At 62.6% G+C, this 57,671-nt stretch carries 51 protein-coding genes (2 of these 51 cut by a window edge); 19 read left to right on the top strand and 32 right to left on the bottom strand.

What is annotated here, in order from left to right; all coding sequences use genetic code 11:
• Positions 1-760, top strand: partial view of a BTAD domain-containing putative transcriptional regulator gene (locus EB231_RS31335; RefSeq protein ID WP_172352258.1) — the final stretch only. Its footprint begins 1,217 nt before the window's first position; the window shows 760 of its 1,977 coding nt (coding positions 1,218-1,977); the start codon falls outside the window, past its left edge; its stop codon occupies positions 758-760.
• A 475-nt stretch (positions 761-1,235) separates the two neighbouring features.
• Here EB231_RS31335 and EB231_RS31330 read toward each other — a convergent pair whose 3' ends face one another.
• The 5 genes from EB231_RS31330 to EB231_RS31310 all read right to left on the bottom strand — a co-directional run bounded on the left by EB231_RS31330 (position 1,236) and on the right by EB231_RS31310 (position 11,416).
• The gene (locus EB231_RS31330; RefSeq protein ID WP_246740793.1) at positions 1,236-1,988 is read right to left on the bottom strand and encodes a GGDEF domain-containing protein; all 753 of its coding nucleotides are present in this window, start codon (positions 1,986-1,988) and stop codon (positions 1,236-1,238) included.
• A 125-nt stretch (positions 1,989-2,113) separates the two neighbouring features.
• Positions 2,114-2,743, bottom strand: coding sequence for a thermonuclease family protein (locus tag EB231_RS31325; RefSeq protein WP_246740792.1), 630 nt, complete (start codon positions 2,741-2,743; stop codon positions 2,114-2,116).
• A 117-nt stretch (positions 2,744-2,860) separates the two neighbouring features.
• On the bottom strand, positions 2,861-4,051 hold the full coding sequence (locus tag EB231_RS31320) for an ABC transporter substrate-binding protein (protein ID WP_172352256.1): 1,191 nt from the start codon (positions 4,049-4,051) through the stop codon (positions 2,861-2,863).
• Between the two features lie 332 nt (positions 4,052-4,383).
• Positions 4,384-4,752, bottom strand: a complete 369-nt coding sequence (locus tag EB231_RS31315) for a hypothetical protein (protein ID WP_172352255.1) — start codon at positions 4,750-4,752, stop codon at positions 4,384-4,386.
• A gap of 163 nt (positions 4,753-4,915) precedes the next feature.
• Positions 4,916-11,416: an Ig-like domain-containing protein gene (locus EB231_RS31310; RefSeq protein ID WP_172352254.1), complete on the bottom strand. Its 6,501-nt coding sequence runs from the start codon at positions 11,414-11,416 to the stop codon at positions 4,916-4,918.
• A 323-nt stretch (positions 11,417-11,739) separates the two neighbouring features.
• On the opposite strand from EB231_RS31310, the gene EB231_RS31305 reads away from it, so the two are divergent.
• Entirely contained in the window at positions 11,740-12,684 is a 945-nt protein-coding gene (locus EB231_RS31305) for a transglutaminase-like cysteine peptidase (RefSeq protein WP_172353105.1), read from the top strand.
• A 147-nt stretch (positions 12,685-12,831) separates the two neighbouring features.
• Here the strand turns inward: EB231_RS31305 and EB231_RS31300 are convergent, their stop codons facing one another.
• Genes EB231_RS31300 through EB231_RS31285 form a run of 4 tightly spaced genes read right to left on the bottom strand, consistent with a single transcriptional unit; the run spans position 12,832 to position 18,420 of the window.
• Positions 12,832-13,473 (bottom strand): ribbon-helix-helix domain-containing protein, encoded by a 642-nt coding sequence (locus tag EB231_RS31300; protein ID WP_172352253.1) that lies wholly within the window; start codon positions 13,471-13,473, stop codon positions 12,832-12,834.
• A complete protein-coding gene (locus EB231_RS31295) occupies positions 13,463-14,752 on the bottom strand; it encodes an HlyD family type I secretion periplasmic adaptor subunit (protein WP_172352252.1) in 1,290 nt (429 codons plus the stop codon). Before EB231_RS31295 ends, EB231_RS31300 begins: the two co-directional genes overlap by 11 nt.
• A gap of 46 nt (positions 14,753-14,798) precedes the next feature.
• Entirely contained in the window at positions 14,799-16,931 is a 2,133-nt protein-coding gene (locus tag EB231_RS31290) for a type I secretion system permease/ATPase (RefSeq protein ID WP_172352251.1), read from the bottom strand.
• 40 nt (positions 16,932-16,971) lie between these two features.
• Positions 16,972-18,420, bottom strand: a complete 1,449-nt coding sequence (locus EB231_RS31285) for a TolC family protein (protein ID WP_172352250.1) — start codon at positions 18,418-18,420, stop codon at positions 16,972-16,974.
• A 446-nt stretch (positions 18,421-18,866) separates the two neighbouring features.
• Here EB231_RS31285 and EB231_RS31280 point away from each other — a divergent pair, with 446 nt between their 5' ends.
• Positions 18,867-19,403: a hypothetical protein gene (locus tag EB231_RS31280; protein ID WP_172352249.1), complete on the top strand. Its 537-nt coding sequence runs from the start codon at positions 18,867-18,869 to the stop codon at positions 19,401-19,403.
• A gap of 71 nt (positions 19,404-19,474) precedes the next feature.
• Here EB231_RS31280 and EB231_RS31275 read toward each other — a convergent pair whose 3' ends face one another.
• The 11 genes from EB231_RS31275 to EB231_RS31225 form a co-directional block, all read right to left on the bottom strand.
• Positions 19,475-20,050: a hypothetical protein gene (locus EB231_RS31275; protein WP_172352248.1), complete on the bottom strand. Its 576-nt coding sequence runs from the start codon at positions 20,048-20,050 to the stop codon at positions 19,475-19,477.
• Positions 20,047-20,637 (bottom strand): L,D-transpeptidase, encoded by a 591-nt coding sequence (locus tag EB231_RS31270; protein ID WP_172352247.1) that lies wholly within the window; start codon positions 20,635-20,637, stop codon positions 20,047-20,049. The genes EB231_RS31275 and EB231_RS31270 overlap by 4 nt, the downstream gene beginning before the upstream one ends.
• Positions 20,621-21,784, bottom strand: coding sequence for an AAA family ATPase (locus EB231_RS31265; protein ID WP_172352246.1), 1,164 nt, complete (start codon positions 21,782-21,784; stop codon positions 20,621-20,623). Before EB231_RS31265 ends, EB231_RS31270 begins: the two co-directional genes overlap by 17 nt.
• On the bottom strand, positions 21,781-22,380 hold the full coding sequence (locus tag EB231_RS31260) for a TadE/TadG family type IV pilus assembly protein (RefSeq protein ID WP_246740791.1): 600 nt from the start codon (positions 22,378-22,380) through the stop codon (positions 21,781-21,783). The genes EB231_RS31265 and EB231_RS31260 overlap by 4 nt, the downstream gene beginning before the upstream one ends.
• Positions 22,381-22,421: 41 nt before the next feature.
• Positions 22,422-22,970 carry a TadE/TadG family type IV pilus assembly protein gene (locus EB231_RS31255; protein ID WP_172352244.1) on the bottom strand — a complete coding sequence of 183 codons (549 nt, stop codon included), beginning with the start codon at positions 22,968-22,970 and terminating at the stop codon, positions 22,422-22,424.
• Between the two features lie 6 nt (positions 22,971-22,976).
• Complete coding sequence (locus EB231_RS31250) at positions 22,977-24,458, bottom strand: pilus assembly protein TadG-related protein (protein WP_172352243.1); 1,482 nt, start codon at positions 24,456-24,458, stop codon at positions 22,977-22,979.
• Between the two features lie 78 nt (positions 24,459-24,536).
• Positions 24,537-24,815 (bottom strand): hypothetical protein, encoded by a 279-nt coding sequence (locus EB231_RS31245; protein WP_246740790.1) that lies wholly within the window; start codon positions 24,813-24,815, stop codon positions 24,537-24,539.
• Positions 24,816-24,819: 4 nt separating this feature from the next.
• The gene (locus EB231_RS31240; protein ID WP_172352241.1) at positions 24,820-26,265 is read right to left on the bottom strand and encodes a type II and III secretion system protein family protein; all 1,446 of its coding nucleotides are present in this window, start codon (positions 26,263-26,265) and stop codon (positions 24,820-24,822) included.
• 55 nt (positions 26,266-26,320) lie between these two features.
• The gene (cpaB, locus tag EB231_RS31235; RefSeq protein ID WP_172352240.1) at positions 26,321-27,376 is read right to left on the bottom strand and encodes a Flp pilus assembly protein CpaB; all 1,056 of its coding nucleotides are present in this window, start codon (positions 27,374-27,376) and stop codon (positions 26,321-26,323) included.
• Positions 27,377-27,450: 74 nt separating this feature from the next.
• The gene (locus tag EB231_RS31230; RefSeq protein ID WP_172352239.1) at positions 27,451-27,630 is read right to left on the bottom strand and encodes a Flp family type IVb pilin; all 180 of its coding nucleotides are present in this window, start codon (positions 27,628-27,630) and stop codon (positions 27,451-27,453) included.
• Between the two features lie 117 nt (positions 27,631-27,747).
• On the bottom strand, positions 27,748-27,927 hold the full coding sequence (locus EB231_RS31225; RefSeq protein WP_172352238.1) for a Flp family type IVb pilin: 180 nt from the start codon (positions 27,925-27,927) through the stop codon (positions 27,748-27,750).
• A 531-nt stretch (positions 27,928-28,458) separates the two neighbouring features.
• Here EB231_RS31225 and EB231_RS31220 point away from each other — a divergent pair.
• The 9 genes from EB231_RS31220 to EB231_RS31180 all read left to right on the top strand — a co-directional run bounded on the left by EB231_RS31220 (position 28,459) and on the right by EB231_RS31180 (position 38,619).
• Positions 28,459-29,847, top strand: coding sequence for a CpaF family protein (locus tag EB231_RS31220; protein WP_172352237.1), 1,389 nt, complete (start codon positions 28,459-28,461; stop codon positions 29,845-29,847).
• Positions 29,847-30,818, top strand: coding sequence for a type II secretion system F family protein (locus EB231_RS31215; protein WP_172352236.1), 972 nt, complete (start codon positions 29,847-29,849; stop codon positions 30,816-30,818). The genes EB231_RS31220 and EB231_RS31215 overlap by 1 nt, the downstream gene beginning before the upstream one ends.
• Before the next feature lie 19 nt (positions 30,819-30,837).
• A complete protein-coding gene (locus EB231_RS31210; RefSeq protein WP_445299289.1) occupies positions 30,838-31,785 on the top strand; it encodes a type II secretion system F family protein in 948 nt (315 codons plus the stop codon).
• A gap of 52 nt (positions 31,786-31,837) precedes the next feature.
• Positions 31,838-32,392: a tetratricopeptide repeat protein gene (locus EB231_RS31205; protein ID WP_172352235.1), complete on the top strand. Its 555-nt coding sequence runs from the start codon at positions 31,838-31,840 to the stop codon at positions 32,390-32,392.
• Between the two features lie 9 nt (positions 32,393-32,401).
• On the top strand, positions 32,402-32,941 hold the full coding sequence (locus EB231_RS31200; protein ID WP_172352234.1) for a prepilin peptidase: 540 nt from the start codon (positions 32,402-32,404) through the stop codon (positions 32,939-32,941).
• Between the two features lie 213 nt (positions 32,942-33,154).
• On the top strand, positions 33,155-34,297 hold the full coding sequence (locus EB231_RS31195; protein WP_172352233.1) for a hypothetical protein: 1,143 nt from the start codon (positions 33,155-33,157) through the stop codon (positions 34,295-34,297).
• A 238-nt stretch (positions 34,298-34,535) separates the two neighbouring features.
• Complete coding sequence (locus tag EB231_RS31190) at positions 34,536-36,185, top strand: DUF882 domain-containing protein (protein WP_172352232.1); 1,650 nt, start codon at positions 34,536-34,538, stop codon at positions 36,183-36,185.
• Between the two features lie 170 nt (positions 36,186-36,355).
• On the top strand, positions 36,356-37,261 hold the full coding sequence (locus tag EB231_RS31185) for a MurR/RpiR family transcriptional regulator (protein ID WP_172352231.1): 906 nt from the start codon (positions 36,356-36,358) through the stop codon (positions 37,259-37,261).
• A 41-nt stretch (positions 37,262-37,302) separates the two neighbouring features.
• Positions 37,303-38,619, top strand: a complete 1,317-nt coding sequence (locus EB231_RS31180; protein ID WP_172352230.1) for a M20 family metallopeptidase — start codon at positions 37,303-37,305, stop codon at positions 38,617-38,619.
• A 21-nt stretch (positions 38,620-38,640) separates the two neighbouring features.
• Here EB231_RS31180 and EB231_RS31175 read toward each other — a convergent pair whose 3' ends face one another.
• From EB231_RS31175 to EB231_RS31155, 5 genes are read right to left on the bottom strand one after another with little or no spacing between them, the layout of a single operon-like run.
• Positions 38,641-39,675, bottom strand: coding sequence for a branched-chain amino acid ABC transporter permease (locus EB231_RS31175; protein WP_172352229.1), 1,035 nt, complete (start codon positions 39,673-39,675; stop codon positions 38,641-38,643).
• Positions 39,672-40,547 carry a branched-chain amino acid ABC transporter permease gene (locus EB231_RS31170; RefSeq protein WP_115144875.1) on the bottom strand — a complete coding sequence of 292 codons (876 nt, stop codon included), beginning with the start codon at positions 40,545-40,547 and terminating at the stop codon, positions 39,672-39,674. Before EB231_RS31170 ends, EB231_RS31175 begins: the two co-directional genes overlap by 4 nt.
• A 10-nt stretch (positions 40,548-40,557) precedes the next feature.
• On the bottom strand, positions 40,558-41,271 hold the full coding sequence (locus EB231_RS31165) for an ABC transporter ATP-binding protein (RefSeq protein WP_056566014.1): 714 nt from the start codon (positions 41,269-41,271) through the stop codon (positions 40,558-40,560).
• Complete coding sequence (locus EB231_RS31160) at positions 41,268-42,005, bottom strand: ABC transporter ATP-binding protein (protein ID WP_172352228.1); 738 nt, start codon at positions 42,003-42,005, stop codon at positions 41,268-41,270. Before EB231_RS31160 ends, EB231_RS31165 begins: the two co-directional genes overlap by 4 nt.
• Before the next feature lie 3 nt (positions 42,006-42,008).
• Positions 42,009-43,262 (bottom strand): ABC transporter substrate-binding protein, encoded by a 1,254-nt coding sequence (locus EB231_RS31155; protein ID WP_172352227.1) that lies wholly within the window; start codon positions 43,260-43,262, stop codon positions 42,009-42,011.
• Positions 43,263-43,453: 191 nt separating this feature from the next.
• Between EB231_RS31155 and EB231_RS31150 the strand changes: the two genes are divergently transcribed.
• Both EB231_RS31150 and EB231_RS31145 read left to right on the top strand, forming a co-directional pair.
• Entirely contained in the window at positions 43,454-44,272 is an 819-nt protein-coding gene (locus tag EB231_RS31150) for an alpha/beta fold hydrolase (protein ID WP_172352226.1), read from the top strand.
• A 230-nt stretch (positions 44,273-44,502) separates the two neighbouring features.
• A complete protein-coding gene (locus EB231_RS31145) occupies positions 44,503-45,897 on the top strand; it encodes a multicopper oxidase family protein (protein ID WP_172352225.1) in 1,395 nt (464 codons plus the stop codon).
• A 37-nt stretch (positions 45,898-45,934) separates the two neighbouring features.
• Here the strand turns inward: EB231_RS31145 and EB231_RS31140 are convergent, their stop codons facing one another.
• The 3 genes from EB231_RS31140 to EB231_RS31130 all read right to left on the bottom strand — a co-directional run bounded on the left by EB231_RS31140 (position 45,935) and on the right by EB231_RS31130 (position 48,185).
• A complete protein-coding gene (locus tag EB231_RS31140) occupies positions 45,935-46,222 on the bottom strand; it encodes a PTS sugar transporter subunit IIB (protein WP_172352224.1) in 288 nt (95 codons plus the stop codon).
• A gap of 20 nt (positions 46,223-46,242) precedes the next feature.
• On the bottom strand, positions 46,243-46,704 hold the full coding sequence (locus tag EB231_RS31135) for a PTS sugar transporter subunit IIA (RefSeq protein ID WP_172352223.1): 462 nt from the start codon (positions 46,702-46,704) through the stop codon (positions 46,243-46,245).
• A 74-nt stretch (positions 46,705-46,778) separates the two neighbouring features.
• Positions 46,779-48,185, bottom strand: a complete 1,407-nt coding sequence (locus EB231_RS31130) for a PTS galactitol transporter subunit IIC (protein ID WP_056566034.1) — start codon at positions 48,183-48,185, stop codon at positions 46,779-46,781.
• A 340-nt stretch (positions 48,186-48,525) separates the two neighbouring features.
• Here EB231_RS31130 and EB231_RS31125 point away from each other — a divergent pair, with 340 nt between their 5' ends.
• The gene (locus EB231_RS31125; RefSeq protein ID WP_172352222.1) at positions 48,526-49,842 is read left to right on the top strand and encodes an NAD(P)H-dependent oxidoreductase; all 1,317 of its coding nucleotides are present in this window, start codon (positions 48,526-48,528) and stop codon (positions 49,840-49,842) included.
• Between the two features lie 2 nt (positions 49,843-49,844).
• Here the strand turns inward: EB231_RS31125 and proC are convergent, their stop codons facing one another.
• The 3 genes from proC to EB231_RS31110 are packed head-to-tail and all read right to left on the bottom strand — an operon-like array spanning position 49,845 to position 53,016.
• Positions 49,845-50,660, bottom strand: coding sequence for a pyrroline-5-carboxylate reductase (gene proC, locus EB231_RS31120; RefSeq protein WP_172352221.1), 816 nt, complete (start codon positions 50,658-50,660; stop codon positions 49,845-49,847).
• A gap of 24 nt (positions 50,661-50,684) precedes the next feature.
• A complete protein-coding gene (locus EB231_RS31115) occupies positions 50,685-52,049 on the bottom strand; it encodes an O-antigen ligase family protein (protein ID WP_172352220.1) in 1,365 nt (454 codons plus the stop codon).
• A complete protein-coding gene (locus EB231_RS31110; protein ID WP_172352219.1) occupies positions 52,018-53,016 on the bottom strand; it encodes a glycosyltransferase family 2 protein in 999 nt (332 codons plus the stop codon). Before EB231_RS31110 ends, EB231_RS31115 begins: the two co-directional genes overlap by 32 nt.
• A 172-nt stretch (positions 53,017-53,188) precedes the next feature.
• Here EB231_RS31110 and EB231_RS31105 point away from each other — a divergent pair, with 172 nt between their 5' ends.
• Genes EB231_RS31105 through EB231_RS31095 form a run of 3 tightly spaced genes read left to right on the top strand, consistent with a single transcriptional unit; the run spans position 53,189 to position 56,075 of the window.
• Complete coding sequence (locus tag EB231_RS31105) at positions 53,189-54,361, top strand: glycosyltransferase family 4 protein (RefSeq protein ID WP_172352218.1); 1,173 nt, start codon at positions 53,189-53,191, stop codon at positions 54,359-54,361.
• Entirely contained in the window at positions 54,358-55,152 is a 795-nt protein-coding gene (locus EB231_RS31100; RefSeq protein ID WP_172352217.1) for a WecB/TagA/CpsF family glycosyltransferase, read from the top strand. The genes EB231_RS31105 and EB231_RS31100 overlap by 4 nt, the downstream gene beginning before the upstream one ends.
• Positions 55,149-56,075, top strand: coding sequence for a DUF6492 family protein (locus EB231_RS31095; RefSeq protein WP_172352216.1), 927 nt, complete (start codon positions 55,149-55,151; stop codon positions 56,073-56,075). Before EB231_RS31100 ends, EB231_RS31095 begins: the two co-directional genes overlap by 4 nt.
• Positions 56,076-56,088: 13 nt before the next feature.
• Here the strand turns inward: EB231_RS31095 and EB231_RS31090 are convergent, their stop codons facing one another.
• Positions 56,089-57,384, bottom strand: a complete 1,296-nt coding sequence (locus EB231_RS31090; RefSeq protein ID WP_172352215.1) for a lipopolysaccharide biosynthesis protein — start codon at positions 57,382-57,384, stop codon at positions 56,089-56,091.
• A 199-nt stretch (positions 57,385-57,583) separates the two neighbouring features.
• Here EB231_RS31090 and EB231_RS31085 point away from each other — a divergent pair, with 199 nt between their 5' ends.
• Positions 57,584-57,671: the beginning of a GumC family protein gene (locus EB231_RS31085; protein WP_172352214.1), read on the top strand. The gene runs 2,480 nt beyond the window's last position; 88 of the gene's 2,568 nt are visible here — the first part of the coding sequence; the start codon lies at positions 57,584-57,586; its stop codon lies off the right edge, out of view.

Raw genomic sequence — 57,671 nt, 5'->3', positions numbered from 1 at the left:
CAGGTTGGTGAACGAAGCTCTCATGAAGTATTTTGAGATGACCCGGGACTCGTTGTTGGTCGGGATAGAACTCGCCGAGAAGGCCCTTTCGATAGGCCCCGACAATGCCCGTGCACAGCGAACGCTTTCGATCGCGATCTCCATGAGCGTGGCGTTCGGCGCGCTGCCTCGGGAGCAGGCGCAGATCGAACGTGCGATTGAGCTTGCGAAAGCATCGGTACTGGCAGTGCCTGACGACGAAATCGCCCGCTGCATCCTGTCATTCGCCCTCGAAAGTTCCGGCCGTATCGACGAGGCGATCGCCGAATGCCAACACGCGATCAGTCTCAACCCAAGCTACCCGTCTGGCCACGGCGACATTTCGATGCTCTTTGCGTTGCGCGGACAGGTCGGTGAAGCAGTGCGTGAGGCCAATGAGGCAATCCGGCTCGGAACGCATGACGTCATCGATTTCTGGCGTCACCACGGCCTGGTTGTGGCGTTGTTTGCCGGCGGAGATGACCGGCGGGCGCTTGAGGTCGCCCGCAAGGTGGTCAGGACAAAGCCGGGCTTCGTTCGCGGCGCCCTTTATTGGGCCGCGAGCGCTTCGGCCACCGGAAACAACGAAGAAGCGTCGCGGGCGATCCATCACTGCCTGTCACAGCTTCCTCATCTCAACCTGGGTAATGTCTGTCCCGGCTTTGTGCCGCGCTACGTGAAGGATCATCATCACTCGAGATTCCTTGAAATGCTGTCGAGGGCTGGCCTTCCGGGTTCTTGATGTGGGGTCATGAGAAACCGGAGCAGGTGTTGGCCTCCAGCATTGGTGCGACCGTCGGATTGTTTGAAAAGGGCGCGCCTGGGGAACAACTGGAGATTGATGGAGTGTTTCGCGGAATGATCTAAGACGCCGGAGGCGATCGAGGGTACGCGCCATGGGATCCCGGCCGACCGACACAAAACGCCGCTACGAGTATGAGCTCGGCCACACCGATCGGGAGTCGCGACGGTTGGCGACCCAAGCGGCGCTGGTCGAGCCGTTGACACGAAGTTATTTGCCATGCGCCGGGTAAGTCAGGCTATGCGGGTGCTGGATGTCGGCAGCGGCGCCGGCGACGGCGACGTCGCTTTTCTTGCCGCGGATGTGGTCAGGATCATCCCCGGCTCGCCAATGAGCAGAAAGGCCGTTTACTATATTTTCGCAGAACCAGTTTTCCTGGTTCTTGAATTGGCCTGCTTTGGTGCCCCGGCTGTTGTCAGCTGTGCAGATGCGTCAGTTCGAACCCGGCGTCATCCTGCGTGTCGGACAGGTGTTGTTCGGCGGACCGGAACATGTCCGAGAACTCCATCTCGTTCTCCAACATCACACCGCCGACCTTTATGGTGAGGACATCCTCGGTGCCTTTTGGCGCGAAATAGACCTGCGCGACACGCGTCCGGATACGTTCGCCGACTTCCTTGGCCTCTGCTTCGGTCGCGCCCGGGAGGAAAACCCCAAACATCGAGGCCCCGATGCGTCCGACCAGATCCCCCTCGCGTACCGACGACTGTATGGTCGAGACGATGAGCCGCAAGGCCTCGTCGCCCCATTCGAGCCCAAAGCGCATGTTGATGGATCGAAGGTGTTCCGGATGAATGATCAGGAAGGCGCCCGAGCGTGGTCCTGGTCCCGATCGCCTGGCGGCCCGTCGTTCAATCATCGACGTGAAGACCGGCCCGTTCAGGCAGCCCGTCAGCCTGTCATACGTTCCGGACTTGTTGAGTTCCTGCCGGTAGCGGTGGATTTCGACCCGGTTCCAGCCGATCAGCGCGAAAAGCGGCAGGCCTATGATCACCGGCAGCAGTCCCGCGGTGATCATGCTGCGGGCGAACGGCGTCAGCGTGTCGCTGAACAGGAGCAGGTAGTTCAGTCCAAGGGAAAGGCCGAGGCTCCCGGCGGTTCCCAGGAACGTCAACCACGCGACGCGCTTCCAGTCCTGGGCAGTGGTGGTCGCCATTGGTCTCGTCATTGGCCAATCTCCTGTCAGATCGGCTGGTATAAGGCCTGCCTGCCGTAATTTCGGTTTCGCCGAACCGTACAATTTGAACGATCCATCCTGTCGTCGCGCGACTTCGGCGACCGAGCCCTCCCAGCCTATCGCGGCGGCCCGAAGATACCCATCTCGGCATCCCTGGCAATTGCTTCCGCCTTGCCATAGATGCCGCCCGGCAACGCCATGGCCCAACCATTGGCGACGAGCCAGGCGCCGACATCCTGCTTGCCCAGCCGGCACGGCGCGGCGATGGCAAAGCGTTCGGTTTCCGGCGGCAGAAAGCAGGTCAGCGCGCGCCCCCGCAGCCAGGCATTGAAGGCCGCGCGGGCGCGCAGCCCACAGGGCCAGGCTTCGTCGCGAAACGAGCAGGTCTGGGCCTCGTCGATGTCCAGAGCCCCGCTGATGACCACCTTCCGCCCCATCGATTCGAAAGTCGCCGACGACGTTGCAATTGGATGGTACAGCAGGGTTTCGCGCCAGTCTTGCGGCATTGGCGTCCTGGGGCGGACGGCGAGGCCGAGTTCACCGAGCGGCGGCCGGGCTTCGACCCGCTCGATTTCCGAGGCGTCAACCGGCGGCGGGGCGATAAGGCTCTCGGCAATCCGCCGTGCCGGTTCTCGTCTTGATCCGTCGAAAATGGCTGTATCCACCGGGGCCGCTTGCTTGCCGGAATTTTCCAGCGACGGCGCAGGGGCGGGCCGCTCGAGGGAAAGCAGGGCTCCGGCGCGCATGATCAGGACAATTCCGACCAGCAGTTCAAGGCCCCCGACCGCGATCATCAGGCGGGCATGCCGAGGCGTGCCCATCAGGCCATCGCGGCATTCGAGCAAGGTCCCGCCGGCAGCCGGTCAGAAACCCGACGTCGATTTGGCAACCAGTTTGAGCACACCCTTTTCTATCCGATAGAATGGCATCGATCTTTGGCTGGATCCGTCAGCGCGAAAACGGAACAAACCTGTCGATCCGCGAAACCCGTTCGGGTTTTCGAGAGTCTGTTTGCTGAAGCCGTCAGGTCCGACCGCGCTCGCTATCCCAGCTGTCAGGGCAATCATATCATAGGCATAGGCCGCATTGACGTCGGCCGGATAATTGTATGTCGTCCTGAAACGGTCGGCGATCGGTCCGGTTTCGCTTGGATCGAGCGTGGCGATGTATGCCCCCTCGAACAACGGATCCATGGGATGTTCCAGCCAGCGGTCCGTCCCCACGATAGAGATTGCCTTTCCCGGAATGCCCTTTGATTTGAGAGCGGCAAGGACGGGTGAGGGGCTGCCGTCGCCGCTGGCAACGATGACCGCGTCGGGAGCGTCCACGAGCGAGCCCATCTGGTCGATCGCCTTCGCGCCACCGTCGCCGGCCGAATAAGGCAGGGTGACCGCGAGTGTTGCGCCATAGATGCTAAGGCTGTTCGCCACCCGCTTCTCCACGGCGCCGGCGTTTGAGCCTTCGGCGACCAGCAATACGAACTTCTTGCGGCCTTTCGCGGCGAGCCCTGCTGCGCCCGCCGCGGCGCTGTCGGCTTCGCTGAGGCGCACGGCGTAAACCCCAGCGCCGCCCGCGAAATTGTCGGCAAGCGCCAGGACCGGCGGCCGCTTCGATCCGGACAGCGTGGCAATATGCTGGGCCGCCGGCAGTTCGGTCGGACCGATGACCACTTTCGACCCCGTCGTCATGGCCTGCACGGCCTGCTTGCTGGCCTGTGCGCTGTCGCCCTTGGTGTCCTCGATCGTCAACGTCAGCAATCCATTGCCGATATCGGTCATCGCCAGCTTGGCGGCATCACGCATCTTCCTGCCGGTCTCTCCTGACGTCCCGGGCGCCGACAAGGGCAGCAACATCGTGACCTTGGTCGAACCGGTGCCGAGCGACTGGCTCGCCTGGGCCGGACCGGCGGCATTCTGGCCGGCGGGCGCGGCAGCCGCGGCCTGATCGAGCACGTCGGAAACGCCGCCTTTCGACTGGCAGCCCGACACTATCGTGGCGAGCGCCAGGGCGATCGCCAAAATCTGCGGGTTGCGGACCTGCCGGCCTGCTTCCATGATTGCTCCACCCTGTGTCTGCCGCCGGGTATTTCCCCGGTCTGGTCTTCAATTCATGTTGCGGCGGATGTGCCGTGCCGTTTTGCCGTGCTCTTCAAGGAGGCGGGCCCTCGCCGCCTTGAGCATTGTTCGATCTCGCCGGCGGCAGCGGACGCGGGTCACCCGAGAACCGGCTCATTGTGCCTGGCGCGATGCTTCGTGCGGTGGTGTACAGGCCGTCCGCGGCAAGTTCCGTTGGACTGCGCGACGCTGGTCAGGGGGATTATGCCGGCGACCGCCCCCAGGATCGATCGCCCGGCTGTCATGATTGCCAACCGGCGCGGCCCATCCGGTCAGTGCATGTACTCGACCATGCGATCGTGGAAGCACTCGCATTTGTTGAGTGTGTCTTCGTCCTTGTAGTTCGTCTTCAGATAGCCATAGGCCATGCCGCAGGCGACCTTGGCTTCCGATGCCCACACGAATGCCGGCCGGGATGAATTGATCCATTCCGAACTGTTGGCGACAGCGACCGACTCGTCCATCAGCTTCACCACCTGTTGCCTGAGATCGACGATATTGTCGGTCAGCACCAAGTTGGACGTGCTGACGGTGCGGCAATAGTCGCCTACAGGTCCCTCGATGATGTCGGCGGCGAAGCCCGTCGATCCAGCCAGCAGCAGCGCGGCGGCCGTAGCCAGCAATCTTCCACAACGCTTCATGTAAGTCCCTCTCCAAACTGCAATTTTAAGTATCGCTAATATATAGCATGGTGTCGGCGCACGCCATCCCGTTAGACCAGATTTGCCGTGGTCGTACGCGTGGTCGTTCCCTCATCGTGGAGTTGCCGGATCGTGCTTGCCACGGGAGTGTTGGTCAACATCGTCAGGCCACCACCGTTTCCGTGTGAGTGGGCATGTTGTGATCATAAAGAATGGTAATCGCAGAACCGACCCCAACATTCGTCAGCGATGCCACTTCGACCATGTTGCCGCCAGCGGCAGTGCCGTTGTTATCGACCATAACGTGAGCCGCACCGCCCGAGAAAGTAACGTCGATCGAGGCACCTGCCTGCGCATCCGTAGTCGGTGCGTTGCCTCCAAGGGATTTGAGCAAATCCGACAGGTCGATGACGTCCTGACCCGGCGTATAGTCTGAGATAACATCGACCATGTGGATCGCCGCGAGCTTGGACGGGTCGATCACAAATGTGTCGTTACCGCTTCCGCCGGTCAGGTGGTTAAGTCCTGAACCGCCGTACAGCATGTCGTTACCTGCGCCGCCGACGAGCGTGTCGTTGCCCGAGCCGCCATAGAGGGTATCGTTTCCGTCCATGCCGGTCAGGGTGTCGTCACCCTGTCCTCCCGAGAGGATCGTATCGTGTCCGTTGATGCCGGTGAGATGATCGTTGCCGTCCTGGCCAAGCAAGGTTGTCTTCGTCGCCGTCGCAACGAGATTGTCAGCGTTGATGCTGCCCTCGAGCGTTGAGGTCGTTGGGTACAGATGCGCGGTCACGCTGCCGGCCGCGGTATCGCTATCGCCATCCGATCCCGTGACCGGGATCTTGATGTCGAACGGGTCAACCGCGTTGGCGGTGGCGAAGGTGGCGGGACCAAGCTTGAAGGTTCCCGACGAGGCTCCCGAGATCTCGACCGCACTGAACGGATCCGAACTTGCCGAGACCGTGAAGGTATCGCCTTGGTCCAGCCCATGAAGCGTGAAAGTGCCGTCGCCATTGTTCGTTAGCGTGGGCGCAGCTCCGCCGGATCCGTTCACAAAAGTCACGGTGATTCCGGCGGCGGTGCCTTCCCCGGAGCTGTCGCCAACGAAAATCTTGTCGTCGTCGGCGTTCACGGCTCTGATCTTGATATCAACCGTGCCGTTCGCTTTGGTTATCCCTTGGGTGAAGCTCGATACTTCATAGTGCTCGGTGTAGCTGGTCCCGGCGAGGACTCCAGTGGTCGATGCATTCTTCACGAAGTCGAAACGGATTGTCTCGCCGCTTGTGATGCTCTGGCCATTACCGACACCAAAGTTTCCAGTACTGGTATTGACACTGTTGCCACCGCTTGCCGTGACCAGCAGATCGTCCGGTGTATCCGGGGTGGTGAGCGTGGAGAACGCAATCACCTGGTTGTTGCCGCCCGAGGCCGAAGCGCCGGCTGTTGTGAATTGGGCTCCGTTGAAGATCGTGCCGTTCAGCACGAACGACCAGGTGTCGTTTGCCGGGTTGAGCGTGGCGGTGAACCCAAGGTCATTGCCGTTTGCAGCCGATGTCCGCCCTTCGACCGTGTGACCATCGGAGGAGATTTGATAGAACAACTGCTCGCCGTTAAGGTAGACGCTCGCGCCGTTGGCGTCTGTAACGGCCATGCCGTTGGAGACGTTGAACACGACGTTCCCGACGCCGTCGGCGCCTGCGCCAGCGGCAAAGTTCAGATGTTCCGTCAGCATGGAATGCAATGAGTCCGGCAGGTTGATGCCGTCGCCGACGAACGGCTGCGGAACGTCATCCAGAACCGTCAGATTGACCGCGCCGGAGACATGATCGCCACTGGTGTCGGTTGCGACCACCTGAAGCCCGTTGATGGTGATGCTGTTGGCACCGCTGCCCGCAAGATGCTGCAAATGGTCGGTCAGGGTTGCCGTGATCGTCGGGGTCACCGAACTGCCGGCGGCAGCACTCGTGCCAGTCAAGGCGAGGTAAATGAATGCGCCGAGGTCCACGTTTCCGGCCGTCTCGATCAGATTCCCGACAAGTTGGCCGCTGCCGTTAAGTGACCAGGTGATCGTATAGCCGGGCGCCAGGTTCGAGATTGTGGGAGCAACCCATCCGGAAGCCGGATTCGCGGGGTCACCGAAGGCGACGGTCAACGCTTCGCCCGTCGCGTTGAATGTTATTCCCGAAGTCTGCTGAGCGGTTTCCGTGCGGCTGCCCGGGTTGCTGCCGGTTACCGCGCCGGCTGCCAAGTCGGCTGGCGTGGCACTATCCAGCGTCGTATCGAGCGCCGCCTCGTTGACAACAAGCGAAACGGAACCGCCGCCTGTCGGAACCGAGTTGGTGTTTACATTCACAGTGACCGTCGCCGTCGAGATGTCGCCGTCGCCGTCCTTGATCGTGTAGGTGAAAGTGTCTGACCCGACATACACCCCCGTCGGCGCGTAGGTGAAGGTTCCGTCGTTGTTGTAGATGACGGTGCCATGAGCGCCGTTGGTGGTTGTTATCACGCCGGGTGTTGTTGTCGCCACGCCATCGGCACCGAAGACGTCGTTGCCTAGCAGGCCGGTAAGGGTCGTGGGACCGGTGATAGGCGAACCCCAGGTATCGTCATGCGCATGCGGCCCGTCGTCATTGACCTTGACCGTCAGCGAGCCGCTGGCCTGGTCGCCATCGCTGTCGGTGACCGTCACCGCGAAGTGCTCGCCGGCCGCCTGGTCGGCCGCCCCGGTCTTGGTGGGGTCGGCGTTGGTCACGTTGTGGGCCAGCGTGTAGCTGTAGCTGTAGACGCCGCCATTGACCGTCACGATCAGGTCGCCATTGGTGCCATGCACCGTGCCGCCGCTGGTCACGTTGACCAGGTTGCCGTCCTTGTCGGCGATCTCCAGCTTCTGCAGTGTGTCGCCGCCCGTGGTGACGTTGAAGGTGCCGGTCGTCGTCTCGGACGCGTCGCTGTTGTTGCCGGCATCGTGATCGGCCAGTTCGCCGGTGCCGGTCGGCAGGCCCTTCTCGTCGACCACCGCCTGCGCGTCGGCGGCGGGCGTGCCGCCGGTCGGCGTCACCGTGATCGTCGGCGTCGAGTCGGTCAGCAGCGTGATCGTCACGGTCGCGGTCGAGGTGTCGCCGTCGCCGTCCTTGATGGTGTAGTCGAACGTCACCGTTCCCTGTTCGCCCGCGCCGGGCGTGTAGGTGAAGGTGCCGTCATTGTTGTAGGACAGGGTCCCCGTCGCCGGGTTGGCGCCGTTCTGCGCAACCGTGTGCGTCACGCCGCTCCAGTCGACGCCGTCGGCGCCCGCCGTGTCGTTGGCCTTGACGTCGACCGCGACCGCCGCGTTCTCCGCCGCCTGCTGCCCGCTGTCGTTCACCGCATGCGGCCCGTCGTCATTGACCTTGACCGTCAGCGAGCCGCTGGCCTGGTCGCCGTCGCTGTCGGTGACCGTCACCGCGAAGTGCTCGCCGGTCGCCTGGTCGGCCGCCCCGGTCTTGGTGGGGTCGGCGTTGGTCACGTTGTGGGCCAGCGTGTAGCTGTAGCTGTAGACGCCGCCATTGACCGTCACGATCAGGTCGCCATTGGTGCCGTGCACCGTGCCGCCGCTGGTCACGTTGACCAGGTTGCCGTCCTTGTCGGCGATCTCCAGCTTCTGCAGCGTGTCGCCGCCCGTGGTGACGTTGAAGGTGCCGGTCGTCGTCTCGGACGCGTCGCTGTTGTTGCCGGCATCGTGATCGGCCAGTTCGCCGGTGCCGGTCGGCAGGCCCTTCTCGTCGACCACCGCCTGCGCGTCGGCGGCGGGCGTGCCGCCGGTCGGCGTCACCGTGATCGTCGGCGTCGAGTCGGTCAGCAGCGTGATCGTCACGGTCGCGGTCGAGGTGTCGCCGTCGCCGTCCTTGATGGTGTAGTCGAACGTCACCGTTCCCTGTTCGCCCGCGCCGGGCGTGTAGGTGAAGGTGCCGTCATTGTTGTAGGACAGGGTCCCCGTCGCCGGGTTGGCGCCGTTCTGCGCAACCGTGTGCGTCACGCCGCTCCAGTCGACGCCGTCGGCGCCCGCCGTGTCGTTGGCCTTGACGTCGACCGCGACCGCCGCGTTCTCCGCCGCCTGCTGCCCGCTGTCGTTCACCGCATGCGGCCCGTCGTCATTGACCTTGACCGTCAGCGAGCCGCTGGCCTGGTCGCCGTCGCTGTCGGTGACCGTCACCGCGAAGTGCTCGCCGGTCGCCTGGTCGGCCGCCCCGGTCTTGGTGGGGTCGGCGTTGGTCACGTTGTGGGCCAGCGTGTAGCTGTAGCTGTAGACGCCGCCATTGACCGTCACGATCAGGTCGCCATTGGTGCCGTGCACCGTGCCGCCGCTGGTCACGTTGACCAGGTTGCCGTCCTTGTCGGCGATCTCCAGCTTCTGCAGCGTGTCGCCGCCCGTGGTGACGTTGAAGGTGCCGGTCGTCGTCTCGGACGCGTCGCTGTTGTTGCCGGCATCGTGATCGGCCAGTTCGCCGGTGCCGGTCGGCAGGCCCTTCTCGTCGACCACCGCCTGCGCGTCGGCGGCGGGCGTGCCGCCGGTCGGCGTCACCGTGATCGTCGGCGTCGAGTCGGTCAGCAGCGTGATCGTCACGGTCGCGGTCGAGGTGTCGCCGTCGCCGTCCTTGATGGTGTAGTCGAACGTCACCGTTCCCTGTTCGCCCGCGCCGGGCGTGTAGGTGAAGGTGCCGTCATTGTTGTAGGACAGGGTCCCCGTCGCCGGGTTGGCGCCGTTCTGCGCAACCGTGTGCGTCACGCCGCTCCAGTCGACGCCGTCGGCGCCCGCCGTGTCGTTGGCCTTGACGTCGACCGCGACCGCCGCGTTCTCCGCCGCCTGCTGCCCGCTGTCGTTCACCGCATGCGGCCCGTCGTCATTGACCTTGACCGTCAGCGAGCCGCTGGCCTGGTCGCCGTCGCTGTCGGTGACCGTCACCGCGAAGTGCTCGCCGGTCGCCTGGTCGGCCGCCCCGGTCTTGGTGGGGTCGGCGTTGGTCACGTTGTGGGCCAGCGTGTAGCTGTAGCTGTAGACGCCGCCATTGACCGTCACGATCAGGTCGCCATTGGTGCCGTGCACCGTGCCGCCGCTGGTCACGTTGACCAGGTTGCCGTCCTTGTCGGCGATCTCCAGCTTCTGCAGCGTGTCGCCGCCCGTGGTGACGTTGAAGGTGCCGGTCGTCGTCTCGGACGCGTCGCTGTTGTTGCCGGCATCGTGATCGGCCAGTTCGCCGGTGCCGGTCGGCAGGCCCTTCTCGTCGACCACCGCCTGCGCGTCGGCGGCGGGCGTGCCGCCGGTCGGCGTCACCGTGATCGTCGGCGTCGAGTCGGTCAGCAGCGTGATCGTCACGGTCGCGGTCGAGGTGTCGCCGTCGCCGTCCTTGATGGTGTAGTCGAACGTCACCGTTCCCTGTTCGCCCGCGCCGGGCGTGTAGGTGAAGGTGCCGTCATTGTTGTAGGACAGGGTCCCCGTCGCCGGGTTGGCGCCGTTCTGCGCAACCGTGTGCGTCACGCCGCTCCAGTCGACGCCGTCGGCGCCCGCCGTGTCGTTGGCCTTGACGTCGACCGCGACCGCCGCGTTCTCCGCCGCCTGCTGCCCGCTGTCGTTCGCCGCATGCGGCACATCGTCGACGATCTGGACGGACAGTGTGCCGGGAGCCGAGGTGTCGCCGTCGCTGTCGGTCACCGTCACAGTCATGTCGTCGTAGATGGAATCGGTGCTGGCGCCGGGATGGGTCTCGCTGTGGACAAGCGTGTAGCTGTAGCTCACCTGGCCGGTGCTGGCATCGTAATCGGTGATGGTCAGCGTACTGCCGAGCGGCGTGGTGATGCTGACCGGCGTCGATGCGCTGTTGGCAAGCGCGGCACCCGAAATCACTTGGCCGGCGATCGTCAGCGAGCCGACACCGTCGGGGGAGGAGATGGTGAACGTGCCGGTATTGATCTCGCTGGTGTCGGGAGCCGAGGTGAGGCCCTTTTCGTATACGATGGTGTCACCGCCACCGGCCTCGGGTGTCAGGTCACCGATCGACGGTGTGGAATCGGGCTTGAGAAGAGACGGGAACAGCTCGCGGTTGTCCGGCTGGCCGAACGCCAGATCAGTCGGCGGCAATAGTGCCGACAGGCCGAACCCGTCGCCGATACCGCCTGGGGGAACCGAGAAGTCTCCGCCTGCGCTAGAGGCCGAACCTCCAGGACCCGCCGAAATCGACCCGTCGGCGCCAAAGGCGACATCGACATGGCTTGCTTCCAACGCCGCGATCAAGGCAACGCGCGGCACTTCGACGTCGCCTATGATGAAGGTCGGCACGTTGAGGGCGCCGTCCTTGATGACGATCACCGAACCGTCGGCCTGTTCGAGCACGAGATTGTGGCCGTCGACCTTGATGTTGTCGATCGAGACGTTGGCTGGAAGTTTCACCACATTGCTGGTGTCGGCCACATATTCGTGCGGCGCCGCTGCCGCTGGGGCCTTGGCCTCCGCGGGTGCTTCCGGTTTGACGGGCGTGCCGTTGCCGACGTCGACCGGAACCGGTTCAGCGGCTGCCGGAGCCGCCTTTTGCGCTTCCGCGACCTGAATCTGCGCCTGCGACGGCAAGCCATTATGTTCAGAGTGCTCGTCCCACGAATTCGAGACGGTGTCCAAATCGTTACTGTTCGTCATGGCCAAAACCCCTCCGGCATTTCCCGGATAGAGACAGTGACCCCTTCTACTTTGCAACTATCTTGCAATCTGTTTCATATATTCGGATATGCGAGCTTCAGTATTTTTTACGCGTGGTAAACTCGAAACATATAACCTGATATACATTGGCTGGCATGCGATCCGTCTGGCGTGGGTCGGCTCCAGCTGCTTGGTGAGCGTAAGTATAAATTTGCATAAAATTTTAAATAAAATGGAGATTATCAAGTACAGGAAAATTATCCACCTTCCTTTGCAATAATTTGAGACGGGATTGATAGCGTCCACAGTCAAAGGTGGGCGTTATGAAAAAAGAAAAATCTGCCCTGGGGAGAATCGGGCTCAAGGCGCTGCTGCTGGCAATCGGAATCGCGGGCCTGTCGCAGCCGTCGTCCGCAGGCGCGTTCCCGAGGAGCGTCGGTCCTGTCGATTCGCTGCTGGCAAGGGTCGAAACGCCTCCCACCCTCGGTGGTATTTCGCTGCTGCGGCCGCAGCCTTGGCAGCCCGCCTCGGCCTACAGGATCGGCACGGTTTTCGGCAGCTACGGGCCTGCCGCCATCGATGGGGAAGACGGCTCCTCGACAGCGCGGGGCAATGTCGGGATCGATCCCATCCAGACGGCGTCGATAATTCCCGGCGTGTTCGGATCGGTTGCGCTGTCCATGCACAATTTCCCGGTCTCCGCGCGTTGGGCGCCGGTCTACAAGGCCATCGTCGACTGTTCCACGGGCAGCACGTGCAACGGCAAGAACAGCATCTTCACCGCGATCGTCGATGTTGCCAGGGACAAGCGGTTCATCGACAAGCTGTCCTTCGTCAACTCAAGCATAAACCACGCGATCGCCTACAAGAAGGACAGCGTGGTTTACGGCAAGCTCGACTACTGGGCGAAGCCTTCGGAAATTCTCGAGCGGCGGGCAGGTGACTGCGAGGATTTCGCCATTCTCAAGATGGCGGCGCTGTTGCGCGCCGGCATTCCGGCACAGAGCATGTCGCTCGTTGTGCTCCAGGACCGCAAGCGCGGCTTCTTTCATGCCGTGCTGTCTGTCAGCACGGGCAGCGGTGTGTTCATCCTGGACAGCCTGAGCAACGTTGTCTCGCGCGACAGCGATCTCCCCGACTACGTGCCGTTGTACTCGTTCAGCACCGACCGCGCGTGGATCCACGGCGCCCGGGCCGGCGCGGCCCAAGTCGCCGATATCAAGGGCGGTCTTGCGACGGTCGCACCCGGCGAGGGCCTGCAGCCTTAGGCGCTCCCGGGACCAAGGCGAGGCGCCCGGCTCGGTGCGTCTTCTCCATGTAGTGCGTCGGGTCGGAATAGATTCATGCGAGGCGCTTCAGGTCTTGTGTTCGCGCCTGTCGTCTTCCCGGGGCGATACATTTTCGGGCGACATGCATCAGCCGCCGAAAACGAAGGCCATCAGCAGCTCCGGCTCGAGCACTGGCGCCCGCACCGCGTTCAACTGCCCACGGTAGCGGCGGTCGCCCGCGCCGATGACGAAACCGGTGGCGACCGGCGCTTCGCCATTGGCGTCGAGCCGTGTGAATATGTCCGCGACATTGAGGTCCAGAGCAAGCTTCAGGTCGTTGCGCGCATCTTCATTTGGCGCCACCGGTAATTGACGTCTGACCAGTTGCTGGAACGGCGCGTTGAAGGTCAGGATCTTCTTCGACGAAGACAGCGCAAAAGCCGGTGACGGGCAGCCGACCAGAATGGCGCTGATCGTCTTGATCGACGCTAGCCTTCGCAAGGTCTGGTTTTCGTCGGCCAATCCGCGCATGCAGGCCACACGAATTGCCGATGTCAGGTTTCCTGTGTTGGTATGGCTCTCTGCGATCTCGTCGATGAGCATGCCGATGGTGCATTTGCGGCTTTCGGCCATCTGCTTCAGCGAGGTCCAGAACGCCCGTTCCAGACGAATGCCGCGTCGCGTACCGCCACGCGCCACAACCCGGAATTCCAGCCCGAAATCCTCTGCCGCCATGGGTGGAAGCAGCCGCTCGCGACCGGCGAGGGGGGAGGTAGCGCTATCGCTCACTCATTGCCTCCTCTCGGGCCTTGTTGATCGGTTTCAGCAGATAGGTGAGGATGGTCTTGCGTCCGGTCTTGATGTCGACCGAACAGATCATGCCGGGGATGATCGAATAGGTCTTGCCATCCCGGGTCAGCGTCGACCTCTCTGTTGCCACGCGCACCTGGTAGTAAGGCTCGCCCGTCTTCTGGTCGACCAGGCTGTCGGCGGTGATGTTGGAGACCTTGCCCTCGATGCCGCCGAAGATCGAGAAATCATAAGCGGTTATCTTGATCAGCGCGTCCTGGTCCGGCCGGATGAAGGCAACATCTCGTGGTGAAACCCGCGCTTCGACCAGCAGCGTCTCGGAAGTCGGCACGATGCCGGCCACGACCGCGCCGGGCTGCACGAAGGCACCAAGCGTGTTGACATCAAGCGTGTTGACGATCCCGTCGACAGGGGAGCGTATGTCCGTGCGCGCTACCTTGTCGGTGGCTCCGCGTATGGTCTCATCGACAACCGAAAGGTCGGCCAACGCCTGCGTCAGGTCGCTCAGCGCCTCCTGTTGCAACTGCAGGCCGAGCTCGTTGACTTGAAGCTGGGCTTCGGTGATGGCCGCCTTGGCCTTCTTGATGGTTTCACCGGCGAGGTTCAGCTGCCCATGCAGTTCGGTCTGCTCGCGCTCGACGCGGATCTGCTCGGTCCTCGCCATCAGCCCCTTCTTGACCATGGATTCGACCAGCGCAGTTTCCCGGTCGCTGACTTCGAGGTTCTTGGTGAGGCGATCGAGATTGGCGTTGGCTTCGTCCAATTCATTCTCGCGCTGATCGAGCCGGGATTTGAGAACGGACAGCTTGACCTGGAAATTGTCACGGCGCGCGACGAGCAACTTCTGCTCATTGTCGCAGATTTCCGGAGCGACCTTCTGGATTTCGGGAGGGCAGGGAAATTGGCCCTCGATATTGCCGCCCTGTTCGAACTTGAGCCGCGCAATGCGCGTCTCAAGTGCCCGTGCCTTGGCCTGTTGCTCGCCGAGGCTGGACGTGTTGAGCGAGTTATCGAGGCGAATGATGAGATCGTTCTTCTTGACGATCTGTCCGATCTTCACGGCAATTTCCTGAACGACGCCCGGCTCGCTGGCCTGGATGATCTGGGTTTTGGATGCCGGTATGACCTTGCCTTCGCCGCGTGCGATCTCATCGACCTCGGCAAAGGACGCCCAGGCGACAGAAGACACAAACAGTGCCCCTATGATCAATAAGGACGCCGACGCGAAGAGCGGCGGCCGGTCTTCCCTTGCAAGCATGTCAATATGACCCCAACGCATTGAATACGTTAAATAAGTTTGTTTTTCAGGCGTTTGTTTTCTGCAGCGCCTGTATCACTTGGTCCTTTGGTCCGTCGGCAACGATCCTGCCTTGCTCGATGACGATAAGACGGTCGGCCAGCTCGAGCATGCTGAAGCGGTGCGTCGAAACGATCAGCGTCGTGTTCCGGTCGAAAGCCACTTTGAGCTGCTTGATCAGTTGCCGCTCGGAAGCCAGGTCCATCGATCCCGACGGCTCGTCCAGGAAGACGATTTTGGGTTTGGTCAGCAACAGCCGGGCGATCGCCATCGTCTGCCTCTGGCCGCCCGAGAGATTGGTGCCGCGCTCGCCGACATTCATGTCGTAGCCGCGCGGGTGACGGGAGACGAAATCGTCGACGCCGGCAGCCTTGGCCGCTTCGACAATCTGCTCGTCGGTCGCCTCCGGACAAGCCATCAGAAGGTTCTCCTTGATGGTGCCCGAAAACAGATCATTGGCTTGCGCGACAATCCCGACTGCGGCGCGTACCTCCGATGGGTGATATTGGCGGATGTCGATCCCGTCCAGCAGCAACTCGCCTGATGTCGGCAGGAAAAGCCTGCCGATCAGCCGACCCATGGTTGTCTTTCCCGAGCCTATGCGGCCGATGATGCCAATCCGCTCGCCTGGCCTTACCGAGAAATTCAGGCCGGTCAGGACTTCGTTTTCGGAGCCCGGATAGACAAAGCCGACATTCCTGAACACCATGGCGCCGTTGCGGATGGGCCGGTTGACGAAACCCACCGTGTCCGGGCGATCCTCCGGCTGCTCCATGATCGAGTTGACCATGCGCAAGGAGAGCATGGCCTGGCGAAGTCTGGACAAGGTGATGGCGATCTGGCCAAGGGGAGACACCGCCCTGCTGGCCAGCATCACGGTGCCGATGATGGCGCCGGTAGAGACGTGTCCTTCAGAAAAGGCGTAGGCGCCGGCCACGATCAGCGCGACGGTGACCATCTGCTGGATGGCCTGCGTTATATTGCCGGCCGCCGCCGACAGCTGCTTGATCTTCTCGGACGTGTTTGACGCGTTCTTGGAATGCTCTCCCCATTTTCGCAACAGATACGCCTCGGCCCGCAGCGACTTGATCGTCTCCAGCGTGGAGATGGATTCCACCAGCAGGGCCTGCCGTTGCGAGGCCTCGTTCATGGAGGCCGCGACGCGTTTTCCAATGCTCCGCTGCGTGACCAGTCCGACGATCACGGAAGCCACGAAGGCCAGCGCCGGTATGATGACCAGCCAGCCGCCTATCGCATAGATGACCAGGAGGAAGACGAACACGAAGGCCGTGTCGATGAAAACGCTGATGGTGTTCGACGTGAAGAATTCGCGCACGAACTCATACTGCGTCACCCGATTTGCATATTCGCCCGTCGAGCCCGGCCGTGCCGACAGGGATGAGTTCAGCACTTTCTCGAACAGCATATATGAGATGCGCAGATCCGCCTTGCGCCCGGCATAGTCGATGAGCGACGCCCTGGCGGTCTTCAAAAGCAGGTCGAACAGGATGACCGCGGCGATGCCGATCGACAGAACCCAGAGCGTCGATATCGCCTTGTTCGGCAGGATCCTGTCGTAGACGTTCATGGTGAAGATCGGCGAGGCGATGGCCAGCAGGTTGATGAATATTGCCGACAGGATGACCTTCGAATAAGTGCGCCAGAACGGGCCCATCGTTCCCGTCAGCCAGTGTCGCCGCTCGATCTTCGGCGCGGAACCGACGCTCATCCCTTCGGCGGCGTTGGCATAGGTTATCGAGAAGGAAACGCCGCCACTGATGTAAGTGGCGGCCAGCTCTGATCTGGTGATGGTTACGCGGCCGTCTTCCTGGGGAGCGGTGGTGAACGCGCCGTCCTCGGTTTCGGCCAGCAGGGCAACCGGCAATTGGCCGGCGCGAAACACGATGGCGGGAAGATCGATGCGCCCCCGAAGGAAGTCACGATGGCTGAATTCGGTGATCTCAAGGCCGATGCGCTCGGCAAGATGCCGGATGGCATCGATGTCGATGCGCGTGTCCGACAGCGGCACGCCGGCGAACAGCACCGTGTGCGCGCTCGGTCTGCCGAGATACCCGGCAATGGCCGAGAAGCAGGACTTGAACGCCTCCTTCGGGGAGAGGATGTTGGGTTGCTGGTTCACGATCCGCCCACAGGGACTTTCGATCGCCCCTTACAGCCGCTTATTTTTTCCTGACCGGCGCCAGGATATCGAAAGGCAGGTCGTTCTTCTGTTCCGACGGCGTGCGCGCATAGGTTTCCGTGTCGGCCGTTTCCGGTGCGGCGAACTCGGTCCGTGCGTAGGCCGCGGCCTGCTTTGGCGGGTGGATGTCCATCGTTTTCAGCAACTGCCCGGTCGCCGCCAGAAGCCGATATTGGGCAAAGAGCGAGGCATAGGATGCGGTGTCCGCCAGTGTCGCCGTGTTGAACCGCGTGTTCTGTGCATCCAGCACGTCGAGCAACGAGCGCTGCCCGACCTTGAATTGCTCGCGATAGGACGCAACCAGCTTCTCGTTGGAGGCGGCTTGCAGCTTCAGGGTCTTTGCCAGGTCGGCTTGCCGGAAGCGGCGATCCCAGGAGGTGCGAACAGCTTCTTCGATTTCCCGCAGCACCTGATGCATCGCAAGGCGCTGCTCGCTGGTGCGGCGGATCTGCTCCTGCTCGTTGGCCTTGTCGATGCCGCCCCGGTAGAGGTTCCATCGCAGCACCAGGCGTGCCTGCAGGTCTGATGTGTCGCCATTGTCGCCGTCGATGTCATACCCAGCCCGAGCGACGCCTTCGGCGACGATCGAGGGGCCGTATTTCGCGCGGGCCGCGTCGACCAGCGAGGCTGCGGCGGCGATGTCGCTGTTGGCCATATGGACGCGCGGATTGCTCTCCCGCGCAAGGCCGATCGCATCGTCGAGAGACCTTGGCAGCGCGCCGGAAACATCGGCCGGCCTCGACGCATTGGTCAACGGTTTCCCGACAGTCTTGAAGAAGCGTATCCTCGAGGCCTCGAGCTCCTCCGAGGCCTCCTGCATGCGGGCCTTGGCCGCGAACAGCCGCTCTTCGGCCTGCTGCCGGTCGGCTTCGTTCAACCCGCCGCCGGCAATGCCTTCCTGGATGTCGTGCAGCATTGCTTGATGAAAGCCGAGGTTCTTCTTTGCCTCTGAAACGATCGAGGCCTGAAGCATGTATTCGAGGTAGTCCTGGACAACCGAGAGGCCGATGAATTCAGAACGCTCCAGGACACGAAACGACGCGCCGTCGACGCGCGAGGCCTGGCGGTTCAGTTCAGCCCGTCTCGCGCCGCTGTCATAGAGCGTTTGCGAAACCGTCAGATCGGTTTCGGCCGGATAAAGCGCGTCGTCCTGTATGGAGAGCACGCGTCGGGAGGAATTGTCGAGACGGCGAGCACCAGCCGACGCTTCCAGGTCGACGCTGGGAAGATAAAGCCCCTTGGCCTGACGCAATTCGAACTCGATTGCTTCGCGATTTTCTATGGCCTGGCCGATTTCGGGATTGGATTCGACGGCAACCGCCACTGCTTCCTTGAGCGTAAGTGCACTCGCACTCCCGCAGGTCAACATCGTAGCCGCCATCAAAAGACCAAGGCGCCTGCCAATGGTCGACATGCTTGTCGTGTTCATCTAATCCGCCCCAACGTTTCCCCAGCGCTCTTTTCCAGCGCTACAACCAAGCCTCAGCTTGCCTGATTATCCAACAATTTCACGCGATACGTGAGTGAATATTAAATTAGAAGTCCCTAAAGGGTGGATTTTGACCATAAGGTTGTGAAATGTAGCAAAAATGGCACAACAACCGGCCCGTTGGAGCGGGCCTGACTGTCGCCAGGAGCGGAAAGCCGAAAGGCGCAAATGGTCGATGCGGGAGAATCGTAGGCCCGCATGAACTGAAAGGGCGTCGTGGAAAATTTGATGACATCTCGGCCAAGATCACGCCGTGGCGGGACGAATGGGCCGATGCTGAAGTACTGGCTGCCGGGATGAGTTCCCAAGCAGGCCGCAGTCGCGCCCTGCGTTAAGCTTCACGCAATCTCTGCAATCTATGCTGACGCCAGATTGTCGAGGATAAAATGAAGCGCAAGTCGATATTACTCTTCGCTTTTCCGGCTTTCATCCTGATGCTTCTGGCAAGCGAGCGAATAGCGACCCTGCTGCTCGGACCCTATGCCGCCAGCCCCGTCATGTGGCGGATCTGGCTTGAACTGCACCCCTTGTCGGCGATGTTCTGGCAACAAGTCGATCTTGGCCTGGGCGGTTCGATGGTTCTGGATGCCGTCATCCTGGTTGCCGCGGCGGCGGTGTGCTGGGGCGCTTGCCGCATGAGGCGGCCGGCCGCCTTCTTCCTGGCCAATCACGTCGCCCTGCTCTTTGCCGGACTGATGATCGCGTCCAGCAGTCATTCGGAGACGGCGAGTACTGTCGCGGCATTCCCGCTGTCGAACGGCCTCCAATTCGCACTGATAGTCGATTTTACCTGGCAGAACAGCCTCGTGCTTGTTCTGGGCTTCGCGGCCTGTGCGTATTGTCATGTCGCGTTCCTTCGCGAAACGCGGCTGCGCGGAGAGTCTCCGGCCCTGCGTCTCATGGCTTTGGGACGCGATATCTAGCCTGGCGCATCGGGCATTCGAGAGAGCGCCAGCTTCTCGGATCCGGCGGTTCGCCGAAAGCCGGACCCGCCTCAATTGATCTTGCGATAATAGACCTTGCCGTCCGGCGTTTCGGTTCGCTGGTAGGAGGGGTTCGGGGCAGGGGGCGCGGTGCTCTTGCGCTTGGGTGGCCGTGGCGTATCAGCCGCGGGTTCGGCCGCGATATCGCTGGTGTTGGAGGATGCGTCCGCCACGGTGCTGGTGGTGACGACGACGGGTTCCGCCGCGCCCGCGCTGCCGTCGTCGCGCGCTGACGGAGGGCTTTGTTCCAACCGGGCCAGGTTGCCGTTGACTTCGTTGAAACTGCCTTGCAACTGGCTGTCCAGCCTTTCAAATCGGCTTTGAAAACCGTTGTTGACCGTGTCGAGCCGGGCAACGATCCGCTCCTCGAACGCGCCGAGCTCCTCCAGACGTCCCTCCACGACGCGCAGGTCGGAGATGCCGCGATAGAGGTAGATGGCGGCGGTCGCGTTCAGCACCGCAAACAGTGTCAATCCGACACCGACCACGACGGCCAGCCGCGACCGGCTCGCATCCCTGTCGAGCAGTTGCGGTTCGATGGGCTCGGCGGCCACGGTCGGCACGTGCGGGTCACTGATCGTCGTCATTGAACCACCACCTTGGTGCCTATTGGCACGCGCTTGAAAAGATCGATCACATCCGTGTTGGTAAGGCGGAAGCACCCAGATGTACCGTCAAACCCCACGCCCGAGGGATCGTTGGTGCCATGGATGCGATAGAGCGTGTCGTGCCCGTCCCGAAGCAGATAAAGCGCCCGTGCGCCGAGCGGGTTGTAGGGGCCCGAAGGCACCAGCTCCGGCAGGTCCGGCTGGCGGGCGCGCATTTCCCTGGGCGGGCGCCACTGCGGCCATTCCGTTTTCGCGCCGACCTTCACGACACCGGTCCAGCCGAATCCGTCACGTCCGACGCTGATCTGGTAGCGCAGCGCCTGGCCCTGACGGGTCACCAGGTAAAGCGCCTTCTCGTTCTTGCGGATGACGATCGTTCCCGGCTGCTCCGTGGTTGCGAAAGCAACCGCCTTGCGCAGGCTGGGGCCCATCGCCGGCAGTGGTGGCCGATCCGAAAGCCTCGATCGCGCCTGGGCGACGTCCTGGGCCGACAGCGCAAGCGCCAGGCTGAGCACGCAGGCGCCGATCAGCCTTGCAGCCGCGTCATGTCTACCGGGCGGCGTCATCGAGCCGCTCTTTGAACATCTTCTTCAGATCCTTGTTGAAGCGCGCCCGGCCATCCACTTCGGAAGGCAGGATCGCCCGGTTCAAGGCATCGGCCAGAAGGGTGTTGTCCAGGGCCACCGATTTGATGTGCGGCGCCTTGAATATCTTCTCGAGCTCACTGCGCGAAAAATGGTTCCCGAACCATTTGCGCTTGTGCTTGTTGGCGACGAGCGTGATGCTGACCGCATTGCCGCGCAACTCGCGGATCTTCTTGTAGAGCCGCTTGCCTTGCCGCAGCGAAGCGACGTTGAGTTCGAAGACGATGAAAATCTCGTCGCTCGTCGAAAGCACCGAATTGTGCCACGGCGTTTCGAGATTGGGCAGGTCGATGACGATGTCGTCGAAGCGGTAGGCGACGAGGTCGAGCAGCCGGAAGACGAAATCGCTGCCTTGCGGCTCGAACGGCAGCTGCGGCCTCTCGAACGCGTAGAGGGTGAGACCGGACGGGCGCGACAGCTTGATGACGTCCATCAGCTCGACATCGAGCCTTTCCGGCTGGCCGATGATGCCCGCCAGATCGAACTGGTTGAACAGATTGAGGTAGGCGCCGCAATTGGCGCTCTGGAAATCGAGATCGACCAGGCAGGTCGAAGCCGCGCGCTCCGTCGATTTCGAGGCCAGGAATTCGGCGGCCGACAAAGCGAGCGTCGTGGCACCGGCGCCACCGCTGGCGCTGATGAAGGTGATGATGCGGCTTTTGGTTCCCTGGTTGCCGGTATCATGGAAGGTCACCGCGTTGAGCAGTTCCTTGCCGTCGAGCGGCTTGTGCAGCCAGTCCGAAGCGTTCATGCGCACCAGCACGCGCGTCTGTTCCGACGTCAGCTCATCGGAAACCGCGATCAGCGGCACCGACGCCCACAGCGCGCGCGCCTCGACAATGCCTGGTCTGCCGAGCAGGCCGCCATTGCCGAGATCGAGGATGACGATGCCTGGGCGCGTATCGGCGGGCGGACCTTTCAGAAAATCATCCGTCTCGGAGATCCTGACATCATAGATCGCCAGCGCATCGAGCCGCGTCGCCACCTCGCGCTTGAAAGCCGGATCGGACGAAAACAACGCCACCTGCTTTCGCTTGGTCGGCGTAACCTTGGTGTTGATGGCATTCATGATGGTGCGCTCGTTTTCAGGTCTTCGCCCGTGACCGTGCTCAGCATGGAGGGCATGGTGATGTCGTTGAAACCCATCAGCCCTTTCAGGAAGAAGAACTGGAAGGTCAGGTTCCGCAGGTTGACAGTGATGGTCGGCACGGGTCCACCCAAACGGGTTTGGAAACCGAGGCCGGTAGCCGAGTAGGTGACGACGATGTTGTCGCGGTGTAGCCCCGGAAAGAAGTGACACATTCCCGGTCGCTGGTTCGCTGCCGGCGCGGGACAGACGTCATCGGTCGTGTTTGCCGTGTCGCCGCGGAAGATGCGGCTGAAGGAGGCGGCATCGAATGTGCCGCCATTGCTGCATGCACCGGTGGTTCCGGTGTATTGGCAGACAAACGGACCATAGGCGCCGGCCGCGACTGGCGCGCCCGGTACCGCGATGGGAGCGGCGGCCGTGAGATTGCTGACAACCGGGTCGGAAATCGACGCCAGCCGCGCGCCGACCTGCACCGCCTTTGTCGCCGCGTTCCATTGATAGAAGGCGTAGCCGAAATCGACGAAGCCGAGGACGAGCGCAAAAAGCAAAGGCGCGACGATGGTCATTTCGACCATTGCCGCGCCGAGTTCTGATTTTGCGAAGCGCCTCATCATGATCAGAACCGGATCAACCGCTCCTCGTGGGCGCCGCTCAAGGTGATCGGGCCGATATTGAGAAGCGACAGCATGCCGACGCCACTATAGGGATAGGTTCCCGCCGCCCTGACGATGCACACTTGCGGGGTCACCGATCGATATTGGGTAACGCCGGCAACGACAGCGTCATGGCAGGAGCCGCTGGCGCCTATGGTCACGGTCACATTCGCTTTCTGCCAGCCGCTGACGCGCGGGCTGTCCGTCACCACGCCATTTGCCACGGTCAACGAGGCCTTGCCGTAGACCGCGATATTCGTCGCGATATCGGCGCAGTCGATCGCCGACCAACCGACGTCGGTGTACATCTGGCTGTTGCAGCGAGCGCCAAAACGAGCCGCATCGTCGAGGCCGGCCTCCATCAAAAGCTTGTCGTGGATCAGATTGCCGAATTCGAACACGCCCGCTGACAGGATCAGCATCAGCGGCGCGATCAGCGTCATCTCGACAAGCACGGCCCCGCGCTGGTCACGGCGAAATCTGTCGAGGCTGTGGCGCATCATCTTGATCATCGCCGGTCACCGATAGAGCTGCGCTTCGTCGCGCAGGAAATTGTCGAGTGTCCCGCGTCCGCCCTTGCCGGTGATGTCGACCAGCTCGACATAGATATTCTTGCCGTCCTTGATCGGCTCGGTAACGAAGAAACTGCCAAAGCGCCTGACGGGAATACCTGTCGCTCGACCCTTGAAATTCACGCCGCTGGCCTGAAGCGCATTGCAGTCCAGGATCGCGCCGTAGAGCAGGCGGCGGTCGACGGTGGTGATCGGAGTACCTGCCGCTACAGGTGGGGTGCCTTTTTCGCCGCCGACGGCAGCGTCGCCGACAATGCTGTCATTGGTGAGAGGATTGCCGTCAGGGTCGATCTCGTAGCGATAGACTTCGTATCGCGTCGGCAGGTCGGCGCCTGTGCCCGAAAGAGCCGCTGGCACCGCGCGGCCGGGATGGTTGACAGACCAGTAGCGCGCAAAATTCCAGTCGCCGGCGCCCATGCGGCCGCCCATCAATGTGCAGTTGCCGGCGATCTGGCACGAGTCGCGTTCAAGACCGACTCCCTTGGTGGCATCCGTTTCGTAGTTGACCTTATTGCTCGTGACGTACTGGTCCCAGTTCTGGGCGCCTTTGCGCACATTGACCGCAGGTCCGTCCGAGTAACTGGAAGAGTTGATGCCGAACCGCGAGTTGATCCCGTTCTCGACGGGACCGGCGTTCTGCCCCGGCTCGGTGTTGACGCCATCGCGCGAATAGCAATTCTGCGGCTTGGAGTCCGCGAGCATCTTTTCGAGCTCGTTGGCCCCGTTGCCAAACGGCGAAGACAGGAAAGCGAAGTTGCCAGGGGCGTAGGATCCGTCTCCGCGCAGGATGATTTGCCGACGGCGATATTGTCTGCTTTGCGCCGCCTGCTCCAGCGTCACGCCGCCGGTGATGCTTGTGTCTTCGTATGGGTTGCACATGAAAACCGGCGTGTAGTCGCAAACGCTTGACGTGAAGCCGGCGACGGCGGTGGCGCCTACATTGAACCCGTTGCTGGCTGAATTGCCGGTGAGATATGACGCCGGGAAAATGGCGGCGAATCCGACCGGCGTTACCTTGATCTCGACGTAGCGAGCGAGGGGTGCGTCGGTAACTTCATCGGTGATGACGTTGGCTGCGGCAATCGGCAGATTGTCTGAGGTCGGCAACGACTTCAGGTAGCGCCTCGTCACGCCGGCGGCGGCCAATGTCTGCGGCGGCCCAGATGTCGAGAACGTATATTTGTTGGCCACCAGCGTTGCCAACGCACGGTCCGCTCTTGTGATGGCATCAGACGTCCCATCGAGTTCGGCTGCGCCTGCCAATGCCAGCGCATCCGCGCCCTTCTGCAAATCATTGTGCAGATTGTTCACCCGGCTCATGTCGATCGCCAGCAGCGAAAAGCCGATGATCGCCGGCAGCGTAATGCTGACGAGGATCAGCGCTATTCCCCTCTGGTCGCGCCAGAATGCGCGAATGGTCCGCAGCATGGCCCTTGCCCCTTGCTCCCCTGACGCCAGGATCCCTCGTATGGCCTGGCGCGCTGAAACCGCGTCCTTCTGTTCTGTTCACTGTCCTGTAGTCACACCCGCCCCGCCGACATTGACCGTGATGGCCGGTGGTGGCGGCGGCGGTGGTGGAAATTTGTAGTTGTGCGCCACGGCGGCCGCGCGCGCACCGTCGCCTTCGATGTGTGTATTCCTGGACGCCGGATTGAACGGATCGACCGTCTGCAGCAGCGAATTGTATCTCTGCGTGTCGCCGGCCGCCAAAGTCACTGAATCGTAGTGATTCAGATAATCCGCGGCGCAGCCTGACAATGCGCTGGCGCACAGGATGGCGATCAAGATCCTATTTCTTGACATAGAGCATCTTGTCCTTCGATTTGAAGTCGAGCATGTGCCCATAGGGGCCGGTGACGCCGTCGCCGGTCTCATATTTTCGGATCATGTCCTTGTTCACCTCGAGCTGACCAAGGACGAAGAATTCCGGATCGTTGGCCGGCCGCGTCTTGTCGAATGGCGTCGCCAACTGCTCGCCGGGTTTTACCGGCCGCACGATATGCGGCGTGACGATGACCACCAGTTCGGTCTCTTCCTTCTGGCTGCTTGAATTGCGGAACAGCGTCCCGATGACCGGGACCTGGCCAAGCCACGGCACCTGGTTCTGCAGCTTGGTGGTCTTGCTGGACAAAAGTCCGCCGACCGCGAAGCTCTGGCCGTCGCGCAATTCCACGACGGTGGACAGTTTGCGGTTGGTGAAGATCGGGTCGCCGGCGGTGGTGAAGCCGTTCAGGTCGCTGACTTCCGGCGCCAGGTTCATGTGGATCTTGCCATCGTCGAGTACGACCGGCGTGAACAGAAGATTAACGCCGAATTGCTTGTACACGATGCTGATCTGGCCATCCTTGTCGAGAGTTCGGATAGGGACTTCACCACCGGCGTTGAAGCTTGCCTGCTCGCCGGAAAGCGTGGTGAGATTGGGATTGGCAAGCGTGCGCACCGCGCCCTTGGCCTCGAGCGCCTCAATGTACAAGTCGACCTTTATATTGCTGTCGATGACGCGAGTGAGCAGCGCTCCAAAGGGCGTGGATGTGGACAGGAGGTCGCTGAGCAGAGCTCCCGAGCCGAGCACCGCCTTGTTTTCATCGACCGCGGCAATACCCGTTCCGACTTTGGTCGTGCCGCTGCCGTTCGTGCTCTTGATCGACACTCCGAGGTCGCGGCCGGAGTTGCGCTTGGCTTCCAGCACGCGCACTTCCAGATTGACCTGCTGGCTGTCGTCGACGATGACCGAGTTGATGATGGCGTCAGGACCATATTGCTGCGCGACTTCCATGATTGCCGCCAGCGTGGCGCCGTCCTTGACATGACCGGCAAGCCTGACCCTGCCGTTGACCGAGCCGATCTCGATGCGCGACTTTGGCGCCACCTGCCTGATGGCTTGCGCCATGTCGGAGACGTCGACGCCGACCTCGATCTGGATGACGCCGAGCGAACGCTTGTCGGTGGAGAACAGATTGACCGTGGTGGTGCCGGCGCCCTTGCCGATGACATAGAGGGTGCGGTCGGTCATCGGTTGGGCATCGGCGATCTTCTCGTCGCCAACGACGATATCGCCCAGATTGGCATTCACCTGCAAAGTCACCGATTGCGACATCGGCAGGAAAATACGATGGACGCTGGGGTTCGACACGTCGATGAAGCGGTCGGCCGCATCGGCCGCAAGGCTCGATAGCAACAGTGCAGCCAGAGCCGACAACGCGGCCGCCCCCTTCCTCACCCAAAACCTTTGCATCCCCGTCTCCCCAATCGCCGCTGGTGGCGGCGCCAACCTGGTCGCGGCGCCCTTGTTATGGCTGCCGCGGCACGTCATATGTCTCGAGCTTCACACCTCGGAAGACGCCCACCGTCGCGCGCGCCGGCGGTTCCGGCTGAACGTACTTGACGACTTCCTTGACGACTTCGTGGACTTCCGGCGCCGACGCCACGGCCGGAGCAGGCTTCACCTTGCTCAACTGGTCGATCTGGCTGCCGACCCGTTCCACCGCCTGGGCAAGGCCGGCGATCTTGTCGTCCGCGCGCTTGCGCTCGGCCGCGGCCTCCGCTTCCGCCGCGGCCTTCTTGTCGAGTTCAGCCTGCCTGGCAGCGACGTCGGCCGGTGTTTCCCCGGTCAGGTCGGAAAGCGTCACACGTTCGGTGGTCTCGCCCTTGCTGGCCGCGGCCTGGCGCAGCGCCAGCGACAATTGGCCGGCGCCCGCCGCCAGTGTCAGCTTCTGCGCATCCTTGGTGCTGGCCTCGAGCGTCACCGATTTGACGACAGTCGGGCTGTCCTTGCTCGCATCCGCGACCTGGTCGACGGCGAGCACCTTCATGCTCTGCAGCAGCACGTCGACAAAACTCTGGTCCGCGCCATCATTGCCGCGCACGGTTCGCGTCAGCAACACGTCGACACGGTCGCCCGGAAAGACGAATCCGGCGACGCCGAGCACGTCGTTGACACGGATGGAAACGGCCTTCATGCCCTCGCCGAGCACCGCCGAAAGCGTGGCGCGCTGGCCCGGGCCTGTGATCTTGCTGGCGAGCACGGGTTCGTTGACGCCGATCGCCTGCAATGCCTGCTTGGGGCCTCCGCCGGCCGGAACGTCCTTGGTCAGGAGTTCTTCCGCGGTCTTGAAAGCGCCGGCCGGAACCGCGCCCGACGGCCATGCGACCTCGCGCAATTTGTCGGCGGACAGCGTATCGCCGAACTTCAGCGCCACGGCGGCCACGACAACTGTGTCGCGCTGAACGTCATTTGTCTGCGCAATCGCGCTACGCTGGTTTGCCAGCCAGATATTGGCAAGCACCACAGCCAGCACGCCGAACACACCGGCAAGAACGATCATGATTACAGTATTAGCGCGCATGGTTCCCGCCCTCGGCCGCTATACATCTGGAAGGATCCAGGCCCGGGCGTACGCTCAGGCCTGGATATCGACTGTCAATTGGCGGAGAGAGTGGTATTCAGGGTCGTCCACTTTGTGTTGACCCAACCGCCGACCGCTACGATCGTTCCGATCACTGTCACGGTGATGATGCCGAGCAGGATCGTGTATTCGACCATGGCAGCGCCGTTCTCGTCGTCGCGGAACTGCCGGGTCACCGTCATGAGCTTTATCACGGAAACTTCCTCTTTTTCGGTCTGAACCGGATGAGAAGAGCAGGAGCCAATCCGTCCTGACTTTCTCTTGTAAACAGCCTAAGCCACATGGGCTTGGGCTGTTTACGGATCTCAGATTCAGTGGCCTGTAAGGTTAGCGTTCAGGGCCGTCCACTTGGTGTTGACCCACCCGCCGACCGTCACGATCGTTCCGATCACTGCCACGGTGATGATGCCGAGCAGGATCGTGTATTCGACCATGGCAGCGCCGTTCTCATCGTCGCGGAACTGCCGGGTCATCGTCATGAGCTTCTTCATGTCAATTTCTCCCTTTGGAGGTTTGAACCCGACGAGACAGAGCCAAGGATGTACCCCATACCCAGCATCCCCCGTCACGCTGATCCTAGGTCGCGCAAAAAAGCAGAGTCAAACGGGATTAAGGGTATCTTAACTTTCATATACCTGATTGGCCAAGAAAAAAGCGGCTTAACATCTTAGCAAGATATTGATTCTTATCATTTTTCGATCACTCTTAACCATTCGTTCACAATTCCGCCCGGGATGCGGCGAAATTGTGGAGGTATTAGCTATACTGCATATTCCTTTATATCTAAGGGCTTAAGAGGCATGTCGCGGCGGTTCCGTGGCGGAGGGACGGTCGGGCATGGAAAGGGCACGAATCGAATGGTTGCATGTCGCGAGCCGTATCAAATAAACAAATGATTACCGGGCCGATGACTTTAACTATGTTGAAAGTATTGTCTGTTCGCAGGCCATCGTGACGCTTGTGCCGGCGGTGGTTAACGTTTAGTTTCCGCTAATATGCGTCCGAGGGGAATATAAGCGATCATGCTGGGGCGATTCATCAGGGGGGCAGGCGAACAGCAGGCGGCGACAAAGGCCGAGTCGGCGGCGGTGCTGCCTGTCAATCCGTCGCTGTCGCCAGCCGCTGATATCGAATCGCATGGCGACGATTTTCTGACGCTCAAGGTCGAGCTTCATCGCCATCTTATCGATCGGTTCAACCTCGCCACTCTTGAAAATGCCTCCAAGGATGAGATCCTGAATGAGATCCGCCCGATCGTCCGCGAGTTCGTTCGAAACAGAAGCGTGCCGCTGAACGCACGCGAACTCGATCAACTGACCAGCGACACTGCCGACGAGATGCTGGGGCTGGGGCCGATCGAGCCGCTGCTGAAGGACGATTCGATTTCCGATATCCTGATCAACACCCACGATCGCGTCTTCATCGAACGGCGCGGTGTAATCGAGGAGACCGCGATCCGGTTTCGCGACGAGGCGCATCTGCTGCGCGTCATCGGCAAGATCGTTTCGGCGATCGGCAGGCGCGTCGACGAATCGGCGCCAATGGTCGATGCCCGCCTGGAGGACGGGTCTCGTGTCAATATTGCGGTGCGGCCGGTCTCGGTCGATGGCCCGCTGGTGTCGATCCGCAAATTTTCCAAGAATCCGTATTCGCTCGAACGATTGATGACGCTCAATTCAATCCGTCAGCCGATGATCGAACTGCTGCGCATCGCCGTGCAGGCGCGCAAGTCGATCCTGGTGTCCGGCGGCACCGGCAGCGGCAAGACGACCTTGCTCAACGCCCTGTCGAGCTACATCCCGTCCAGGGAGCGCTTGATCACCATCGAGGATGCAGCGGAGTTGCAGTTGCAGCAGCCGCATGTCGGCCGGCTCGAGACGCGGCCGCCCAATGTCGAGGGCAAGGGCGAAGTCCGCCAGCGCGAACTGCTGAAAAACGCGCTTCGCATGCGGCCCGACCGCATCATCGTCGGCGAGGTACGCGGCGAGGAAGCCTTTGACATGCTGCAGGCGATGAACACCGGTCACGAGGGCTCGATGACCACCATCCATGCCAACACGCCGCGCGACGCCATCTCGCGGCTCGAGCAGATGGTCGGCATGGCCGGCATGCCGATGAGCCATGACTCGATCCGGGCGCAGATCGCGTCCGCCATCGACATCATCGTGCAGACGCAACGTCTTTCCGACGGCGGCCGCCGCGTGACGTCCATATCGGAAATCACCGGCATGGAGGGCAATGTCGTCCAGCTCCAGGAAATCTACCATTTCGTCCGGCGCGACATGGGCGCGGACGGCAGCATCGTGGGCGAATTCCGCGCCACCGGTGTTCGGCCGCGCTTTGCCCAGGAAGCGGCGTCGCTCGGCCATCAGTTCGCCAAGGACGCCTTCAACCCGCAGGTTCCACTCTGATGCTGACCGGGCAGACCTTGCTCTACTTCATTTACGTGCTGGCGGCGGCGTCGGTCATCCTTGCCGGCGAATCCTTCTATCTGTCCTTCGCCGGAAGACGGGCGCGTGCGGGCGCGATCAACCGGCGGCTCAAGCGTCTGGGAGAAGAATCGACTGCCGAACAGAGTTTGCAGGGACTGCTGCAAGAGCGCGGTCTGACAGGCTCCGGCGATTTCAGCTTCGGTGCGATAGGGCTGAACCGGCTCTACACCCAGTCCGGCATCACCGGTAACCCACTGGCTTTCGCGGCCGTGTTCCTGTTTGCGGGCCTCTCGCTGGCATTTGTGCTGACTTTGCTCCTGGGGTTTTCCGTTCCGGTCGCGGTCATTGTTTTTTTGCTTGTCGGATTCGCACTGCCGGTTCTCGCTCTACGGCGCGCCCGAAACAAGCGTATCCAGAAATTCGCCACGCAACTGTCGGATGCGCTCGACATGATCGTTCGTTCGCTGCGCGCCGGCCATCCGACCACCGTGGCGATCGGACTGGTCGCCCGTGAAATGCCGGATCCGCTGGGAACTGAATTCGGCATCGTGTCCGATGAAATCACGTTCGGCCTCAGTCTCGAACAGGCGGTTCGAAAGCTTTCGGAGAGGGTGGGATTCGAGGGACTTCACCTTCTGTCGGTATCGCTCTCCATCCAATCCAAGACTGGCGGCAACCTCACCGAGATCCTGTCCAACCTGTCATCCGTGCTGCGCGAACGGCGCAAGATGCGGTTGAAGATAAGGGCGCTTTCAGCCGAGGGCCGTGTGTCGGCCTGGATCATTTCGCTGTTTCCAGTCCTGATGTTCGGCATCCTCTATGTCGTCGCTCCCACATTCTATGGGGATGTGTGGGACAGCCCGCTCATTCTGCCGGTGTTCCTGATCTTTGGACTTTGGGCGCTGCTGGGCGATTTCATCATGTATCGGATGGTCAATTTCGATCTCTGAGGGCTGGGACATAGACTTCGTGACCAATATTGGAAATTCGCCCGTGCTGCTCTCTCTTGCCGTCTTTGGGGCGGCCGCGGCGCTTTTTCTGGTGGCCGCGTTCGTCATCACGCCGGTCCTCCAGACCAGAAGGCTGGTTGCCCGGAGCCTGTTGTCCGAGGGAATAACCAATCGCCGCTCGCTTTTGGGCCAGGAACAACTGGCCAGGATTTCGGCGCAGCGGCCGGTGGATGCCTACTTCCGCGCGCTGGAGAAGGAGCGCGGTCAGCCGAATGCGCTGGAAGCGAAATTGTTTCGAGCCGGGTTCCATCAAGCAAGCGCGCCGGTAATCTACACGCTGTCGCGGCTCGGTGCGGTCTGTGTCGGTTTTCTGGCCGGTTATGCGCTCCTGTCTCGGTTGTTGCCGCCCGAATTGCCTGGGTTTCTCGCCTTTGCCGGCGCTGCTCTCTTCGGTCTCGCCTGCATCGTGGTGCCAAGTATCCTGCTCGACCGCTTCGAGAATGGGCAAAAGCAGATATATCGCCGCAGCTTTCCCGACTTCATGGACATGATGATCACTTGCGCCGATGCGGGCATGAGCCTGGAGGCGGCGGTGGAGCGCGTCGGCACCGAATTGGCCAGCACCCACAAATGGCTCGGCATTCAGCTATCGATCATGAATTTGCAGTTGCGTGCCGGCAAGCCGCTGCGAGAAGCGCTGCATGAGCTTTCGGACCGTATCGGCCTCGAAGAGGCGCGGGCGCTGGCGGTTTTGTTCCGGCAGTCGGAAGAACTGGGCACCAGCCTGACGGACGCCTTGCGCGTCTACAGCGACGAGATGCGCGGCCAGCGGATTCTTCAGGCCGAGGAACGCGCCAATGCCTTGCCGGTCAAGATGATGATTCCATTGGGGCTTTGCATTTTCCCGGTGGTGATGATGGTCATCATGCTGCCTCTCATCATTCGCATGAAGGGCATTTTCTTCTGAATAGGTATATGCTTTGGTTCTAAAATAGGGTCGGGGACTCTTGGGGGCAAAAATGACAAGGCCAACGCGCCTCGCAGCCGCAGCCATTCTGTCGATAATGACGCTTGCCGGCTGTCAAACAAACGGGGCGGATACCACTGGTGGTGTCGTGCGCACCAACGAGCCGTCGAAAGGCGACGTCACGTCCTTCGGCGATGCCTTCGATGGGTTAAAGACTGTCAGCGACGTCGAATATTATGCCTCGGACCAGGCAGTCGCCGAAGCCAAGAACCAGTTCCGCGCGGAAAACTACGGCAATGCCGGCGCCCTGTTCTTCAAGGCGACGCAACTGGCCCCCAATGATGGTAACGCCTGGATGGGTTTGGCCGCTTCGTGCGATCGCATCCACCGTTTCGACCTCGCCGACCGGGCCTATGGCAGGGCGTTCAAGCTGGTTGGCGCGACGCCGGAATATTACAACAATGTCGGTTATTCCTACCTGCTGCGTGGCAAGCTGCAGGATGCACGCAGCAATTTCCTCAAGGCCTACGAACTGGCGCCCAACGATCCGACCGTGGCCAACAATCTGAAGCTGCTGTCGTCGAGCGTGCAGAACATCGAGCGCTAGGGTGCCCGTATGCTGCTTGTCGCATCTTTGCTGCTGAAGGCTCTTGCCATCCCCTTGCTGGCCAGGGTCGCCTGGCTCGATTTCACCACCCAGAAAATATCCAACCAAAATGTACTGCTGTTGCTTTGTATGGGGCTCGGGTCGCTCCAGCTCCTATCGGTCCAGGCCGGGTCATGGTGGGATATGGGCTTGAGTGCGCTTGCTGGCCTTCTCCTGTTTCTCGCGCTGTTCCCATTCTGGGTCCTGCACAAGGTTGGGGCGGGAGATGTCAAGCTGATGGCGGTCATGCCTTTCGTGATCGGGGGCAGCGGCCTTGCGGTCTTTTCTTTCCCCCTGCTGGTTTTTGCCCTCACCACGGCCTTGATCGTGAAAAATCCGTTCATGCTGCCCGAGGGCGCCTTCCGCCTTTATGCTCAGCACCTCGACCGCAAGGGGGTTGTGCCGTTCGGCGTTCCGATCTCGCTGGCCGCGATATGCACGATAGCCTTCCTTATCTATGAAAATGTGGTGCAGGCGACCAATTCTGGAGTCCTGGACCAGCTTAACTGAAGCTCCACGGGCCGGTCCCGCTGAATTCACGCACCAAGATCAGTCCAGCCGGCGTGGGCTTTTCGCCGATGCCCCAATCCGGGTACGGCAGGGGGCATCATCACCACCCTCGAAACGACCCACATTAGCCGCTCCGCCTTGCCTGTCGGCGGTCCATGTCTTGTCCAGCAATCAATTCGATGGCTAGATAAACGATCCACAGGGGAAGGTATTATGGCACTTCACCTTTCGGCGGATGCCCCGGCTTCGGTCGCGGCCACGCCACAAAAATATCTCTTTGGCCCGTTCATCGACTTCTTCATGCTTGGCGGAAGCGCGCTTCTGATCCTGCCGGTCCTGTATTTTCTGCCTCTGCGGTATGAAGCCGCCGTTACGCTGACGATGTTCTTGCTCTCGCACCTCATAAACCAGCCGCATTTCGGTCATTCGTACCAGATCTTCTATCGTAATTTCGCCCGCAAGGTGCGCGGTGAGGGGTACGGCCGCAATCTCCAGATCCGCTATATTCTCGCGGGCATTGTCGTCCCGCTCGCCATGATTGCCTTCTTTGCCTATGGCTCGCTGACGGGCAACGCCCGTCTTCTGGGCTATGCGACCAACGCGATGGGCTTTTTCGTCGGCTGGCACTATGTCAAGCAAGGCTACGGCATGCTGATGGTGGATGCCGTGCTGAAGCGCAAATTCTTCAGCGATCAGGACAAGAAGGTGTTGCTGTTCAACGGCTATGCCGTGTGGCTGTTCGCCTGGCTTCAGACGAATGTGGTGATCACCGAGAGGCAATTCTGGGGTTTGGAGTACTACACCTTCGCGGTCCCGCCATGGCTCATCACCATCGCCATGTCGATTGCCGCTGCCTCATCGGCCGCCACCGCGGTGATGTTCATCAATCGCTGGCGCAGGCATGGCGGGGCGCTGCCTTATAACGGCGTCGTTGCCTACGTCGTGTCCCTCTATGCCTGGATCCTGTTCGTGACGCTGAACCCGCTCTGGCTGCTCGTCGTGCCGGCGCTCCATTCCTTGCAGTACCTGGCGGTGGTCTGGCGCTACCAGACCAATGTCGAGCGCGACCGGGCGGATGCCGTCACGAAGCCAGGATTGAAGGCCCTGTCCATTCTTGGACCGCTCTACAGGCTGCGCGTCCTGGCCTTCATCGTCTTTGGCGGAATTCTTGGAGCGCTCGGGTTCTGGCTGGTGCCGATGGCGCTGACCGCCATCGTTCCCTATAACAAGGCGGTGCTCGGCTCGTCGCTGTTCCTGTTCATCGCCTGGATATTCATCAACGTGCACCATTACTTCCTGGACAATGTGATGTGGCGGCGCGGCAATCCGGAAGTCTCGAAATATCTGTTCCGCTGAAGCCATCGGCTGAATTCAGTCCGGGCAGCGGCCAGTGCGGAAGGGCCATTCCCGGTACGGACACGATTCGTTAACCAAGATGCTGTTCATCGACAGGACGAGTTTGTGAGACGGATGCCCGTCTGCCTGTTCAACCCTGCCTGTTCAACCCCGCTTGTCAGGTCGGGGTTTTCGAAAAGAAGGCTCAGCAGCTGGCGAAAGACGTCAAATCGCCCGAAACAGAAACAATGTGCAAGGCATGAACGTGATTGAAAGCGAACAGAACGCGCCCGGCGCCTCCCATCGTTGGACATGGCTGCCGGCCATCGTGGTCGCGTTCCTTTGCCTGTGCGTCACCAGCGCGTCCGCCGAGACGCGCGCCTTGAGGATTAAACATCTTCATACCGGCGAGAAGGCCGAGATCGTCTTCAAGCGCAACGGGCGCTACGATCAGGCGGGATTGAAGAAGATCAATTTCATGCTGCGCGACTGGCGCCGCAACGAGCCGACCAGGATGGATCCGCGCCTGCTCGACCTCGTCTGGCAGGCCTATCGCGCCAGCGGCTCGACGTCCTACATCCATGTCGTGAGTGCCTATCGCTCGCCGGCGACGAACGCCATGCTGCGCAGCCGCTCGAAGGGCGTGGCCCGGGAAAGCCAGCACATGGTTGGCCGCGCGATGGATTTCTTCCTGCCGGACGTGCCGCTGAAGAGGCTGCGGGACATCGGCCTCAAGATGCAGGGCGGCGGCGTGGGCTACTACCCGACCTCCGGTTCGCCTTTCATTCACATGGATGTCGGCAATGTGCGGCATTGGCCGGGAATCAGCCGGCAGGAGCTCGCCAGAGTCTTCCCGAACGGCAACACGCTGCATGTGCCGAGCGACGGCAGACCGCTTCCCGGCTATGATCAGGCGCTTGCCGCCTACAAGTCGCGCAAGTCCGCCGGCACGCCCAATATCGAGCTGGCAAGCGTCGACGGCGGTCAACGCAGGCCGGCGCGTGGCCTGCTGGCGACGCTTCTGGGCGGGCGCGGTGGGGACGACGCGGAGGATGTCGCGGAGGCCGTGCCGGCACCACGCAAACCGGCTAGGTCCGTTGAACCCAAGACCGCGGGACAGGGCATCGCCATCGTGCCGCCGCAGGATGCCCAGCGGGCGGATATTCAGGTGGCGTCCGCCGGTGCGGCCGAGGAACCGCTCGCTGAGCAAAAGAGCAAGACACCGGAAGCAATCGTCATGGCGATGGCGCCCAGCGCGGTACCGCTGCCGGCCTTCGCCCCACGCGCCACAGCAACGGCCAGCATTCCGACGCCGCAAACCGCACCGGTCGCGATAGTCAGCGCATCCGCGGCACATGCCGAATTGCCGGGCGCCAAGCCGGCGGTGGCCAATGCCGAAATGCCCTTGGGCAAGACGGATACCGCTCCAGCGGCCGTCGCGCCGGACATGGTGGCGCTCAACATCCCCTTGCCGACATGGCGGCCGCAAAGCCAGACAGGCCTGGCGCCTCACCCGGAAGCAGCCAAATCCGCCGATGCCGTCGCTGCCTTGCTGGCAATGCATCATCCTGACGATGGGCATGGACTGGCCGCTCAGCGGGTTGCCGTCCCTGCGTCGAAACCCGAAGATCGCGTCAGGACGAGCCCGAAGGCCGACCGTGTCCAGCCACGTCTCGATCCCGAAGCCACCGCCATGATCGTGCCGGCCGCGTCGACCGGCCGGCCGCTTGCGGCACGCCTTGGCACAGCCGCCGGGCCGACGGCGGCACCTGTCATCGCCGCCAAATTCATCCGCACGGCGCCGGAGCAGGTCTATCTCGACGGATTCCAGCCGCGTGGACAGACGTCCGATCATCGCCGCTTCACCGGCTCGGCGGTCAAGTTCCTGCCCATCGCCAGCTTCAAATAGGGGCGGAAGCGGCCGTTCGACCGGCTTGGACAGGTGTGGTGCAATACGGATGCTCGGGCCGTCACTGCTGCCGAAACCGCGCTGACGACTCTGTAAGATATTTTCCAAATTTGACAATCATGCATGAAATTGTAAGGTAATCGTCTTCCCGTCAGCGAGAGGCGATGACCATGTCGATCCGCGAAGAACTGGCCAACACGACCTTGGCGTTCACGTCGGCGGAAGAAAAGATCGTCCAGGTCCTGCTTGCCGATTATCCGATGTCGGGGCTTGGAACAGCGACCCGTCTGGCACGGCGCGCCGGGGTCAGCGACCCGAGCGTGACACGGCTGATGACCAAGCTCGGCTATGTCGGCTTTGCTGATTTCCAGGCGCGTCTGCTCACCGAGGTCGAATCCAGGCTGCACTCGCCGCTGCTGATGATGGAGGCCAAGCGCCCGGGCGGCTCCAGCGAAGGCACGGCACTGGCCTATTTCCACTCGGTCTCCGACAGCCTGGAGCGCACGCGTACGGCGGTGCCGCTGCAGGCCTACACGCGAGCGGTCAATTTGCTGCTCGAAACCAAGGGCCAGGTCGTGCTGCTGGGCGGCCGCTTCAGCCGGCATATCGCCTCCATGCTTGCCGGCTACCTCCTGCAATTCCGCTCCGGCGTGCGCGACATCGGTTCGCTCAGCCCTGCCGATTTCGATCTCCTGATCGACCTTGGCAGGCGCGACCTTCTCGTCGTGTTCGACTATCGGCGCTACCAGTCGGACGTGGTGAGCTTCGCACAACAGGCGCATGAACGCGGCGTCTCCGTGCTGCTGTTCACCGACGTCTGGCTGTCGCCGATCGCCGACATCGCCGACCTGACCATGGTCGCGGCGATCGACGCCAATTCGCCCTTCGACACGCTGGCCACCGCCGTAGCGCAGATGGAGACTGTCTTCGCCCATGCGCTGGAAGGCCATGGCGCCGGGGTGCGCAAGCGCATCGAGGACATCGAGAAGATCCGCAGCGCCAATGCCGTCACCCTCGATGCCGCCCTGTCGGCACCGGAGAACGAAACCGCCAAACCCAGAACCCCCAGGAAATAGCGTCGAAGCGCCGGCGCGGCGATGCGAGGAAGGAAACGACGATGCCCGATACCCAGACCATCATCGATGCCGTGCAGGCCGAGATCGAGGCCGACCGCGATTGGCTGATCGGGCTGACCCGCGACATGGTCCGCATCCCCTCGGTCAATCCCAAATTCGAAGCCAACCCGGCGATCAACCGCGAGGCGGATGTCCAGGCGCTGCTCGAACCGATCCTCAAGCAGGATGGCTTCCGCACCGAACAATGGGATGCCTTGCCGGGCCGGCCCAATCTGGTCGGTGAATGGGCCGGCAGCGAGGACCGCAGCCTGATCCTGTGCGGGCATATCGACGTCGTGCCGGTTGGCGAGATGAAGGACTGGTCCGTCGATCCGTTCGGTGGCGAGATCACCAACGGCCGGCTGTATGGCCGCGGTGCGGTCGACATGAAGGGCGGCGTCGCGGCCTGCGTCGCCGCCGCGCATGCGATCAAAAAGGCCGGCATCACGCTGCAAGGCCGATTGGCGATCCATTCCGTCGTCGACGAGGAGGCCGGCGGCTTCGGCGCGATAGACGCGGTGAAGAAGGGCAAGCTCGCCAAGGCGGTGCTTGTCGCGGAGCCGACCTGGGGCGATGTCCTGCCGGTCGAGGGCGGTCTTGAATGGGCCCGGGTGACGATCCGTGGCCGCAACGCGCATTCGGCGCTGCGCTACAACGAGATCTATCCGCAGCGCCACGACACAGACCGGCTGAAGCCGGGCGTCAACGCGATCGAGATCGCGGCGCGCTTCATTGCGGCCGTCCGCCAGTATGAGCTGGACCGGACGCGGGCAAAGTCACACCCGCTGCTGCCGCTCGGCATGAACACCATCAATATCGGCGTCGTGCATGGCGGCACAGGTCTTGGCGAGCATGGCCTGCCGACCGTGATGACAAACCCGGCCATTATCCCCGATGTCGCCGTGCTCGATCTCGACATGAAGTTCCTGCCGGACGAGAACTCGGCCGACTATCGCCGCGACTTCGAGGCGTTCGTCCATCATTTCGCGCAGACCGACGCCTGGCTGCGCGACAATCCGCCGACCATCCAGTGGGAGCTCGGCGGTCTGCATTTCCCGCCGATGAATACGCCGGTCGACCATCCGCTGGTGACGTCGCTGATGAGACGCAAGGCCGCGGTCGGCAAGGCGCCCGAGGCACGCGGCTTCGTCGCCGTCTGCGATGCCGCGCACTATGCTGGCGCGGGTGTCGACGGCGTCATCTTCGGTCCATCGGGCGATGGTTTCCATGGCGCCAACGAATATGTCGAGGTGGAATCGGTGGTCGAGACCGCCAAGGTGATTGCCGCTTCGGTGATCGACTGGTGCGGGGTGCGCTGAGCGGAATTCTGTTTCCGGCGGTCAGGCCGGGCGCTTGATCCGCCCGGCGACGGCACCCCATGCGGCCTTGATCATGCCGGCCAGCCCGCTCGGATAGGCCAGCATCACGCCGATGATCAGCACGGCTGTGATCATTGGCCGCCATGCGCCGAAATCGGCCATCCACTCGGCAAAGACGGTCAGCACGAAGGAGGCGATGATGGCGCCGTAGATGGTGCTGGTTCCGCCCAACAGCACCATCGACAGGATGATGGTCGCCAGGCTCATGCCGAAGACGTCGATCGAGGCATTGCGCTGGTAAGCGGCATAGAAGGCACCGGCAACACCGGTGAAGAAGGCGCTGGCTGCAAGCGTCAGCATGCGCTGGCGCACGATCGAGACACCGCGGCTGATGGCGTATTCTTCATTGTCGCGCAACGCCACGATGCTGGCGCCGGCACGCGAGCGCACGAACACGCGCAGGAACGAAGTGCTTGCCACCAGCAGCGCCAGCGCGATGTAGAAATAGGCGAACTTGCCGTCTCGGACCATGTTGTGATCGAACCAGTAGAGGCCGGGAATGCGCACGATGCCTTGCGTGCCGCCGGTGATGTCGGACTGGCTGAGGATCACCTGCATCACCAGCTGCGCGAAGCCGAAGGTCACCAGGATGATGTAGATGCCTTTCAACCGCAGGATTGGGATGGTCACCACGATCGCCGCCAGCGTGGCGATTATGCCGCTGGCAAACAGCGCGATCCAGGGGTCGAGTCCGGCCAGCTTGGTCAGCAGGCTGTAGGCATAGACGCCGATGCCAAACAGCGCCAGATGGCCGAAATTGAAGACGCCGCCATAGCCGAGGCTGAGGTCCCAGTTCGAGGCGACGATGGCATAGATGAAGGCCATGATCAGGATGTGGCGGGCATAGGTGTCGCCGAAGACCAGCGGCAGCAATGCCAGCAGCACGAAGCCGAGCACGAAGCCGACGGCCTCATGCTTCCACGGCGTGCGGCCGGGCGCGATCGGGGTTGCGGCTGCTGTACGGACTGGTGCCATCGTCGAGGTCGTGTCGGTCATGCGAGGCCTCGCGAGCGGCTGGCGAAAATGCCCTCAGGGCGCACCATCAGGGTCAGGATAAGCACGCCGAACAGCAATGCCGGCGTCCAGTAGAGGCCGAAATAGTAGCTGCAGGCGGCCTCGAAGAAGCCGATCAGATAGGCGGCGAAGATTGGTCCCGATATGCTCGATATGCCGCCGAAGACGACAACGATCAGCGCCTTGAGCAGCGGGTCGCTGCCCATGACAGGCGACATGAAGCGATAGCCGCCCATGAAGATGCCGGCGAGCCCCGCCAGCGAAGCGGCGATGGCGAAGGCCAGCCCATAGAGCGCGGTGACGTTCAGCCCGACCAGGTGGCTGGCATCCTCGTTCTGCGCCACTGCGCGCAGTGCCAGCCCAAGCCGGGTGCGGTTGAGGAACATCCAGAGAGCCGCCAGGATCAGCGGCGTGATGACGATGATGGCGATCTGGTGCAGCGAGACGCCGACGCCACCGATGGTGGCGTTGCCGTCGATCAGCGCCGGGATCTGTTTCGATCGCGGCCCCCAAATGGTCAAGGCGCCGTTCTCGATCAACGAGCCGGCGGCAAGCGTGGTGATGACGACGACCAGCACGATGTTGGGCCGGCCGATCAGCGGCCGCACCACGCTCGCCTGCAGGATCCAGCCGACGCCGGCCATGACGACGACGGCGACCGGAAAGGCTACCGCTGCCGGCAGGCCGAGTTCGACGAGTTGCCAGGCGATATAGGCGCCCAGCATCATGAACACGCCATGGCTGAAGTTGAAGACACCGATCGTCGTCCAGACCAGGGCCAGCCCGACCGCCATCATGGCGTAGAGCGAGCCCTGGAACAGGCCGCCGAACAGGATTTCCGCCAATGCGCTCATGTTCGAAATCCTAATGGCCAAAATACATCGACATGATCTCGCCGTGGTCGAGGCTTTCGCCCGGCTTGATCTCGGTCGCCACCGCGCCATGATTGACGAGGTAGAGTTGCTGCGTCAGCTCCAGCAGGAACTCGATGTCCTGCTCGACGACGATCAGCGGCACGCCGCCGCGCGAAATGTCCATGACGGAAGCACAGAGCTCGTCCTTGATCTTGGGTGCCAGCCCCAGCGTCGGCTCGTCGAGGATCAGCAGGCGCGGGTGGCTCATCAGCGCCGTGCCGATCGACACCATCTGGCGCTCGCCGCCCGACAGCGTGCGCACGCGCTGGCGCCAGCGTTCCGCCAGTTTGGGGAACAGCTTGACCACCTTCTCGCGGTTTTCGGCCTCATGCGGGCGGGCGCGCGACGAATAGGCGCCCAGCGCCATGCAATCGGCGATGGAGAGGTCGGGAAACAGCCGGTTGCCTTGCGGCACATGGATCAGCCCGGTGCCGACGATGGCGCGGGCGCTACGGCCGGCGATGTCCTGCCCGTCGAACAGGATGCGGCCGCTTTTCGGCTGTAGCAGCCCGGAGATGGCGCGCAGCAGCGTCGTCTTGCCATGGCCGTTGGGCCCGAACAGGCCGACATTGCCGAAACGGCCTGCCTCCAGCGAAATGTCGTGCAGCACGGTAACGCGGCCATAGCCTGCGGTCACGCCCTCGACGGTGAGAATGGGATTCACGCCACCGCCCTCCTGGTTCCGAGATAGGCTTCGATGACGCGCTGGTCGGCGATCACGCTCCCCGGTTCGCCGGCGGCGAGCACGCGGCCATTGTTGAGCACCAGCAGGTGCTGTGACAGACTCATCAGGAAGGTCAGCACATGCTCGATCAGGAGGATTGTGATGCCGCGTTCAGCGGTGCGGCGGATCAGCCCGATCGACGTCTCGATCTCGGGCTTGGTCAGGCTCGACGCCGGCTCGTCGAGCAACAGCATGCGCGGCTGCATGGCGATCGCGGTCGCAAGCATCAGGCATTTGCGCTCGAAGACGGACAGTTCGCCCGCCAGCCTCCCGAACGATGCCGACCCCAGTCCGACGAACTCCAGCGCTTCGGCGGCGGCTTCGCGGGCGGCCGCGGCCGCCTTTTCCTGCTTGCCGTAGCTTGCGCCGATCAAGGCGTTCTCGAAAACGGTCAGCCCGTCGAAGGAGGTTTCACGCTGAAAGGTGCGGGCAAGGCCGAGGCGCGCGATGGCGTGCCCTGGCTTGCCGTTGATGGCGGTCCCATCGAAGCGGATGCGGCCCCGGTCGGGTCCGAACGGGATACCGGTGATGATGTTGAACAGCGTGCTCTTGCCGCTGCCGTTCGGGCCGGCGATGCCGAAAATCTCGCCGGCCTCGACCTTGAACGACACGCCATCGACGGCCTTCAGCGAACCGAAGGCCTTCGACACGTCGTCCAGTTCAAGCAGGGCCATTCCTCACTGCATCCAGGGCTGCGGCTTGAAGGCGCCGGTTGCGTATTTCTCCGGCGAGATCAGCGCGCGCTGGCCGTCCCAGATCTGGAAGAAGGTGATCGGGATATAGTCGTCGCCCTGCGTGGCAAGGTGGGTTGCGGGATCGAATTTCAACCGGCCCTCGGCGACCTGCTTGTCGGTTTCCGACAGTGCTTTCATGATCGCAGCATGGTCCGATGCGCCGCCGACCTTCTTGACCGCGTCGAAATAGACATTGGTCATTTCGTAGAGGCCGACGCCGTAGGTCCCGCTCTCGACACCGTATTTCGCCTTGAACTTGGCCGCTACCTCGTCGGCGCGCGGGTTCTTCGGCGTCGTCAGCGCCCCGCCCAGGAGATTGTAGATGACACCGTTCGACTTCTTGCCGGTCAGTTCGACGAATTCCGGAACGCTCGGCGCGTATTGCAGGAAGACCAGGCTCTTGGTCGGCTGCTCGAGGAACTGGTTCAGGAAGGATGCCGAATTGCCCGGCAGATAGTCGGTGTTGATGACGACGTCCGGAACATTCTCGCGCACCTTGGCGAGAATCGAGCGCCAGTCGGTCACTTCGCCGAACGGAACGATCTCGTCGACCGTGATGGTCCAGCCCTTCTCCTTGAAGGTCTTCTTCATGCCTTCGGAGATGGTCTTGGAATAGGCGTTGTCCGAGGAGATGATGGCGACCTTCTTGGTCGGCAAGGTGATCTTGCCGTCGGCCGCGAGCTTCTCGACGAACAGGGTGACGTCGGTGTTGTAGGCGTCGAAGGACGGCGTCAGCGACCAGCAGCACATGTACTTGTCAGGGTTCGGCGCGATGATATCCTTGGTCTGCTGCGAGGTGGCCGCGAGCATGTAGGGCATCTCGGCCTCGGCCATGTTGTCGATCTCGAAATTCGTCAAGCTGGCGTAACCAGTGAGCATGAACTGCACGCCAGGATCGCCAAGCAGGCGCTCGACCGCGCTGGTGACATTGCCGGCGGACTGATCCTTGACGTCGCCGACCACCAGTTCGAACGTGTTGCCGGCAACGCCGCCGGCCGCGTTTGCCTCGTCGATCGCCATCTGTACGCCGCGCTGGAATTCCTGGCCGTCCGCCGCGGCGGGCCCGGTGATAGGCGCGAGCAGGCCGATCTTGACGACGTCGGCGAAAGCGGGCGCGCTCGCCGTGGCAAACACGCCGATCAGCGCGCTGCTCATCAGCATATGGCGGATTCTGTTGCCTGCGGATTTGGATTTCATCGTGCGGTTCCCTGTTTTCCTCCCGTTCATCGGGAGTTGGATAATTGACAATCTACGCATAATTGTTCTTATTTGAAAAGGATTTTTCAACGCAACCTGACCGGGAAGACGGTTCCGGCAAAAGGTATGGAAGCCGTGGCGCTTTGCTGCGCATCTGCACTAAAACAAGGCAATTCCAGACGGAGCGGACCATGACGATCTCGCAGAAGACCCTTGAAACCAGCCACGGCAAGATCGCCGTTCGCGAGACCGGTGGCAAAGGCACCGCCGTGTTGCTGATCCACGGCAATTCCTCCTCCGGAGCTGTTTTCCGCAACCAGCTCGAGAGCCCGCTGGGCGAGCGCTACCGCATCATCGCCCCCGATCTGCCGGGCCACGGGGCATCAGGTGATGCGATAGATCCGGACCGCTCCTACAGCATGGAGGGTTATGCCGATGCGATGACCGAAGTGCTGGGGCTGCTCGGCATAGACAAGGCCATCGTCTTCGGCTGGTCGCTTGGCGGCCATATCGGATTGGAGATGATCGACCGCTTTCCCGGCCTGCTCGGCCTGATGATTACCGGCACCCCGCCAGTGGCGCCCTCGGAGGTCGGCGACGGCTTCAAACCGAGCCCGCACATGCACCTTGCCGGACAGGAAAGTTTCACTGCCGCTGATGTCGAGGCTTATGCGCGCAGCACCTGCGGTGAGCCGTTCGAGCCGTTTCTCCTCGACACTGTCGCACGCACAGACGGTCGCGCACGGCGCCTGATGTTCGAGAAATTCGCGGCAGGCACCGGCCGCAACCAGCGCGAGATCGTCGCCGGCAAGACGCCGCCGATTGCCGTTCTGAACGGCATCGACGAACCGTTCGTCAACACCGATTTCGTCGCGGCCGTGAAGATTTCCAACCTGTGGGAAGGCAAGGCGCATCTGCTCGACGATTCAGGCCATGCGCCGTTCTGGGATTCGCCCGACCGCTTCGACCCAATCCTCGCCCGCTTCGTGGCGAGCGTCGACAAGGGGTAACTTCGCAGGACGGCCTTCGCTGCCGACAGCTGTCGGCAGGCGGAATACTGTGAGGCAATGGCTCCGATCTTGCCGGTGCCTTCAATAGGCGCATGCACGTAAAACCGTCTTCGGTTGCGAAGTTATGGCGCAAGCAATCGCCAATATGCAAAGTATCGGCGTTGCGCCGGTGGCTCGCCTGTGGTCGAAGGCGGCACTGATGCCGGGCACCTCAGCAGTTGGACCGCTAAATGACCGTATTCACACGCCGCAGGCTCTTGAAAACAGCAGCGGTTGCTGGCGCCAGCGGTGTCGGGCTGGCCGCCATCGGCAGGTTTGGCAGTTGGGCCACCGCCAGTCCTGAACCGGTGGTGCTGCAGACGGCGAAAATCCAGGCCAGGCTGATGGACGTCGGCCCGACCAACAATGTGCTGACCTATGGCAGCGCCGGAATGCCGCCGGTGCTGAGGATGAAGAAGGGCGAACCGTTTGCCGCGCGCCTGGTCAACGCCATCGACGATCCGACGACCATCCACTGGCACGGCATTCGTCTGCCGAACAAGATGGATGGCGTGCCTTTCCTGGTGCAGCCCTATGTCTACACCGGCGATCATTTCGACTACGTCTTCGCCCCGCCCGACGCCGGCACCTTCTGGTATCACCCGCATTGCAACACGCTGGAGCAGATGGGCCACGGCTTGACCGGCGTGATCGTGGTCGAGAACCCGAACGATCCGAAATTCGACGCCGAATTCGTCCTCAATCTGCGCGACTGGCGTCTTGGCGACGACGGCCAGTTCATCGACCAGTTCCGGCCGCGCGATGCCGCCAGGACCGGCACCTACGGCACGGTGCGCACCGCCAACTGGCTCGACCAGCCGCAATATGACGCGCCGGCTGGCGGGCTGGTGCGATTGCGGGTGGCGATAACCGATGTTACCCGCATCGACGCCTTTCGGGTCGATGGCGCCGAGGCGATCGTGATGGCGCTGGACGGCAATCCTGTGCCGCAGCGTTTTTCGCCCGATGCCTTGCTGCTGGGGCCCGGCCAGCGCATGGAACTCGCCATCCGCATGCCGGACGAGGAGGGCGCGGTCGTCAGCCTGCGAGACGTCAGGGGCACCAAGCCCAAGGTGCTCACGACCTTGCGCGCGGTCGGCCGCTCGCTGAAGCGCGCCATTGGTGATGTTGCGCCGCTGGAGGTCAATCCGGTCGCGGAAGTGGACCTCACCACCGCCCAGCATATTTCGCTGGCGCTTAGCGCCACGGCTGAAAACATCCCGAGCGATGGCATATGCGGTTCGCTCGGCTACAGTTTCTGGGCCATCAACAAGGTGCCGTGGCCAGGCGATACGCCGGACCCGACCGCGCCGCTGGCCGAGCTGAAGCTCGGCAAGAGCTATGTCATCGACATGGAGAACCTAACGCCGCAGTCGCATCCGATGCATCTGCACGGCATGAGCTTCAAGGTGCTGTCGTCCTCGACACGCCAAGTGCAGCCGCTGATTTCCGACACCTATCTCATCCAGCCCAACGAGAAGGTTCAACTCGGCTTTGTCGCAGATAATCCGGGCGACTGGCTGCTGCATTGCCACATCATCGAGCACCAGAAATCGGGCATGACGAGCTACGTCAGGGTGGCCTGAAGCCGAGCACCGTCGCCGGAGCCGCGTCGTCGGTGATCTACTTGCGCAGTTGCGCCTCGATCTCGTCGAGCACCTTGTCCTTGCCGATGCCGGTGAGGAAGGCGATGCCCTTGATGACCGGCTTGGTCACCGAAGCCGAGATCGGGGTGGTGGCGACAATGAAGTCGACGCTGTCGGCCAGCCCCGGCACTTCGGTGGCTTTTGCCTGTTGCGCGTTGAAGGTCAGGCCGCGCTGCTTCATGGCCTCGGTGACGGCGACATTGACCGCCGTCGATGTCGCGATGCCCGTGCCGCAGGCAAAGAGAATAGTTTTCTGTCTGGACATCTCTTGCTTCTCCTTGGTTATCAGCCGAGCACGGCACGTACGTCGTCAAGCGTCCTGGCGGACCTCAAGCCGTCCAATGCCTCTGGATTCTGGATGGTGGCCATGACGGACTGCAGCGCTTCAATCTGCTTGTCCTTGTCATTGATGGCAAGCAGGAAGACGAAGCCGACCGGCAGCTTCTCGTCGGGATCTTCCATGTTGGCGAACGTCACCGGCTTTCTCAGCGTGCCCATCGCGATGCCGGGCTTCAGCACATGCTCGGGGTCGGTATGCGGCACCGCCACATTGTCGGCGCGCTCCAGCGGCAGTCCCGTCGGGATGGTCATTTCGCGGCGCACGACCGCGTCGGCATAGGAGCTTTTGACATAGCCAAGGCTCTCGAGCCGGCCGGCCAGGACGCGGATGATCTCCTCGTTGGTCGAGGCATCCGATCTGAGCACGATCGCTTCGGGATCCAGAAGCTGCATGAGGCTGTCGGACATGTACTGCTCCGTCTATAAAAGTCGTGCGCCCGAGGAGGGCGCACGACCGTTTCAAATTCAAGGCGCGATGGCGCTTAAGCGGTGCCTTCGGCCGGCTCGTCCTCGGCGCCCGCTGCCCGTTCCCAGCCGAGCGGGTTGCGGCGGTAGAGGATGAACAGCGCGGCGATGACGACTGCGATCAGGATGATGCCGACCAGCCCAAGTCCCTGGATCGCCTCGATGATCACATAGGGGACCCACAGGAAGCCGTCGACCACCGAGGTGATCTGCAGCGCGTCCGCCGGCAGTTTGAAGCCCGATGCGACGGCAGCGCTGGTGAACAGCGGCGCCAGCGCGTTGGCGACATAGAAGCCGATGGCCAGCGTCACCGTGCCGATCACCACCATGCGGAACACATTGCCTTTGACCAGAGGCGCGGTCATGGCGACGATGAACGGGATGACCGCGAGGTCGGCGAACAGGATGACGCGGTTGCCCGGCAGGATCACCGACAGGATGATCGCGATCGGCACCAGGATCAGCGACGACGAGATCGCGGCCGGATGGCCGATCAGGATCGCCGAATCGAGGCCGACGAGCAGCTCGCGGTCGCCAGTGCGCTTGCGCACGAACTCCTGCGCCGCGTCTGAAACCGGAAGCAGGCCTTCCATCAGGATCTTCACCATGCGCGGCAGGAGCAGCATGACAGCCGCCAGTGTCATGCCGGTGCCCAGCACTTTGGCCAGCACCGTGCCGAGATCGCCCGCGTTGTAGAAGGCGATGGCGCCGAGCACGAGGCCGATGATCAGCCCAAGCACGACCGGTTCGCCGAACACGCCGAAGCGGCGCTCGATGGTCTCGGTGTTGATGTTGATGCGGTTGATGCCGGGAATGCGGTCCATGATCCAGTTCAGGATGATGGCGATCGGCAGGATCTGCGCCGAGGCGAGATGCGGCACCGAAATGCCGGGCACGCCGTAGAATTGCTGCACCGCGCGCGCCGACCAATCGGCGAACAGCAGCGACAGGGCTGCGACCAGGGCTGCGATCGCAATGCCGTAGGCCAGATTGTTGGTGGCGGCGACGACGAGCGAGCCGACAAAGGCGAAGTGCCAGAAATTCCAGACATCGACATTGAGCGTGCGCGTCATGCGCGTCAGCAACAGCACGATATTGACCAGGATGCCGACCGGAATGACCCACAGCCCGACCGACGAGCCGAAGGCGATCGCCGCCGCCGAGGGCCAGCCGACATCGATGATGTCGCGATGGATGCCGGTGTTGGTGACGATGGCCTTTGCGACGTCGCCGATCGACGTGAACATAAGCCCAAGCACAAGGTTGATACCGATGAAGGCGACGCCGATGGTGACGGCGGCACGGAAGGCCTTGCTGACCTTGGCACCCAAGACCACGGCTATGATGAAAATGACGATCGGCAGCAGGATTGTCGCACCGAGCGTGTCGATAGCCCCCTTCAGGCCAGCGAGAACTGTATCCATTCTTCCTCCCCTGGAGCCCGAGCCTACGCCTCGCAATGCTCCTTGATCTCATCCACGCCTTTGCCGCCAGTTTGGCGCAAAGGCACTCCCCAAATTGCCCTGCGGCGAATGTCCGTCGACCTATCGGTCTGGTGAACATTTGCCTTTGTCAGCAAACGAATGTTTTATTCAGACTGTTCACAACAATGTCAATTGGCAACCCTTTGGGCCAATCGATCAGGCGAAGGCGCCTTTTTCGGGCATTTTGGGCTGGGAATCGCGGCTTGCGAGCGGTTTCGTTGGCACACGGGACCGGTCCCTGCTAATCCGGCCGCAAATCAAGAAGCTGTGGACATCCTGCATGACCAATGTCGCCTTGACCGGCCTTGCCCGCGATCTCGCCCATCGCGCCGCCGAGGGCCGCCCTGTGCGCATCGGCGTCATCGGTTCGGGCGAAATGGGTACCGATCTGGTCACGCAAGGCATGCTGATGCCGGGCATTTCGGTCTGCGCCGTCTCCACGCGGCGTCCGCACACCGCGCGCGAGGCCATTCGCATCGCTTATGGCGATGAAGCAATGGCGGTCGAAGCCGACACCGCGTCGAAAGTCACCGGTGCCATCGAGAGCGGCAGGATCGCCATCACCTCCAACGAGATGCTGGTCACCAATCCGCTCATCGACGTCGTCATCGACGCCACCGGCAAGCCGGGCGTCGCCGCCGATTTCGACCTGATGGCGATGGAGCATGGCAAGCATCTGGTGATGATGAATGTCGAGGCCGACGTCACCATCGGCTGTTACCTCAAGCAGCAGGCCGACCGGCTTGGCGTGGTCTATTCGGTCGGCGCAGGCGACGAGCCGTCAAGTTGCATGGAGCTGATCGAGTTTGCTTCCACGCTCGGCCTGACCATCGTCTCGGCCGGCAAGGGCAAGAACAACCCGCTCAATCGTGACGCCGTGCCCGATGACTATCGCGAGGAAGCGATCCGCCGCAACATGAACCCGCGCATGCTGGTCGAGTTCGTCGACGGTTCCAAGACCATGGTCGAGATGTGCGCCATCGCCAACGCCACCGGCCTGGTGCCCGACGTGCCCGGCATGCACGGCCCGAAGGCCGACCGCGACGACCTCGTCAAGGTGCTGATCCCGCGCGAGGATGGCGGGCTGCTCACGAAAAAGGGCGTCGTCGACTACACCATCGGCAAGGGCGTCGCGCCCGGCGTCTTTGTCATCGTCGAGGCGACGCATCCGCGCATCATCGAGCGCATGGACGATTTGCACATCGGCCACGGTCCCTATTACAGCCTGTTCCGGCCCTATCATTTGACATCGCTGGAAGTGCCGCTGACCGCCGCCCGCATCATGCTCTTCGGCAAGCCCGACATGGTGCCGTTGCCAAGGCCCGTCGCCGAAGTCTGCGCCGTCGCCAAGCGGGACTTGGCTATCGGCGAGATTTTCGATGCGATCGGCGAGACCTGCTATCGCTCCTGGACGATGACGGTCGAGGATGCCCGCGCCCAGCGCGCCCTGCCGGTCGGCCTGCTCGAGGGCGGCAAGGTGCTGAAGCCGGTCAGGAAAGGCGAACTGCTGAGCGCCGACAACGCCGCGCCCGACCCAACGACGAGGCTGTTCGCCTTGCGCCGGCTGCAGGACGAGATGCTGTACGGGCCGACCTGAGTTTATTTCCCCAGTTCGATCGACCGCAGCCGCGCTGCCTCCACGGCCTGCGTCAGCAGAGTGGTCAGCCGGTCCTCGCCCATCAGCACGCCAAGGGCGGCCGCCGTCGTGCCGTTCGGGCTGGTCACCTGCTGGCGCAGCACGCCCGGTTCCTCCCGGCTTTCGGCGGCGAGCGAGGCGGCGCCATAGACCGTCTGCATCGCGAGCAGCTTGGCGGTTGCCGGCGGCAGGCCTGCCTTCTCCGCGGCCACGGTCAGCGCTTCGATAAAGTGGAAGATATAGGCCGGCCCTGATCCCGACACGGCGGTCACGGCATCCATCAAGCCCTCGTCGTCGATATCAGCCACTTCGCCGCTGGCCGACAGCAGGTCGGCGACGAAACGCTTGGTGTCGTCGGAAACCAGTTGATTGGAGAACACCACCATCATGCCCTTGCCGATCGAAGCAGGCGTGTTGGGCATGCAGCGCACGATCGGCGCGCGGTTTCCGAGGATTTCTTCGAAGGTCGCCACTGGTGTGCCGGCGGCGATGCTGACGAACGTCGTGCGCCCGTCGCCAAAACGCTTGTAGCCGGCGGTGACGTCGCGGATCACTTGCGGCTTCACCGCGATGACGACCAGATCAGGCACTGCGTCGGCAGGAAGAGCGCCGGCATCTCCAGCCGTGCCGCAACCGAGTGCGGCGGCGCGCTGGCGAAGATCGGCGTTGGGCTCGACGACGAAAACCGCTGACGGCGCAAGCTTGCCGGATTTCAGCCAGCCCGTGAGCATGGCGTAACCCATATTGCCGCAGCCGGCGAGAACAAGCCTGATCGTCATCTGAAAGCCCTCCGAGGAAAGGCCTCACATAAACGTTCGCGCCGCGTCCGGAAAGCCCCGTCGGACTGGGCGGGAAGGGTTGCGCACCGCGATCGGACGTAGCGAAACTTGCCTCAGGCCAAGCACGCCAAACACGAAGAACAGCCAGACCGGATCGCCGCGGTGGAAAAAGAAGCTTTCGAGGAAGGCGTTCAGCGCGGTGAACAGCACCACCATCATGAAGAAGTCGCCGAGATAGATGTTTTCCTTGCGCAGCGGAATGCGCATGTAGTCGCGCAGCGGCGCGATGAGAAAAGTGTAGACCGCCACGCAAAGCGCCGGAACGCCCATCAGCACCGCGATGTCGAGATAGCCGTCATGGCCGTGCACGATTGTTCTGATGTCCCAGGGACGATCGAAAGGCTGATCCTGGTTGAGCAGCAGCGGCGTGCCCCAGAAGCTTTCATAGCCGTAGCCGGTCCAGGGCTTCTTCGCCAGCATCGAGCCGGCGAACTCCCACAGCGTCGTGCGGCCGGTATAGGTCATGTCGGGGAAATAGATCGCCGCCAGATGTTTCACCGGCGGCAGGAAGACAATGCCCAGCGTGCCGACCGCCGTCGCGATGATCGCGAGCGCAAACAGGATCGGCGTGCCGAGCCGCATGCCCATCAGGCTCGGCAGCACCACGATCAGGATCGAGAACGGCACCAGCCCGGCGGTCGTCTTGGAGCCCGTGTGCAGCATGAAGATCATCGCCGCGCAGAAGATCCCCGCTCCCCACCAGCGCTGCCCGCGCCGGTAGAGGTAAAGGCCGGCGAAACTGAAGCAGGCCATGATCGGGCCGGCGATGTTCTTGTGGGTGAAAACGCCGCGCCACAGGCCGGCATGTTCCGGTTCCTGGGAGTCGGCCGTGTGCAGCGCTTCGTGCGGAAAGACGATCAGGCCGAGATAGGAAAGGCCCATGACCACGACGGCGGTGAAGATGATGACTTTCGAGAAGGACTCGGCATCACGCGGCAGCGCCAGGATCGTTGCCATGGTCAGGATGCCGATCAAGGTGAAGGAAGCCGCGCGCATGGCCGAGGGCGGGTCGGTCGCCAGCACCACCGACAGGAAGAAGAAACCCAGCATCAGCACCCAGGACGGGCTGAGCAGCGAGCGCACGATGCGGGGATCGGCGAAGGCCATCAATGAGAAGATCGAAATGGCGCCGAGCGAACCAAAGCCGAGCTGGTTGACGATGTCGCCGCCCTCGCCGGTGAGTTCGGCGCCCGCCGGCTGGAACGGGCGGAAGGACACCATGATGACGGTGAACAGCAGTGCGGCGATCGCGGTCGCCACGCCGTCGCGCGTGAACGCGGCGCTGAGCGGGGCGCGCTCAGTTTTTCTCGGGCTGGCGATACTGCTCATTGGCATACCCGAATTCGGCCAGCACGCGGCCGAGCGCCACATGGATGGGATAGATGGCGATCGCCGGCGATCCGGTCCGCGCCAGCCGGATCAGGCCGCGAAACGGCGACGCGGCAAGCAGCGCCAGGCTCTTCGCGAATACCTTCGCACTGGCCAGCGGCGTGCCGGCGCGCTTCTTCTTCTCGACCAATGTCGAGATCACGCCGTTGCGCAGGCTGCGGGCCCGGATCCAGTCGGCTTCGACACGCCGCGCCGGAACGGTTTCGTGCACTTTGGCCTCGGAGCACCAGCCGAGCACGAAGCCTCTTTGCGCCGATCGGCTGAGGAAGTCGGAATCGCCGCCGCCCATGAAGTTGAACCTGAGATCGAGGAAGGGCGGCCCCATGGCGATCAGCACGTTGCGACCGACCAGGAGATTACCCGACGAATAGAGCGCCGGCACGCGCCCCGTCTTCCGGTAGGGTGGCGCGAAGACAGGATGTTCGACCCATTTCGCATGGGCGGGGTCGGCGAAGACAGGCAGCTGCGGGCCGCCGACAATATCGGCGCCGAGCGTCTCGGCGGCCAGGCACATGCGTTCCAGCCAGTGTGGATCGGCGATCTCGTCATCGTCGATAACCAGCAGATGCCTGAAGTTCGGGAAGTGCAGGATCGCCGTCTGCCAGCCGGCATTGTAGGCACTGCAATTGCCGCGCTCATGCGCGATGATGACCATGCCCGGTATCTCGCCGCTCTCGAACAGTGGCAGCACCGCCTTGGCGCCGTCACGCGCCTCGGCTTCGTTCTCCATGACGATGATGGCAAAGCGCCTGCCGGTCCGCTGGGCGCGCAACGACGCCAGCGTCTCCAGCACCTGCTCGGGCCGCTTGAAGGTCGGCAAGGTGACCACTGCTTCGACAGCCTCGACGTCAAGCCGGGGAGACCGTCCAGCGATCGATACCGAACCATCCGATGGCAAAGGGATCATCCGTGTCCAGCCACATGGTGAGTTGGGGTTCTGGTAGCATCACGGTGATAAGGTTTCGTTAATCACCTTGCACGGAGAAGCCCGTCGGGCAGGGGCTTTCGGGCGTTGATTGTGCTCGCTTAATCAAGGGTTCACCGCGGTTTGCTACCGGCTACACCACAGGATAGGTGAGATGCATCTGCTGTTCGCCACATCGATCGTGCCCGACGGTGCTCTCGCCTCGGGCTACGAGATCGCCAATGCTGCGATCATCGCCGCCTTGCGGCGCGCTGGCGCGCGCGTCACGGTGATCGGCTTCACCTGGCCCGGGAAGGACGCCGCCGACCCCGGAAACACCGTGGTGCTGGGTGCCATCGACGTCCGCACCGAAAGTGCCTCTGCGCTGCAAAAGCTCGCCTGGGTCGGCAAGGCGATGCTATCGGGCCTCACCTTCTCATCGGTCAAGTTGCGCGCGGTGTCCGACCGCGGTGTTCAGGCCGCTCTCGAACGGGCTGGTCCGTTCGATGGCTATGTGCTGAACTCCGTGCAGTTCGCCGGTGCCTTCGAAAAGCTCTTGGAGGACCGGCCTTCGCTCTTCGTCGCCCATAATGTCGAGCATCTCTCGGCGCGGGAGAATGCGGCCGCCGCCGCCGGCCTCTTCCAGCGCCTGCTGTTCCGCCGCGAGGCAAGGCTGGTCAAGATCGTCGAAGAGCGCCTCTGCCGCCGCGCGCGCTTCGTCTTCACGCTGGCCGAGGAAGACCGCGCGGCACTCGGCGTCGCCACCGACAACCGCTCGGCGGTGCTGCCGCTGGTGACCGGCGCCAGGGTGCCCGCCCGGAAAGGCCCGCGCCAGATCGACTGCGACGCCGCCTTGATCGGCACCTGGACCTGGCAGCCGAACCGCATCGGCCTCGACTGGTTCCTGGGCAAGGTGGTGCCGCATCTGCGACCGGATTTCCGCATCCGCATCGCCGGCCACATGCCGTCCGGCGTGACCTCCGCGCATCCGGGTGTCGAGTTTGTCGGCCGTGTCCCGGATGCAAGGGCATTCGTCAGCGGCGCGGCCGTCATCCCGCTGATCAGCACCGCCGGCAGCGGCGTGCAACTGAAGACCATCGAAACCTTCGAACTCGGCCTGCCGTCGGTCGCCACCGGCCGCTCGCTGCGCGGCATCGACCATCGTCCCGACAATTGCGTCGTCACCGACGATCCAGCTGCTTTCGCCAGGGCGCTGGAGGCTGCCGCGGCCGACATCCGGGACGTTGACGGCAGCGCGTTCCATCGCCGGCAGGTCAAGGCCCTTGATGCTGCCATCCAACTCGGCCTGGAAAAGCTGGGGGCGGTCAGGCGGGAGGTGTTTGCATGAACATGCACACCGCCCGCGCCGCATTCGGGCTCGACAGCCTGAAGACGGTCCTTGGCATTTCGGTGCTTGCCATCCGCTGGGACGATGCGATCGCCCTGCTGAACCGACTGATTGCCGAGCGGCGCTTTACCAAGGTCAGTTTCCTCAACGCCCACAACGCCAACATCGCCTATACGGATCCGGTCTTCGCCGAGGCGCTCGATGATTTTCTCATCCTGCCGGACGGCATCGGCGTCGATCTCGCCGCCAAGCTTCTCTATGGCGCGCCGTTTCCGGACAATCTCAACGGCACCGATTTCGTGCCGGCCTTCCTGCAGGCCTCGACGCGGCCGCTGACCGTCGGGCTGCTCGGCGCGACGCGCGTCAATGCCGAGGCGGCGTCGGTCAAGCTGGCCGCCCTTGCCGTGCAGCACAATTTCGTGGTCGTTCATGACGGCTATTTCTCCGCCGCGCAGGAACCGGAGATCATCGGCCGGATCGCGGCGCTGCGGCCCGACATGCTGCTGGTCGCGATGGGCGTGCCAAGACAGGAACTGTGGATAGCGCGCCATATCGATGAGCGCCATTGCACCATGCCGGTCGCTGTCGGTGCGCTGCTCGATTTCCTCAGCGGCTCGGTGCCGCGCGCGCCGCTGTGGATGCGCCGCCTGCGCCTGGAATGGCTGTTCCGGCTGGCGGTCGAGCCGGGCCGGCTCTGGCGCCGCTATGTGGTCGGCAATCCGGTGTTCTTGTGGCGGGTCGTCAAGCAGAGATGGTCGCGCGGAGCCGAGACGGCGGGAGAACTCCGTTGAACAAACGGTTCGTTCCAGACGCTCTTGCCGGTCCGGGCCTGTTGCCGAAGACGCCGACGGCGGCGGTGGTGACGGCAAGCTACGCGCCGGATTTCGAACGCTGCCGTCTGTTGTGCGAGACCCTCGACCGGCATGTCTCGGGGGCCGCGCACCACTACATCCTGGTCGAGCATCGAGACGTTGCGCTTTTCCGCCAGTTGGAAACGAACCGGCGCACTGTCGTCGATGAGCGCGACCTGCTGCCGCACTGGCTGCGCGCCTTGGACGACCCGCTCAGCCTGTTTCGCCGGCGTGTCTGGCTCAGCCTGAAGACGCAGCCGCTGCGCGGCTGGCACGTGCAGCAACTGCGCCGCATCGCCATATCGGCCCATGCCAGGGAAGACATATTGGTCTTCTGCGATTCCGACGTCGCTTTCCTCAAGCCCTTCGACTGCGTCGCCTTCTGGCGCGACGGCAAGGCGCGCCTGTTCCGCCGCGACGGCGTGCTGGCGGATGAAGGTCATGACGAGCATCGCATCTGGTCGCGCAATGCGGGTTCGGCACTTGGCATCGACCCGTCCCGCGTATCGACCCACGATTACATCTCGACCCTGATTGCCTGGCGCCGCGACACCGTGCTTGCCATGTGCGGTGAGATCGAGAAGGTGCATGGCCGCGATTGGGTCGAGGTCGTCGGCTCGGCGCGCAGATTCTCCGAATGCATGATCTACGGCCGCTATGTCGACGATGTGCTCGACGGCGCCGGTCACTTCCACGGTTCGGAAGAATTCTGCCGCGTCCACTGGACGGGCGAGGCGTTGTCGGACGATGAGTTCCGCCGCTTCGTTGCCGGCATGGCGCCGGATCAGGTGGCGATCGGCATGCAATCCTTCATCGGCACGGATATCGGCCGTATCCGCCGCCTGATTGGGCTCGACCGCTGACCTCTGGCCTTTCCTAGATCGCCTTCGCCGGCTTGCGCAGCGCCGAATAGGTCAGCAGCATCGATGCGAGATAGAGCAGCAGGAAGACGACGTTGAGCGACAGCACCAGCTTCGACGTATCGGAGATGGTGGTCAGCACATAGGTCAGCAACAGCGCTTTAAGCGCGGCGAGCAGGCCGAGATTGAGCGCCCGCACCGCCGTCTGGCCGCGCGCGAACAGAAGCTCGGCCTGGTATTCGACCAGATTGCGCAGCCCCGGAACGCAGATCGCCAGCGCCACCAGCGGCGCGGCCTCGGAGACATTCCTGCCAAGCGCGTTGGGGAAGAAGTGCAGCACGATGCCGAGCGCCAGCAGCGCCAGCGTCGAAACGAGGAAGACGCCGCCCTCGATGCCGCTCTTGACCGTCAGCCGCGACAACAGGTCCGGCGCCCGCATCATGCGTTGCACCAGCATCATCGAGAAGGTGCGGATCGGGATCGCGGTCAGGTCGACCAGCCGCATGATGATGGCATAGATGCCGGCCAGATGCGGGCCGCCGATCGCCAGCACCAGCAGCTTGTCGAATTCCGATTGCAGGTAGAACAGAATTTCGGCGCCGGCCACGTAGAGGGAATCCGCCAGTCGCCTGAGGTAAAGCTCGATGCGCAGCCGCAGTCTTTGGCGCGGATAGAACCAGCCGAAAGCCAGAACCAGCGAGGCGGCATTGGCGCCGATATAGAACCATGACCAGATCCAGATGCTGTGCTGGGCCCACAGCATGAACAGCACCGCGCCAAGCGCCCGCAACGCAGTGGCCAGGATCGCCAGCACGGCGGCACGGCCGAATTTGCCCAGCCCGTTGTTGACGATCAGCGCCACCTCCACCGGCCGCCACAACAGCGCTTCGGCGAAGACGATCGCCGAAAACACCGACAGCGGCACCGTGCCGGCGAAGAAGATCAGGTAGACGCCGAACGAGGCCGCGGCCAGCAACGGCAGCGAGACGATGCCGAGCAGCAGGAAGCCGGCTGTGAAGGTGCCGATCAAATTGGGGCGGATGGTGGCGGTGCGATAGAGCGCCGAAATGAAACCGAAGGCCAGGATCCGCGACAGCATCACGCCGGCCGCCGAAGCGGTCGCGAACATGCCGAACTCGGAGATGGACAGCGTATTGGCAAGGGCGATGAAATAGGCCAGCGAGAACACCAGTCGCCCGCCCGCGCCGCTGATCGCCGAGAAATAGTCGCGGACCAGCCCCCGTCGCTCGGCCACGAAAGTGCCGACCCGGGCGAAAGTACGCCTTTGCGGTATGCCGCGAGTTTCGGTCATGTGCCGCGAAGCCATAGGCGGGAAAGCTTAACGTGCCGTTCTGAGGCCCGAATGCGCGGCAATTCCGGCACTTGAGGTTATGAAAAGCTTACACGCCGGCCTGCCGAAATTAACCTTTTGTTTCCTATGCTTGTTTAGCGTGGCTTAACGAATAGCCGACCGCCGCTGCCAAGTGGCCAAAGGGTAAAGCTCCAAGACAATGGTCGACAGGGAAAACCGTGAAGACTGGAGGCGCGAGCGTTCATTGCTGGCGCTCGGCCAGGCCATGCGCGGCGAGGACGACGCGT

The organism is Mesorhizobium sp. NZP2298 (genome assembly GCF_013170825.1).
In the GTDB taxonomy this organism is placed as follows: domain Bacteria; phylum Pseudomonadota; class Alphaproteobacteria; order Rhizobiales; family Rhizobiaceae; genus Mesorhizobium.
This window is presented reverse-complemented; position numbering and strand designations above follow the sequence as displayed.

Coding starts and splice junctions, on each gene's coding strand:
- EB231_RS31330 (WP_246740793.1), bottom strand. CDS start 1,988: ATGACGAGACCAATGGCGACCACCACTGCCCAGGACTGGAAGCGCGTC.
- EB231_RS31325 (WP_246740792.1), bottom strand. CDS start 2,743: ATGCGCGCCGGAGCCCTGCTTTCCCTCGAGCGGCCCGCCCCTGCGCCG.
- EB231_RS31320 (WP_172352256.1), bottom strand. CDS start 4,051: ATGGAAGCAGGCCGGCAGGTCCGCAACCCGCAGATTTTGGCGATCGCC.
- EB231_RS31315 (WP_172352255.1), bottom strand. CDS start 4,752: ATGAAGCGTTGTGGAAGATTGCTGGCTACGGCCGCCGCGCTGCTGCTG.
- EB231_RS31310 (WP_172352254.1), bottom strand. CDS start 11,416: ATGACGAACAGTAACGATTTGGACACCGTCTCGAATTCGTGGGACGAG.
- EB231_RS31305 (WP_172353105.1), top strand. CDS start 11,740: ATGAAAAAAGAAAAATCTGCCCTGGGGAGAATCGGGCTCAAGGCGCTG.
- EB231_RS31295 (WP_172352252.1), bottom strand. CDS start 14,752: ATGCTTGCAAGGGAAGACCGGCCGCCGCTCTTCGCGTCGGCGTCCTTA.
- EB231_RS31285 (WP_172352250.1), bottom strand. CDS start 18,420: ATGAACACGACAAGCATGTCGACCATTGGCAGGCGCCTTGGTCTTTTG.
- EB231_RS31280 (WP_172352249.1), top strand. CDS start 18,867: ATGAAGCGCAAGTCGATATTACTCTTCGCTTTTCCGGCTTTCATCCTG.
- EB231_RS31275 (WP_172352248.1), bottom strand. CDS start 20,050: ATGACGACGATCAGTGACCCGCACGTGCCGACCGTGGCCGCCGAGCCC.
- EB231_RS31270 (WP_172352247.1), bottom strand. CDS start 20,637: ATGACGCCGCCCGGTAGACATGACGCGGCTGCAAGGCTGATCGGCGCC.
- EB231_RS31265 (WP_172352246.1), bottom strand. CDS start 21,784: ATGAATGCCATCAACACCAAGGTTACGCCGACCAAGCGAAAGCAGGTG.
- EB231_RS31260 (WP_246740791.1), bottom strand. CDS start 22,380: ATGGTCGAAATGACCATCGTCGCGCCTTTGCTTTTTGCGCTCGTCCTC.
- EB231_RS31255 (WP_172352244.1), bottom strand. CDS start 22,970: ATGATCAAGATGATGCGCCACAGCCTCGACAGATTTCGCCGTGACCAG.
- EB231_RS31250 (WP_172352243.1), bottom strand. CDS start 24,458: ATGCTGCGGACCATTCGCGCATTCTGGCGCGACCAGAGGGGAATAGCG.
- EB231_RS31240 (WP_172352241.1), bottom strand. CDS start 26,265: ATGCAAAGGTTTTGGGTGAGGAAGGGGGCGGCCGCGTTGTCGGCTCTG.
- cpaB (WP_172352240.1), bottom strand. CDS start 27,376: ATGCGCGCTAATACTGTAATCATGATCGTTCTTGCCGGTGTGTTCGGC.
- EB231_RS31225 (WP_172352238.1), bottom strand. CDS start 27,927: ATGAAGAAGCTCATGACGATGACCCGGCAGTTCCGCGACGATGAGAAC.
- EB231_RS31220 (WP_172352237.1), top strand. CDS start 28,459: ATGCTGGGGCGATTCATCAGGGGGGCAGGCGAACAGCAGGCGGCGACA.
- EB231_RS31215 (WP_172352236.1), top strand. CDS start 29,847: ATGCTGACCGGGCAGACCTTGCTCTACTTCATTTACGTGCTGGCGGCG.
- EB231_RS31205 (WP_172352235.1), top strand. CDS start 31,838: ATGACAAGGCCAACGCGCCTCGCAGCCGCAGCCATTCTGTCGATAATG.
- EB231_RS31200 (WP_172352234.1), top strand. CDS start 32,402: ATGCTGCTTGTCGCATCTTTGCTGCTGAAGGCTCTTGCCATCCCCTTG.
- EB231_RS31195 (WP_172352233.1), top strand. CDS start 33,155: ATGGCACTTCACCTTTCGGCGGATGCCCCGGCTTCGGTCGCGGCCACG.
- EB231_RS31190 (WP_172352232.1), top strand. CDS start 34,536: ATGAACGTGATTGAAAGCGAACAGAACGCGCCCGGCGCCTCCCATCGT.
- EB231_RS31185 (WP_172352231.1), top strand. CDS start 36,356: ATGTCGATCCGCGAAGAACTGGCCAACACGACCTTGGCGTTCACGTCG.
- EB231_RS31180 (WP_172352230.1), top strand. CDS start 37,303: ATGCCCGATACCCAGACCATCATCGATGCCGTGCAGGCCGAGATCGAG.
- EB231_RS31175 (WP_172352229.1), bottom strand. CDS start 39,675: ATGACCGACACGACCTCGACGATGGCACCAGTCCGTACAGCAGCCGCA.
- EB231_RS31170 (WP_115144875.1), bottom strand. CDS start 40,547: ATGAGCGCATTGGCGGAAATCCTGTTCGGCGGCCTGTTCCAGGGCTCG.
- EB231_RS31160 (WP_172352228.1), bottom strand. CDS start 42,005: ATGGCCCTGCTTGAACTGGACGACGTGTCGAAGGCCTTCGGTTCGCTG.
- EB231_RS31155 (WP_172352227.1), bottom strand. CDS start 43,262: ATGAAATCCAAATCCGCAGGCAACAGAATCCGCCATATGCTGATGAGC.
- EB231_RS31150 (WP_172352226.1), top strand. CDS start 43,454: ATGACGATCTCGCAGAAGACCCTTGAAACCAGCCACGGCAAGATCGCC.
- EB231_RS31145 (WP_172352225.1), top strand. CDS start 44,503: ATGACCGTATTCACACGCCGCAGGCTCTTGAAAACAGCAGCGGTTGCT.
- EB231_RS31140 (WP_172352224.1), bottom strand. CDS start 46,222: ATGTCCAGACAGAAAACTATTCTCTTTGCCTGCGGCACGGGCATCGCG.
- EB231_RS31135 (WP_172352223.1), bottom strand. CDS start 46,704: ATGTCCGACAGCCTCATGCAGCTTCTGGATCCCGAAGCGATCGTGCTC.
- EB231_RS31130 (WP_056566034.1), bottom strand. CDS start 48,185: ATGGATACAGTTCTCGCTGGCCTGAAGGGGGCTATCGACACGCTCGGT.
- EB231_RS31125 (WP_172352222.1), top strand. CDS start 48,526: ATGACCAATGTCGCCTTGACCGGCCTTGCCCGCGATCTCGCCCATCGC.
- proC (WP_172352221.1), bottom strand. CDS start 50,660: ATGACGATCAGGCTTGTTCTCGCCGGCTGCGGCAATATGGGTTACGCC.
- EB231_RS31115 (WP_172352220.1), bottom strand. CDS start 52,049: ATGAGCAGTATCGCCAGCCCGAGAAAAACTGAGCGCGCCCCGCTCAGC.
- EB231_RS31110 (WP_172352219.1), bottom strand. CDS start 53,016: ATGATCCCTTTGCCATCGGATGGTTCGGTATCGATCGCTGGACGGTCT.
- EB231_RS31105 (WP_172352218.1), top strand. CDS start 53,189: ATGCATCTGCTGTTCGCCACATCGATCGTGCCCGACGGTGCTCTCGCC.
- EB231_RS31100 (WP_172352217.1), top strand. CDS start 54,358: ATGAACATGCACACCGCCCGCGCCGCATTCGGGCTCGACAGCCTGAAG.
- EB231_RS31090 (WP_172352215.1), bottom strand. CDS start 57,384: ATGACCGAAACTCGCGGCATACCGCAAAGGCGTACTTTCGCCCGGGTC.